This window comes from Amycolatopsis sp. NPDC031561, from assembly GCF_055580625.1.
Window position 1 is genome coordinate 48861 of the sequence record NZ_JBVILA010000010.1, and the last position, 57434, is coordinate 106294.

A 57434-nucleotide genomic window follows, 5' to 3' on the forward strand; every position below is an offset into this window, starting at 1 on the left:
GTTTTTTTTTTTTTTTTTTTTTTTTTTTTTTTTTTTTTTTTTTTTTTTTTTTTTCCCCCCCCCCCCCCCCCCCCCCCCCCCACGACCAGCCGGTGAGGGCACTCTCTCGCTCATGGCCCACCCGACCGACCCGTGACCCCACACGTCGAGCGCGGCCGAGCATGTCGCGAAAGCCACTTTCGCGACATCTGACGTCCCGAAAGTGGCTTTCGCGACACAGCCGCCCGCCAGTCGCGAGAAGACCCAGACGCACCCAGAATTCCGTAGGTAGCTAAGAAACCTATGGCTCACCGGTCAGAGTTCGGTCCGGTCGGGTGATCGCTTGAGGTGCTGTTACGAAAGCCACGTCCAGTCCGCCACGGGGTCCTGTGAGTTCACCTTCCGTGCCTGGCTCACCTACGGCACCGTAAGTTACGGTGTCGTAGGTAGGCGTTTTCCGTACCCCGGAAGGACAAAACGCATGACGACGGTTCCCGAAAGCACCCGGCTGATGCTCGAACTCGAGGGGACGGTCGAGGAGAACCTCAACCGGCATCTCGGTGTCGCCAAGGAATGGATGCCGCACGAGTACGTGCCGTGGAGCGAGGGCAAGAACTTCGCCGAACTGGGCGGCGAGCCCTGGGATCCCGAGCAGTCGCGGGTGTCGCCGATCGCGCGGACCTCGCTGGAGGTCAACCTCCTCACCGAGGACAACCTGCCGAGCTACCACCGCGAGATCGAGCGGGCCTTCGGCCGCGACGGCGCGTGGGGCACGTGGGTGCACCGCTGGACCGCGGAAGAAGGCCGTCACGGCATCTGCATCCGCGACTACCTGCTGGTGACGCGCGCGGTGGACCCGGTCGAGCTGGAGCGGGCCCGGATGCAGACCATGCAGGCCGGATACGACAGCGGTGACAAGGCATTGCTGAACGTCTTCGCGTACGTGTCGTTCCAGGAACTCGCGACGCGGCTTTCGCACCGCAACACCGGCAAGTACACGCAGGACCCGTTGTGCGAGAAGCTGCTCGCGCGGGTGGCGATGGACGAGAACCTGCACATGATCTTCTACCGGAACCTCGTGCAGGCGTCGCTGGAGCTTTCACCCGACGCGATGATGCGGGCGATCACCGACGAGGTCGTCCAGTTCCAGATGCCGGGCGCGGTGATCCCGAGCTTCGTGCGGAAGGCCGCGCTGATCGCGAAGGCGGGTATCTACGACTTGCGCATCCATCACGACGAGGTGATCTGGCCGCTGCTGCGGCAGTGGAAGGTCTTCGAGCTGGAAGGGCTCGGTGAGGTGGGGGAGAAGGCGCGGGACGAACTCGACCAGTTCCTCAAAGGCCTCGACACCCAGGCGTCACGTTTCGAAGAGCGCCGGGCGGCCGCCGAAGCCCGCTCCGCCGCCCGACGATGATCGGGCGGCGAAGCGGAGAGAACTAGCGAGACCGGCGAGAGCCGGCGCGGGTTCCCGAGGAGAACGCGGCGGCACCGCCACGGCGGGCCGGAGCGCCGCCGGACTGAGTGCGCGACTGGGACTTCGAGGCACCGGCGGAGGCGCCGCCCCGGCGCGGCTGGGAGTCGGTGGCACCGCGACGGGCCTGACCGCCGCCCTTGGGCGCGCCTTCGCGACGCCCGGTGGTCTCGGCCGCACGACGGCCCTGACCCGCGGAAGCGCCGCCGCGGCGATCGCCCTCGGCGCGCGGCTGACGCGAACGGCCCTCGGAGGAACCGCCACGGCCCCGTCCGCCACCGGAAGCACCCCGGCCACCGGCCGAGGGGCCACGGCCGCGACCGGTCCTGGTGCCCCGGTTGGCGGGGCGCTCCTCTTCTTCGCCCTTGCCGCGGATGGCCTCGCCGCCGGCGGTGACCTTCTTCGGGCGCGTGTCCACGATCGGCCGCCGCGGCGACGCGGTGAACGAACGCTCGCCGGGCGCCAGCTCCGACAGCAGCGGGTGGCCGGGGCCGAGCTGCGTCGTGGTCGGCTTGATGCCCGCCTTGCGGGTGAGGTCGCGAACGTCGCCGACCTGCGCGTCGGTCATCAGCGTGACGACGGTGCCGGACGCCCCGGCGCGGGCCGTGCGGCCCGAGCGGTGCAGGTACGCCTTGTGCTCGACCGGCGGGTCGGCGTGGATGACCAGCGTGACGTCGTCGACGTGGATACCGCGGGCGGCGATGTCGGTCGCGACCAGCGTCTTCGCCGCACCGGAGGCGAAGGCCTCCAGGTTGCGCGTCCGCGCGGTCTGGCCGAGGTTGCCGTGCAGTTCGACCGCCGGCACGCCGGAGGCCATGAGCTTGCGCGTCAGCTGCTTGGCGCGGTGCTTCGTCCGGGTGAACACCAGCGTGCGGCCCGGCGCGGCGGTGAGGTCGATCAGCACCGGCAGCCGGTGGGTCTCTTCCAGGTGCAGCACGTGGTGCTTCATGGTCGAGACCGGTGACTGGGCCGAGTCGACGCTGTGCGTGACCGGGTCGTGCATGAAGCGCTTGACCAGCACGTCGACGCCCGCGTCGAGGGTCGCGGAGAACAGCAGCCGCTGCCCGCGATCCGGCGTCTCGGCCATGATGCGCCGGACGTCGGGCAGGAAGCCGAGGTCGGCCATGTGGTCGGCCTCGTCCAGCACGGTGATCTCGACGTGGTCGAGCTTCGCCTCGCCCGAGCGCATGTGGTCGGCGAGCCTGCCGGGGCAGGCGACGACGATGTCGACGCCGTCACGCAGCCGGGTGATCTGCGGGTTGGGGCTCACGCCGCCGAAAATGGTGGTGACCTTGAGGCCGAGCGGCTTCGCCAGCGGCAGGAACGACGCCTCGATCTGGGTGGCCAGTTCGCGGGTCGGCGCCAGCACCAGCGCGCGCGGGCGGCCGGGGCGGCGGCGCGTCGGGCCGGCGGCGAGCCGGGCGAGGACGGGCAGCACGAAGCCGTAGGTCTTGCCGGAGCCGGTGCGGCCGCGGCCCAGGACGTCCCGGCCGGCCAGCGAATGCGGCAGCGTGGCGGCCTGGATCGGGAACGGGCTGGTGACGCCCTGCTCGGCGAGCGAGTCCACGAGGGTCTTGGGCAGGCCGAGTTCGATGAAAGTAGGTGTGCTCATAAGCGTATGGGCGCGTGTGCGCCCTGGTGTCTCCGTAAGAATAGGAACGGTTGTCCTGCCCGGCGCAGACCTCGGGGGTCGCGGCGCGTGGTCATTCGACAACGAAACGCGGCCCGAGGCAGAACTGAGCGGACCGCAACGCCAGTGTACTTGGTCGTGATCTCCCGGGCTACGTGATATCGCCCGCACCGCGTTCGCGCGGCCCGACGAAGCGGGCGGCCGATGTTCGTCCGTTTCCACGAGCCCGGCCCCCTCACCCGGTGAAACGCTGGTCGGACCAGCCCCGGCGTGAAAGGTGACGTGAGTGTCGAAGAGCGTTCAAGAACTTCAAGGCCTGCTCGACGAGTGGGCGCGCGAGGCGAGCGTCCCCGGTGCCGTGGCGGGTGTGACGTACCGGGGTGAGGAGTCGGTGTTCGCCACCGGGGTGTGCAGTGTGGACACCGGGCAGCCGGTCACCACCGGCACGCTGTTCATGATCGGCTCCACCAGCAAGACCTTCGCCGCGGCCGCCGTGCTCGCCCTGGTCGAAGACGGCGTGCTGGACCTGGACAAGCCCGTCGTCGAGTACCTTCCCGGGCTCGGGCTCGCCGATCCGGTCGCGCGGAAGACGGTGACCCTGCGGCATCTGCTCACGCACTCGGCCGGGTTCCTCGGTGACGTGGACTTCACCACCGGCTGGGGCGACAACGCGCTGGCGCTGGCCGTCGACAAGTTCGGCGACCTGCCGCAGGTGTTCCCGCCCGGCGAGGCGTTCTCCTACTGCAATGCCGGATTCCAGCTGGCCGGACGGGTCGCGGAGGCGGAATCCGGCGAGACCTTCGAGGAACTGGTCCGCACCCGGCTGCTCGAACCACTCGGCATGACCGAGTCGTACTACTTTCCGTGGGAGGTGCTCACCCGCGGTCACGCCGTCGGCCACGCGCTGGGCGAGGACGGGCCCGCCGTCGAGCACACCGTGGGCCTGACCCGCGCGGACAGCGCCAGCGGCGGGCTGTGGTCCACCGCCGCCGACCAGCTGAAATGGGCGCGGTTCTTCCTGGCGGGCGAGTCCGCGGGCAAGGCGCCGCTCTCCGCCGAGACCCGGGACCTCCTGCGAGCGCCGCAGCGCGCGGCGGCGCTGCCGTTCGAGGAGGTCGGGCTCAGCTGGCTGCGCACGCGCCACGGCGACGCGCGGCTGGTCCGGCACGGCGGCAACGTCGGCAACCTGCAGGTCTCGGAGTTCGTCACCCTGCCGGAGGAGGACTTCGCGGTCACCGTGCTGACCAACAGCGCGGGTGGCGGGGTGCTCGGCCCCCGGGTCGTCGACTGGTGCCTGGAGAACCTCGTGGGACTGCCCCCGATCGCGAGCGCCCCGCCGGTGCCCCAACCGGGTTTCGCCGAGTACCTCGGCCGCTTCGAGACCGGCGACCTGGGGTTCGAGATCACCGACCGGGACGGCGTCCTGTGGGGGCAGATGGTCGTGAACATGGAGGACATCCCGTCTCCGCCGGCGTTCGAGGTGGTCTTCGTCGGTGAAGACGTGCTGGCCAAGGCCGCCGACACCCGTCGGCCCGCCGCGCGGTTCCTGCGGGACGAGCAAGGACGGGTGACTTCGATCGAGTTCGGTGGCCGGACGGCGAGGCGGCGCGCTACGGTTACCGGGTAGTAACTTCGGCGACCATGGAGTGACGATGAGCGAAAAGGCGACCGCGTTGTTGCTGAACCCGGGTGGGTACGACCCACGGCAGTTCGACCCGGAGACGCGTCGCCTGCTGCGTGCCACCATCGAGTGGTTCGAACAGCGTGGCAAGCGCAAGCTCACTGAGGACTACCACGAGCGGACCTTCTACGCGGACTTCATCGAGTTCGCGGGCAAGGAGGGCCTCTTCTCCACGTTCCTCACTCCCGGCGCCAACGCCGACGGCGACCCCGACAAGCGCTGGGACACCGCGCGGGTCGCGGCGCTGTCGGAAATCCTCGGTTTCTACGGCTTGAACTACTGGTATCCGTGGCAGGTCACCATCCTCGGCCTGGGCCCGGTGTGGCAGAGCGCGAACGAGGCCGCCCGCAAACGCGCGGCGGACTCGCTCGCGGCCGGTGGCGTCGCCGCGTTCGGACTGTCCGAAAAGGAGCACGGCGCCGACATCTACTCGTCGGACCTCGTGCTCACCCCGGACGGCAGCGGCGGCTACCGCGCGAACGGGTCGAAGTACTACATCGGCAACGGGAACTGCGCGCGGACCGTGTCGGTGTTCGGCCGCATCGACGGTGTCGAGGGCCCGGACCAGTACGTGTTCTTCTACGCGGATTCGGAACACCCGAACTACCGCGTGGTGAAGAACGTCGTGCCGTCCCAGATGTACGTCGCCGAGTTCGAACTCGACGACTACCCGGTGTCCGAAGAGGACATCCTGCACGTCGGTGCCGAGGCGTTCTCCGCCGCGCTGAACACGGTCAACATCGGCAAGTTCAACCTGTGCTTCGGCGGCATCGGGATGTCGACGCACTCGCTGTACGAGGCGATCACGCACGCGCACAACCGTGAGCTCTACGGCAAGAAGGTCACCGATTTCCCGCACGTGCGCCGGGAATTCGTCGAGGCGTACGCGCGGCTCGTCGCGATGAAGCTGTTCTCCGACCGCGCCGTGGACTACTTCCGCAGCGCGAACGCGGACGACCGCCGGTACCTGCTGTTCAACCCGATCACCAAGATGAAGGTGACCACCGAGGCGCAGAAGGTCATCGGCCTGGTCGCGGATGTGGTGGCGGCCAAGGGTTTCGAGACCGACACCTACCTCGCGATGGCCAAGAACGACATCGACGGCCTGCCGAAGCTGGAAGGCACGGTGGCGGTGAACCTCGCGCTGATCGCGAAGTTCGTGCCCGCGTACCTGTTCGCGCCGCAGGCCTACGAGCCGGTGCCGACGCGGTCCGACGCCGCCGACGACGAATTCCTGTTCCGCCAGGGCCCCGCGCGCGGGCTGTCCAAGGTGCGGTTCCACGACTGGCGTGAGGCCTACGCCAAGGCGTCCGCGATCCCGAACGTCGCGCGGTTCACCGAGCAGGCCGAGTCGCTGGTGAAGCTGTTCACCGACGCCACGCCGGACGAGGCGCAGCAGCAGGACCTCGACTTCGGCCTGGCGCTGACCGAGCTGTTCACGCTGGTCGTCTACGGGCAGCTGGTGCTGGAGCAGGCGGAGATCACCGGCATCGAGACCGAGGTCGTCGACCAGATCTTCGGCGTCCTGGTGCAGGACTTCAGCGTCGCCGCGATCGACCTGCACGGGAAGTCGTCCTCGACCGAGGCGCAGCAGGCGCTCGCGATCGCTTCGGTGCGCAAGCCCGTCGTGGACGCGGCCCGCTTCGACCACGTGTGGTCGCTCGTCCGGGACCTCTCCGGCGCCTACGCGATGAACCCTTGAACCTCTAACCCCGGATGCGCGTGAAGGCCCCCTTCCCTCGGCTGAGCCGAGGGAAGGGGGCCTTCACGCGCAAAGTGAGCTACTTGCCGAAGCCGGCCTTCCGGAGCGCGTCCGCCATGGAGCCGCCGCCCCCGGAGTTCCCACCCCGGTTGCCGCCGCCGCCGCGGTTGCCGCCGCCCTGACGCTGGCCGCCTTGACGCTGACCGCCGCCGCCCTGACCGCGGTCACGACCGCCACCACCGCCGCCGCCCTGCTCGCGAGCGGGCTTGCCGGGCTCGTCGTCCAGGCGCAGCGTCAGCGAGATCCGCTTGCGCGGCACGTCGACCTCCAGCACCTTCACCTTGACGATGTCGCCGGGCTTCACGACCTCACGCGGGTCCTTGACGAAGTTCTTCGACAGCGCCGAGACGTGCGCGAGCCCGTCCTGGTGCACGCCGACGTCGATGAACGCGCCGAACGCGGCCACGTTCGTCACGACGCCTTCCAGCCGCATGCCCGGCTTGAGGTCGCCGATCTTCTCGACGCCGTCGGCGAAGGTCGCGGTCTTGAACGCCGGACGCGGGTCGCGGCCCGGCTTGTCGAGTTCGGCGAGGATGTCGGTCACCGTCGGGAGGCCGAAGGTGTCGTCGACGAATTCCGACGGCTTCAACGCCTGCAGCGTCCGCGAGTTGCCGATCAGCGCGCGGAGGTCGGTCCCGGTCGAGGACAGGATCCGCCGCACCACCGGATAGGCCTCCGGGTGCACCGAGGACGAGTCGAGCGGGTCGTCGCCGTCGGGGATGCGAAGGAAGCCCGCGCACTGCTCGAAGGCCTTGGGGCCGAGCCGTGCGACCTCCTTGAGCCCGGTCCGCGTCTTGAACGGGCCGTTCTCGTCACGGTGCGCCACGATGTTCTCCGCGAGGCTCGTCGTGATGCCCGAGACGCGGGTCAGCAGCGGCGCCGACGCGGTGTTGACGTCCACGCCGACCGCGTTCACACAGTCTTCGACCACCGCGTCGAGTGACCGCGACAGCGAGATCTCGGACAGGTCGTGCTGGTACTGCCCGACGCCGATCGACTTCGGGTCGATCTTCACCAGCTCCGCCAGCGGGTCCTGCAGCCGCCGCGCGATCGAGACCGCGCCACGCAGTGAGACGTCCATGCCCGGGAGTTCCTGCGACGCGAACGCCGACGCCGAGTAGACCGACGCGCCCGCTTCGGAGACGACGGCCTTGGTCAGCTTCAGTTCCGGGTGCTTCTTGATCAGCTCGCCGGCGAGCTTGTCGGTCTCGCGTGACGCGGTGCCGTTGCCGATCGAGATCAGGTCGACCTTGTGCCGCGCGCACAGGGCGGCGAGTTCGGCGATCGACTGGTCCCATTTGTTGGCGGGCTGGTGCGGGTAGATCACGTGGGTGCCGACGACCTTGCCGGTGTCGTCGACGACGGCGACCTTCACGCCGGTGCGGAAGCCCGGGTCGAGGCCCATCGTGGCGCGGGTGCCCGCCGGGGCGGCGAGCAGCAGGTCGCGCAGGTTCGCGGCGAACACGCGGACGGCGTCGTCTTCGGCCGACTGGCGCAGCCGCATCCGCAGGTCGATGCCCAGGTGCAGCAGGATCTTCGTGCGCCACGCCCAGCGGACGGTGTCGCCGAGCCACTTGTCGCCGGGACGGCCTTCGTTGGAGATGCCGAACTTGTGCGCGATGCGGGTCTCGTAGTCGGTCGGCCCGGCCTTCGGCTGCGTTTCCGGCCCTCCGGGCGCCTCCGCCTCCTCCGACTCCATCGTGAGGTCGAGGATGTCTTCCTTCTCGCCGCGGAACATCGCGAGGATCCGGTGCGAGGGGAGCTTCGTGTACGGCTCGGAGAACTCGAAGTAGTCGGAGAACTTCGCGCCTTCTTCGGCCTTGCCGTCGCGGACCTTGGCGGCCAGGCGGCCCTGCGACCACATCTTCTCGCGCAGCTCGCCGATCAGGTCGGCGTCCTCGGCGAAGCGTTCGACGAGGATCGCGCGGGCGCCGTCCAGCGCGGCCTGCGCGTCCGCGACGCCCTTGTCGGCGTCGACGAAGACCGCGGCGGCGGCCTGCGGGTCGGTGTTCGGGTCGCTCAGCAGCCCGTCGGCGAGCGGCTCCAGACCGGCCTCGCGGGCGATCATCGCCTTCGTCCGCCGCTTGGGCTTGTACGGCAGGTAGATGTCTTCGAGGCGGGACTTGGTGTCCGCCGCCATGATCGACGCTTCGAGCGCCTCGTCGAGCTTGCCCTGGCTCCGGATCGAGTCCAGCACGGCGACCCGGCGCTCGTTGAGTTCCCGCAGGTAGCGGAGGCGCTCTTCGAGGGTGCGCAGCTGGGCGTCGTCCAGCATCCCGGTGACCTCTTTGCGGTACCGGGCGATGAACGGCACGGTGGATCCGCCGTCCAGCAGGTCGACGGCCGCCTTGACCTGCCCCTCGCGCACACCGAGTTCTTCGGCGATCTTCTGCTCGACTGTCTGCAGGCCCTGCACGCTCACTCCCACGCTCCTGAAATCCGCCCTCGGGTGCTCTCGGACCCTGCATTCTGCCGCTTCCGCCGAGCCGACTTTCGTATGGCCTCCCCTAACCGAACCCTTGACAGTTGTATTGGTCTGTACCATTTTGATGTGGCCGACATCACCCGTTCGTGGAGGCCACCTGTGAAAGTCAAGCCGAAACACGCGTTCCTCGCCCTGCTGTCGTCACTGGCCGTGTGCCTGGGGGTGACTTTCGCGGTCTCGGGCAGCGCCTCGGCCGCCAACATCCTGACCAACCCGGGCTTCGAACTCGGGACCACGAGCGGCTGGACCTGTACCGGCGCGTCCTCGGTGGTCACCACGCCGGTCCACTCGGGCAGCCGCGCGCTCAGCGCCACCCCGGCCGGACAGGACAACGCCCGCTGCTCGCAGAGCGTGCCGGTCAAGGCCAACACGGCGTACACCCTCTCGGCGTGGGTGCAGGGCAGCTACACCTACCTCGGCGTCACCGGCACCGGGACGGGGGACAAGAACACCTGGTCCCCGGGCACCGGCAGCTGGAGCCAGCTCTCGCTGAGCTTCACCACCGGCGCGTCCACCACCAGCGTCGACATCTACCTGCACGGCTGGTACGGCCAGCCCGCGTACTTCGCGGACGACGTCAACCTCGACGGTCCCGGCGGCTCGCCGACCACGACGCCCACCACGACCACGTCGTCGCCCACCACCAGCACCTCGCCGACCACGACGTCGAGCTCGCCGACGACCACGACGACCAAGCCGAACCCCGGCGACCTGCCGAAGCACGTGATCACCGGGTACTGGCAGAACTTCTACAACGGCGCGAAGGCCCTCAAGCTGGCTGACGTCCCGACGAAGTACAACGTCATCGCGGTGTCCTTCGCCGACGCGACGGCCACTCCGGGCGCGGTCACCTTCACCCTCGACTCGGGGCTGTCGAGCCAGCTCGGCGGCTACACCGACGCGCAGTTCAAGGCCGACATCAAGACGGCGCAGGCACGCGGGCAGAAGGTCATCCTGTCCGTCGGCGGTGAGAAGGGCACGATCCGCGTCGACTCCTCGGCCGCGGCGACGAACTTCTCCAACAGCATGAAGTCGCTCATCGCGACCTACGGTTTCGACGGCGTCGACATCGACCTCGAGAACGGCGTCAACGCGACCTACATGGCGCAGGCGCTGCGGTCGATCCACGCGGCGGGCGGCACGGTCATCACGATGGCGCCGCAGACGATCGACATGCAGAACCCGGCGGCGGAGTACTTCAAGCTGGCGCTGAACGTCAAGGACATCCTGACGATCGTCAACATGCAGTACTACAACAGCGGCTCGATGCTCGGCTGCGACCAGAAGGTCTACTCGCAGGGCACGGTCGACTTCCTCACCGCGCTGGCCTGCATCCAGCTGCAGAGCGGCCTGCGGGCCGACCAGGTCGGGCTCGGCCTGCCCGCTTCCGGTTCCGCGGCGGGTGGCGGCTACCAGGCGCCCGGCAACACGGTCAACGCGCTGAACTGCCTGGCGAAGGGAACGAGCTGCGGTTCGTTCAAGCCGACGACGACGTACCCGACGATCCGGGGCGCGATGACCTGGTCGATCAACTGGGACGCCTCGCAGGGCTACTCCTGGTCCAACACGGTGAGCGCGGGCCTGGCCGGCCTCCCGTGATGATCCGCTAGACCGGGGCGGGTGCCGGCGTCGCGCGGGCGACGGCACCCGTCCCTTCCATTTCCCCTCCCGCGTTTCGTCCTCTAGTTGCGGTAGTTGGCAGGGCGAACTACCGCAACTAGAGGACGAAACGCGGGGGGATCAGAGGGGGCGCAGGGCGGCAGGGGCCTCCGCGGGTACCACGGGCTTGAGTGGTGCGACGGGGGAGAGGCGCCGGTACGGGGAGCCGAGCGGCGGGCGCGGGTCGGCCTCGCCCTTGTTGGGCCACAACGACATCGCGCGTTCCGCCTGCGCGGTGATGGTCAGCGACGGGTTCACCCCGAGGTTCGCCGAGATCGCCGAACCGTCGGCGATGTGCAGCCCCGGATGGCCGTGCACCCGCTGGTACGGGTCGACGACGCCGGTCTCGGAGCTGTCGCCGATCGCGCAGCCGCCGATGAAATGCCCGGTGATCGGGATGTTCGCCAGATCCGTCCACGCGCCCTGCGCCAGCCCGCCGATCTTGTCCGCCACCCGCCGGGTGACCTCGTGCCCGGCCGGGATCCACTCGGGGTTCGGGTCGCCGATGCCCTGCTTCGTGGTCATCTTGCGGCCGAAGAGCCCGCGTTTCGTGTACGTGGTCACGGAATTGTTCAACGTCTGCATCACCAGCAGCCCGACCATCCGCTCCGACCACCGCCGCGGGTTGTGCAGCCGCACCAGGTTCCGCCGGTTCCGCGCCAGTTCGCGCAAGCCCAGCACCCAGCGGCGTTTGCCGGTTTCGGCGTCGACGAGCACCGTCGTCAGCAGGCCCATGAAGTTGCTGCCCTTGCCGTACCGCACCGGCTCGACGTGGGTCACCGCGTCCGGGTGGATCGACGACGTGATCGCGACGCCGCGGGTGAAGTCGGTGTCGTCGCGCAGGGACCGCGCGGCGAGGACGGCTTCGGAGTTCGTCCTGGCGAGCAAGCCCAGCCGCGGCGACAGGTTCGGCAACGTGCCGGAGTCCTTCAGCGAATGCAGAAGCCGTTGCGTGCCCAGGGAAGCGGCGGCGAACACGACCTGCCCGGCGGTGAAGGTCCGCTTGCGTTTGCGCAGCCAACGCCCGGCCCGGACGGTGTCGACAGCGTAGCCGCCGTCGATCTCCCGCACCGACACCGCGGTGGTCAGCGGATGGACCTCCGCGCCCGCCTTCTCCGCCAAGTACAGGTAGTTCTTGACGGTCGTGTTCTTCGCGCCGACCCGGCAGCCGGTCATGCATTCACCGCAGTGCGTGCACGGCGTCCGCAGCGGGCCTTCACCGCCGAAGAACGGGTCGGTGTCGCGCTTGCCGAAGTAGACCCCGACGGGCGTTGGCCGGTAGGTGTGCGCGATGCCCATGTCCTCGGCGACCTCGCGCAGGACGCGGTCGGCCGGGGTGACCAGCGGGTTCTCCACCACGCCCAGCATTCGTTTCGCCTGGTCGTAATGCGGGGCGAGTTCGGCCTTCCAGTCGGTGATTTGCGCCCACTGCGGGTCTTCGTAGAAGGTGTCCGGGGGTTCGTAGAGCGTGTTCGCGTAGACGAGCGAGCCGCCGCCGACACCCGCGCCGCTCAGGACGAAAGTGTTCTTCAGCAGGGTCAGCCGTTGGATGCCGTAACAGCCCAGTTTCGGGGCCCACAGGTAGTTCCGCAGCCGCCAGGAGGTCTTCGCGAACTCGTCGTCGGCGAACCGGCGGCCCGTCTCCAGCACGCCGACGCGATAGCCCTTCTCGGTGAGCCGCAACGCGGTCACGCTGCCGCCGAACCCGGAGCCGATCACCAGCACGTCGTAGTTCATCGCGGTCCCGCCGTCCGGTAGTCGCCGAGGTCGAGCGTCTTCGTGCGGCGGTCGTACTCGGTCACCAGACCCGGCCAGTTCGTGCTCACCCGGCCGTTCTCCTGGCGGTACCAGCTGGCGCAGGCCGACCAGACACTCCGGCCGAGCCGTCGCTGGACCTCCTCGTCGTAGCGCTGCTCGACCTCCGGAACGACGTCCATATAGGACACTTCGGACCGGGCGAGATGTTCGACGGCCTGGCGGATGTAGCGGGCCTGCCGTTCGATCATGTAGATGATGGAGCCCGCGCCGAGGTTCGTGTTGGGCCCGTAAACGCAGAACAGGTTCGGGAAACCCGGCACGGTCATGCCGAGGTATGCCCGCGCGCCGCCCTTCCACGCGTCGGACAGCGACCTGCCGCCGAGACCTTCCACCTTGAGCTCGCCGAGGAAGTCCGTCGCCGCGAAGCCGGTTCCGTAGACGATGACGTCGGCCTCGTGCTCGACGCCGTCCTCGGTGAGCACCCCGGACGGCGTGATCGCGCTGATGCGCCGCGTTTCCACGGCGACGTTGTGCTGGGCGAGCGCGGGCAGGTACTCGTTGGTGAACAGGATCCGCTTGCAGCCCAGCGGGTAGTCCGGGGTGAGCTTGTCGCGCAGTGCCCGGTCCTTGAGGTGACGCCGGCGCAATTGGGCCGTTCGCAGTTCGAAGACCTTGGCCAGGAACGGATGTGCGGTCATCGCGTAGGTCGCGTACTCGGCGAGCAGGAAGATCCGGAGCCTGCCGAGCAGCTGCGTGGCCGGGAGATGCCGGAACAGCCGTTGCTGCCAGCGCCGGTAGCGGGTGTCCCGTTTGGCCATGATGTACGGCGCGGTGCGCTGGAACACCGTCAGCTCGCCCGCCTGGCGCTGGACCTCGGGCACGAACTGGATCGCGCTCGCGCCGGTGCCGATCACCGCGACCTTCTTGCCGCGCAGGTCGACGTCGTGGTCCCAGCGCGCGGAGTGGAAACTGGGGCCCTCGAAGGTGTCCTGGCCAGGGATGTCCGGCTGGACCGGCCGCGAAAGCTGTCCGACGGCGGGGACGAAGACGGTTGCCTCGTAGGTCTCGCCGCCCGCGGTCTCGACCCGCCAGAGCCCGCGGTCCTCGTCGAAGGCCGCGCCGGTGACGCGGGTGCCGAAGCGGATGTGCGGTTCGAGCCCGTAGCGGCGCACCACGCGTTTGAGGTACTCGTGGATGTCGGGTTGCAGCGAGAACCGCTTCGGCCAGTCGGGATTGGGCTCGTAGGAGAACGAGTACAGCGGCGACGGGATGTCACAGCCCGCGCCCGGATACGTGTTCTCCCGCCAGACGCCGCCCGGCTCGTCCGCGCTCTCCAGGATGGTGAAGTCGTCGAAGCCGGCGCGTTTGAGCTCGATCGCCGTCCCGACCCCGCCGAATCCCGTCCCCACGATCAGCACGCTCGTCTTCGATGACCCAGTGCTCATGCCGATCGACGCTACGCAGCCCTCACCCCGCCCGGAAGTGCCCGACCGGCCACTCAATCGAGATTTCCGGCCACGCCCCTCCCCGCAATTCGTCCTCTAGTTGCGGTAGTTCGCGCTACCAACTACCGCAACTAGAGGACTAGTTGCACCGTGTGGGTCTCGGCGTTGGGGTGGGCCCAGGCCAGGAGGCGGTGAGCGGAACTCTCGAGGACGTCCAGATCGCGCTTCGGGACGCGTTCGAACGGCGTGATCACCACGGACGCCGCCTTCTTCGCCGCCTTGATCTCCCAGCTGCCCTTCACGAATCCGTCGACCAGGATGGTGCCCTTGACCAGGCCGTTCTGGGTGATGACGACCTTCCGGTACTCGTCGCTGATCACCCGGGTCCGGTCGGCGTAGGACAGCACGGTCTGGTCGAACGGCCCCAGCAACCGCGCCGGCGCAGGGGTGCCGGGGTCGGGACGCGGTGCGTCGGGCAGGTCGAACAGCTCGCGTCCGTTCTCGTCGCGGAACGTCCGCAGCTCCGGGCGCAGCCGTTCGGCGACCTCTCCGAGCTTCGTGATCCCGGCCCACGCCTGCGCGTCCTGGACACTGGCGGGGCCGAACGCCGCCAGGTAGCGCCTGAACATCTTCTCCGGCGACGGCGTCGCGTCCGGTTCGGCACCGAGCCAATCCCCGGTGGTCTGATACGTCGGCTGCCCGGACTTGCCCCACACGCCCCGCGGCGGGATCTGCACGAGCGGCAGCAGTCCCCGCGCGACGTGCACCAGCGACGACGGCGCCACGCCCTCCCAGTGCTTCGTCAGTTCCGCGCCGAGACCGGCCGCCGAAAGCGGCCGCTCGCCGAGCAGTTTGCGGGCGGTGCGGGCGATCTCCTGGTGGTCGAGATCCTTGATGTCCGGGCCGAACTGGGTGTTGCCTGCCATCGAGCGGTCGTAGAGCGGCTGCACGATCGGCCGCCACGCCAGCGCGTCCGACGGCGTCACCAGGTGCACCGTGCCGCGCATGAGCGCGATCCGCACGACGCTCTTGTCCAGCAGCAGGTTCGCCAGGTCTTCCTGACGGAAGCCGTGCAGGCGTGCCCAGAGCGCGAAGTACGGCGGGTTCGGTGCCTGCGCCTGCAACCCGGCGAGATGCTCGACCGCTTCGAGCGCGGTCATCTTCGAACGCCGGAGCAGCAGCTGCCGGTCCAGCATGGCGCGGTTCAGCGCGCGCCTGCTCAACGTGTCGGACATGGGGCTCACCTTAAACAGGATCAAGGACAGTTACGGTCCTCAATGCGCCGATCGTTGCCAGGGGATCCATAATCCCGGCCATGGAACTACCGCCGCCGGTGATCCGGGACTGGGACTACCCGCGCGGCACGGCGAGCATCGTGCTCATGGCCCGTTTCGCGGCCGAGAACGGCATCAAGGGACTGGAGTCCTACGAGCACGCCCCCGTGGACGGCCAGGTCGACGCCCGGCAGGAACTCGCGGTGGTCCGTGAGCTGGTCCGCGGGCTCGGTGGCGGGGACGACATCGCGCTGCGGCTGAGCAGGCGGTACCGCGTCAGCGCGTTCGGCATCTTCGGTTTCGCCTGCATCAGCAGCCCGACGCTGGGTGACGCGATGCGCTTCGCCCTGCGGTACCTGGACCTGAGCTTCACTTTCTGCATCCCGCACGTGACCGTCGAGGCCGGACGGCTCGCGCTGGCGATGGACGACAGCCGCGTGCCGGGCGACGTCGCCCGCTTCCTGGTCCTGCGCGACCTCGGTGCCATCCACACCGTCATGCGTGACATCCTGCCGGAAATTTCCCTGCGCTCCTTGGCCTTCCGGCACGACAAACCCTCCACTGTGGACGAATACGTGCGCACCTTCGGGCTGGCGCCGTCGTTCTCCGCGCCGTCCCACGTCGCCACCCTGGACCCGGTCTTCCTCGACAGACCACTGCCGCAGGCCAACGACCAGACGGTCGCGGTCTGCGCCGCGCAATGCGATCTGCTGGTGTCACGGAAACGGGAGCGGTCCGGGATCGCCCAGCAGGTGCGGGAACGGCTGGTGCGGCTCGGCGGGGTCGACGCCGGGATGGAGGAGGTCGCGCGGCGCCTCGCGCTCAGCCCCCGCACGCTGCGTCGGCGGCTGTTCGAGGCCGGGACCGGCTACCGGGCGCTGCTGGACGAGGTCCGCCAAGCGCTGGCGGAGGAGATGCTCGACACCGGGGCGCTCAGCGTGGAGGACGTCGCGCTGCGGCTGGGCTACGCCGAGGCGTCGAGTTTCATCTACGCGTTCAAACGCTGGAAGGGGATGACGCCGGCGGCCTATGCCCGGCGGAACGCGTTGCGAGCACGGCCGGGTAGGTGACGCGCAGCAGATGCAGGATCGAATCGGTGAGGAAGACCCGAAGTTCCTCCCGGCCGAGCGTGCCGCGGATCAGCCACTCGCGTGACGCGGCGCGCAACATCCCGCCGTACGACCGGATCATCGCGCGGAGTTCCTCGCGGCCTTCGGTGATGTCGCTCATCAACGCGGCCGCGAGCACGCGGTCGGCGGCGATCTCGTCGCCCTCCAGCATGATCCGCTCGATGTCCGGATCACGGCCGACGGCCTCCTGGCCTATCGCGGTCAGCCACGCCTGCTCGTTGCGCTCGACGACCTCGATCCAGTGCCGGACGCTGATCGCGAGCCGCTCCTCGGCGGAGGTGTCGGGCAGGTTCTCGATCACCGGCGCCGGCACGATCATCATCTGCCGGACGACTTCCAGGTACAGCTCGCGTTTGCCGCCGAAATAGTGGTTGATCAGCGGCCGGGCCACCCCGGCCGCTTTCGCGATGTCCGAGGTCGAAACCGAGGCGTACGTGCCCGCGCCGAACAGCCGCCGGGCCGCGGCGAGGATCTCGGCACGCCGGGCGGCCGGTTCGAGGCGGCGCCGCCGGGTTTCCGGATCGGTGCTCATGGGCCGAGCGTAACCGTTTCAGGTGAGCGCCTGCCGTTATTCATTCGGAACAACCCGCAGGTAACCCCTGGGGCCTTCGAGGCGACGTTGGGGGCGGGGGGACCGGTGTCATGGGTAGGGACGAATGACCAGTGCTGAACGCGATCCGGTCCGCCGTGTCGGCCGGTGGGTCAGTGTGCGGTTGCAGAAGCGTGACGTCCTGATCGAGGGTGACAGCGGGGACGAATGCGTCTCGTACGCGGGGATCGTGATCACCAGTTTCGAGAACGGTGACGAGGTCGGCGAACGCTGGATCCCGCTCGGTGTCGATCCGTCGGAGGCCGACGACGAACAGCTCATCCAGCAGTTGCGGGACGCGCTGATCTGGCAGGCGCGGCGTCCGCCCCAAGCCGCGGGGGAGTAGCCCCCGTCACTGCGTCCGCAGGCCGTCGAAAGCGATCTTGCACACCGCGTCCGCCAGTTCCGTGCCCGCCGAACCCCGGCGCGGCCGGTACCACTCGATCAGCGAGTTCACCATGCCGTACAGCAGGCGCGCGGTGACCGCGGGATCGATGTCGGGCCGCACGTCGCCCTCGGTCTCGGCCCGTTTCACCAGTTCCGTCACCAGCCGGTCGAATTCGCGCCGCCGCGCCAGCGCCGCCCGCTCGATCTTGGTGTTGCCCCGCACCCGCAGCAGCAGCGTCACGAACGGCAGCTGCTCGACCAGGACGAGGACACTGCCCCGCACCAGATGCTCCAGCTTCTCGATCGCCCTGCCCTCGAAGGATTCCGTCTCCGCGGCGACGGCGAACAGGCCGTTCAGCGCGCGGTCGACGGCGAGCCGCAGCAGCTCTTCCTTGCTCGGGACGTGGTGGTAGATCGCGGATTTCGTGATGCCGAGCTTGCGGGAGAGGTCCTCCATGCTGGTGCCGTCGTAGCCGCGTTCGTTGAACAGTTTGACCGCGACCTGCAGCAGCGACTCGAGGTCGTAACCGGGGCGCCCCCGGCGGGCGGGGGTGGTCACCCGCGGTTCCGCTCGTCGAGGACGCGGCGCATCTTGCCCAGCGATCGCTCCAGCGTGTCCGGGTCGACGACCTCGACGCCGACGCTCACGCCGACCCCGTCCTTGACCCCGGCGACGAGCCGGGCGGCGGCCTGGTCGCGTTGCTCGGCCGTCGCGTCCGGGCGTGCTTCGACGCGGACGGTCAGGGTGTCCATCCGGCCCTTCGTGGACCGGATGAGCTGGAAATGCGGTGCGAGCGCGGGGGTGACCAGCACGACTTCCTCGATCTGCGTGGGGAAGACGTTGACGCCACGCAGGATGATCATGTCATCGCTGCGCCCGGTCACCTTCTCCATCCGCCGGTACGACGGCCGCGCGGTGCCGGGCAGCAGCCGGGTGAGGTCGCGCGTGCGGTACCGGATGATCGGCAGCGCCTGTTTGGTGAGCGAGGTGAACAGCAGTTCGCCGGTGTCGTCGATGGGTTTCTCGGTGAACGGGTCGATCACCTCGGGGTAGAAGTGGTCCTCCCAGATGTGCAGTCCGTCCTTGGTCTCGACGCATTCCTGCGCGACGCCGGGGCCCATCACCTCGGACAGGCCGTAGATGTCGACGGCGTCGATGCCGACGCGTTCCTCGATCTCCGTGCGCATCTGCTCGGTCCACGGTTCCGCGCCGAAGATGCCGACCTTGAGCGAACTCGACTGCGGGTCGATGCCCTGCCGCTCGAACTCGTCGAGCAGCGTGAGCATGTACGACGGGGTGACCATGATGATCTCGGGCTTGAAGTCGGTGATGATCTGCACCTGGCGCGCGGTCATCCCGCCGGACGCCGGGATCACCGTGCAGCCCAGTTTCTCGGCGCCGTAGTGCGCGCCGAGTCCGCCGGTGAACAACCCGTAGCCGTAGGCCACGTGGACCTTGTCGCCCGGACACCCGCCCGCCGCGCGGATCGACCGCGCCATCACCGTCGCCCAGGTGTCGATGTCCTCGGCGGTGTAGCCGACGACGGTCGGTTTCCCGGTGGTGCCACTGGACGCGTGGATCCGGCTGACCTGCGCTTCCGGCACGGCGAACATGCCGAACGGGTAGTTGTCGCGCAGGTCCTGCTTGGTGGTGAAGGGGAACTTGGCCAGATCTTCCAGCGTCTTGCAGTCGTCCGGGTGAACGCCCGCCTCGTCGAACTTCCGGGTGTAGAACGGCACGTTGTCGTAGGCGTGCCGCAGCGTCCACCGGAGGCGGCTCAGCTGCAGCGCCTGGAGTTCGTCGATGGTCAGGTTCTCGGCGTCGTCGCTGAAAGTCATCGTCATGCCTTCTGGATGGTGCGGCTGCGGCCGCGGAATTCGGCGACGACTTCCGGCCCGTCGGGGGTCTCCCGGTGCACGGTGACGTCGTAGATGCCGTTGCGGCCGTAACGGGTCCGCTCGGTGGCGGTGGCGACGAGGAGGTCGCCGAGTTTCCCGGCGGCGACGAAGGAGATCTCCGCGCCGGACGCGACGGTGACCGGGCCATGGCTGTTGCAGGCGCAGGCAAAAGCCGTGTCGGCCAGCAGGAAGACATAGCCGCCGTGCGCGATGTCGTGGCCGTTCACCATCGTCTCGGTGATCTTCATCGAGGCGACCGCGTGCCCTTCGGTGGCCTCGATCAGCTCGATGCCCAGCGCGTTCGACGCCCGGTCGCCGGTGAACATCGCGTGGGCCGCGTTGGTAGTCAAGGCACCGCCTCGTGAGTTACTGACCGAATGGACGGTTGTTAAAGGATGCCGCCAGTAAAGGCGCGACGTCGCGCAGATGTCAAGGGTCCGCCGCCGTCCGGGGGTTTGCAAGTGCCGGGGCACGAGCTACAGTGAATTACTGAACGGACGGTCTGTAAATACCACCACGAAGGGTCGCCCCATGGCATTGCTGCGCAGCTACGTCTCCGGCGGATGGCACACGGCGGAAAAAGACGGCGTACCGCTGCACGACGCCTCGACCGGTGAAGAGGTCGCCCGGGTTTCGTCCGACGGCATCGACTTCGCCGCCGCGCTGGAGTACGGCCGCCGCACCGGCGGCCCCGCGCTGCGTGAGCTGACCTTCCACCAGCGCGCCGCGCTGCTGAAGGCACTGGCCTCCCACCTGCGCGAACACCGTGACGAGCTGTACGCGCTCTCGGCGAGGACGGGCGCCACCAAGGGCGACTCCATGGTCGACATCGACGGCGGCATCGGCGTCCTGTTCGCCTACTCCAGCAAAGGCAAGCGCGAACTGCCCAACGACACCGTCTACGTCGACGGCAACGTCGAGCCGCTGAGCAAGGGCGGCACGTTCGTCGCCCAGCACATCGCCGTCCCGCTGCGCGGCGTCGCCGTCCAGATCAACGCCTTCAACTTCCCCGTCTGGGGCCCGCTGGAGAAGTTCGCGCCCGCGTTCCTCGCCGGCGTGCCGAGCCTGATCAAGCCGGCCAGCCAGACGTCGTACCTGACCGCGCGCCTGGTCGAGATCATCATCGAGTCCGGCATCCTGCCCGAGGGCACGCTGCAGTTCGTCGCGGGCAGCGTCGGTGACCTGCTCGACCACGTCACCGCGCAGGACCTCGTCTCGTTCACCGGCTCCGCGTCCACCGCGCAGAAGCTCCGCGCGCACCCCGCGATCGTGCGCAACTCCGTCCGGTTCAACGCCGAGGCCGACTCGCTGAACCTGTCGATCCTCGGCCCGGACGCCAAGCCCGGCACCACCGAGTTCGACCTCTTCGTCAAGCAGCTCACCACCGAGATGACCGTCAAGGCGGGCCAGAAGTGCACCGCGATCCGTCGCGCCTTCGTGCCCGCCGACCTGCTGGACGCCGTCGCCGAGGCCGCGAGCGCGCGGCTGGCGAAGACCGTCGTCGGCAACCCCACCGCCGAGGGGGTCCGGATGGGCGCCCTGGCGAGCCTGGAGCAGCGTGAGGAGGTCCGGCGGTCGCTCAAGGCGCTGCTGGACGTCGGCACGATCGTCTTCGGTGACCCCGAGCAGGTCGAGGTCGTCGGCGCGGACGCCGAGCGTGGCGCGTTCATCTCGCCGGTGCTGCTGAAGGCCGACCCGGAGCGTTCCGAGCCGCACGAGGTCGAGGCGTTCGGCCCGGTGTCGACGCTGATGCCGTACACCTCGACCGAGCAGGTCATCGAGCTCGCCGCGCGCGGCGGCGGCAGCCTGGTCGGCTCGATCGTCACCGCCGACGCGGAGTTCGCGCGCGAGGTCGTCCTCGGGGTCGCGCCGTACCACGGCCGTCTGCTGGTGCTCGACGCCGAAGACGCCAAGGAGTCGACGGGCCACGGCTCGCCGATGCCGCAGCTGGTCCACGGCGGCCCCGGCCGCGCCGGTGGCGGCGAGGAGATGGGCGGCGTCCGCGGCGTGCTGCACCACATGCAGCGCACGGCGGTCCAGGGCAGCCCGAAGGTGCTCAGCACGGTCACCGGCCGCTGGGTCACCGGCGCCCCGCGCACCGAAGGCGACGTCCACCCGTTCCGGAAGTCCTTGGCGGAGCTGAAGATCGGCGACTCCGTCGTCGCCGGGCCGCGCGAGGTCCTGCAGTCCGACGTCGACCACTTCGCCGAGTTCACCGGCGACACCTTCTACGCCCACACCGATCCCGAAGCCGCCGCGGCGAACCCGCTGTTCGGCGGGATCGTGGCGCACGGGTACCTCGTGGTCTCGTTCGCCGCCGGCCTGTTCGTCTCGCCGGAACCCGGCCCGGTGCTGGCCAACTACGGCCTGGAGAACCTGCGGTTCCTCACCCCGGTCAAGGTCGGCGACACCCTCACCGTGACCCTGACCGCCAAGCAGATCACCCCGCGCATCGACCAGGAGTACGGCGAGGTCCGCTGGGACGCCGACGTCACCAACGCCGACGGTGACTCGGTCGCCAAGTACGACGTGCTGACCCTGGTGGCGAAGGAGCAGTCATGACGGCCACGTTGCCCGAGGAAGACCTCGAACGGCACTTCGAGCACACCATCGAGCGCGACCAGCGCGTCGAGCCGCGCGACTGGGTGCCCGAGGGCTACCGCAAGACGATGATCCGCCAGATCGCGCAGCACGCGCATTCGGAGATCATCGGCATGCAGCCCGAGGGAAACTGGATCACCCGCGCGCCTTCCTTGCGGCGCAAGGCGATCCTGCTCGCCAAGGTGCAGGACGAGGCCGGGCACGGGCTGTACCTGTACTCGGCGGCGGCCACCCTCGGCGCCGACCGCGCGGATCTGACCGACAAGCTGATCAACGGCAAGCAGAAGTACTCGTCGATCTTCAACTACCCGACGCTGACCTTCGCCGACGTCGGCGTGGTCGGCTGGCTGGTCGACGGCGCGGCGATCTGCAACCAGGTCCCGTTGTGCCGCAGCTCGTACGGGCCGTACGCCCGCGCCATGATCCGCATCTGCAAGGAGGAGTCCTTCCACCAGCGGCAGGGCTTCGAGCTGCTGATGACGATGATGCGCGGCACCGAAAAGCAGCGCGCGATGGTGCAGGAGGCGGTGAACCGCTGGTGGTGGCCGTCGCTGATGATGTTCGGCCCGCCGGACGCGGATTCGCCGAACACCGCGCAGTCGATGGCGTGGAAGGTCAAGCGCCACACCAACGACGAACTGCGTCAACGCTTTGTCGACATGTCCATCCCGCAGGCCGAGGCACTGGGCGTCACCTTCCCGGACCCGGACCTGAAGTGGAACGCCGAACGCGGGCACTACGACTTCGGCGCCGTCGACTGGGACGAGTTCAAGAACGTGTTGAAGGGCAACGGCCCCTGCAACGCCCAGCGCATCGCGCACCGGCGGCGGGCACAGGAAGACGGCGCTTGGGTGCGGGAAGCCGCGGCCGCCCACGCCGCCAAGAAAGAGGTTTCCGCATGAAGCACGACTGGCCGTTGTACGAGGTGTTCGTCCGGGGCAAGCGCGGCCTGAACCACGTGCACGTGGGTTCACTGCACGCGGCGGACGACGAGATGGCGCTGCACCACGCGCGGGATCTGTACACCCGCCGCAACGAGGGTGTGTCGATCTGGGTCGTGCGTGCGTCGGACATCACGGCGTCCTCGCCGGACGAGAAGGACCCGTTCTTCGCGCCCAGCGGCGACAAGGTGTACCGGCACCCGACGTTCTACGACATCCCCGACAACGTTCCGCACATCTGACATGAGCTTCGACAACGCCTACGAGGCGATCACCGAGGAAAACGACGCGCGCTGGGCCTTCGGCACCGGCTTCGAGGACCCGCTGTCCGGTGTGGACACCACGGTTCCGTCCGGTGTGGACGGTGCGCGGCTGGCGGCCTACTGCCTGATGCTCGGCGACGACGCGCTGATCTTCTCGCACCGGCTGCAGGAGTGGTGCACGAACGCGCCCGAACTCGAGGACGAGGTCGCGATCGCCAACATCGCGCTCGACCTGCTCGGGCAGGCGCGGCTGCTGCTCGCCCGCGCGGGCAAGGCCGACGGGAGCGAGCGCACCGAGGACTCCTACGCCTTCTTTCGGAGCGAGCAGGAGTACCGGAACGTCCGGCTCGCCGAACTCGAAGGCGGGCACTTCGGGCACCTGATCGCGCGGATGCTGGTGTTCTCCGTCTGGCGGCTCGCTCTGTTGCAGCGACTTCAGTCCTCTGTGGACCCGGTGCTCGCGGCCATCGCGGACAAGGGCGTCAAGGAAGTCGCCTACCACCGCGATTACGCGGCTCAGTGGGCCGTCCGGCTCGGCGACGGAACCGAGTTGTCCCGCTCCCGCATGCAGGAAGGGCTCGACGCTGTCTGGCCCTACGTCGGGGAGCTCTTCACAGCACACGAGGTCGAGTTCGTCGAGTCGCCCTCGCTGCGGCCCGAGTTCGACGCGATCCTCGACCAGGTGCTCGCCGCCGCGACCCTGACGCGACCCGAAATCGGTGCTCTCGCCGGGGTCTCCGGCCGGATGGGCCGCGACGGGGTGCACACCGAGCGGATGGGCTTCCTGCTGGCGGAGTTGCAGAGCGTCGCCAAGGAACACCCGGACGCGACATGGTGACCGCGTACGCCGTGGCGGCCACGGTCACCGATCCTGAACTGCCGATGCTCACCCTCGCCGATCTCGGCGTGCTGCGTGAAGTGTCCGAATCCGACGGACGGGTGGTCGTGGCGATCACCCCGACCTACACCGGCTGCCCGGCGATGGACACCATGCGCGACGACCTCGTGCACGCGCTGACCGGCGCGGGCTACGGCGACGTCGAGGTCCGCACGGTCCTGCAGCCCGCCTGGTCCACCGACTGGATCACCGAAGACGGCAAACGGAAACTGGCCGAAGCCGGGATCGCGCCGCCGGGCGCCGCGCCGCGGCGGACCGGCCCGATCCCGCTCACGCTGAGCCCGCCGGTGTCATCGGTCCGCTGCCCGCACTGCGGTTCCGCGGACACCGAGGAGCAGTCCCGGTTCAGCGCGACGGCGTGCAAAGCCTTGCGCCGCTGCCGGTTCTGCCTCGAACCGTTCGAACACGTCAAGGAGATCTAGTGACTGCCACTCTCCGCCGCACGGGCTTCCACACCCTCAAGGTGTCCGACGTCCAGCGCCTGTGCGACGACGCCGTCGCGGTGACCTTCGACGTGCCCGAAGACCTCGCGGAGACCTTCCGTTTCAAGGCGGGCCAATCGCTGACCCTGCGCCGGGAGGTCGACGGCCGCGACGAGCGCCGCTCGTACTCGATCTGCGCGCCCGCCGGTGCGGCGCCGCGGGTCGGCGTGCGCGAGGTGCCGGGCGGGCTGTTCTCGTCGTGGCTGGTGCGTGACGTCAAGCCCGGCGACGAGGTCGAGGTCGCCGCGCCCACCGGTAACTTCAGCCCGGATCTGGAAGCGGCCGGTCACCACGTGCTGATCGCGGCGGGCTCCGGCATCACGCCGGTCCTGTCGATCGCGTCCTCGCTGCTGAGTGATTCCGACGCGACGGTGACCGTGCTCTACGGCAACCGGCGTACGGACACCGTCATGTTCGCCGACGACCTCGCGGACCTGAAGGACCGTTACCCCGCGCGGCTCGAACTCGTCCACGTGCTCTCCCGCGAGCCGCGTGAGGCCGAACTGTTCACCGGCCGTCTCGACGTCGAAAAGCTGCGGCGCCTGTGCGCCGTGCTGATCCCGGTCGAAGACGTGGCGCACTGGTGGCTGTGCGGACCGTTCGAGATGGTGACCGGCGCGCAGGAACTCCTTCGCTCGCTGGAGGTTCCCGACGAGAACATCCACCAGGAACTGTTCTATGTGGACACTCCGCCGGAGCCGGTGCACCACGTCGACCCGGCCGTCGTCGGATCTTCCAGCGAGGTCACGCTGGTGCTCGACGGCCGGTCGACGACGATGACGCTGCCGCGTAACTCCTCTCTGCTCGACGGCGCGCAGAAGTACCGCCCGGACCTGCCTTTCGCCTGCAAGGGCGGGGTGTGCGGGACCTGCCGGGCGAAGATCTGCGACGGCAAGGTGGACATGCGGCGCAACTTCGCGCTGGAGAAGGCCGAAGTGGACGCCGGTTTCGTGCTCACCTGCCAGTCGGTGCCGGTGTCCGAAGCCGTCACCGTGGACTTCGACGCCTAGCCACCCGCGTTTCGTCCTCTAGATGCGGTAGTTGCACACGCAAGTACCGCATCTAGAGGACTAATTGCGGAGAAGTAGCCACCTCGTGATGCCGATGTCCTTCAGGAACGGCCGGTCGTGGCTCGCCACGATCAGCGTGCCCCGATAGGCCAGCAACGCTTCGGTGAGCCGCCGCACGCTCGCCAGGTCGAGGTTGTTCGTCGGCTCGTCGAGCAGCAGCAGTTTCGGCGCGGGTTCGGTCAGCAGCAGCGCCGCCAGCGCCGCCCGGAAACGTTCCCCGCCGGACAACGACGCGACTTCGCGGTCGGCCGCCTTGCCACGGAAGAGGAATCGCGCCAGCCTCGCGCGGATCTCGTTGTCCGAGAGCGACGGCGCGACCAGGCGCACGTTGTCCACAATGGACATCGCGTCGTCGAGGATGTCGATCCGCTGGGGGAGCAGCCTGCTGGGGACGAACAGCCGCACTTCGCCCGAGCGCGGCGGGAGCTCGCCGGTGATCGTGCGGAGCAAGGTCGTCTTCCCCGACCCGTTCGGGCCGACGAGCGCGATCCGCTCGGGGCCCATGACGTGCAGGTTCACCGGCGGGCCGAACCGGGGTTCGGCGTCGATCCGGAGTACGTCCGTTCCCCGTGCGACCGTGGTCTCCGGCAGCTCGACGCGGATCTCGGCGTCCTCCCGCACCAGTTCCTCGGCGGCCTTCAGCACTTCGACGGCGCCCTCCAGCCTCCCGGCGTGCAGGTTCCGGTGCTTGCCCGCGGCGATCTGCGCGTCCTCCTGGCGTTTGCGCATCCGGACCTTGGGTTCGCGTTTCTGGTCCCACATCTTCTGGCCGTAGCGGGCCCGCCGGGCGAGTTTCATGCCGGCCTCGATCAGCTCGCGCTTCTGCCGTTTGACGTCCGATTCCGCCGCGCGCACGTGCCTGCGCGCGGCTTCCTGGGCGACCTCGACGGCATGCTCGTAGTCCGCGAGGTTGCCGCCGTACGTGGTCACCTCGCGGTCGCGGACCTCGACGATCCTGTCGACCAGCTGGAGCAGCTCGCGGTCGTGGGAGACCACCACGAGGATCCCGCTCCAGCCCTCCACCTCGCGATGCACGAGTTCGCGTGCCCGCAGATCGAGGTTGTTCGTCGGTTCGTCGAGCAGCAGCGCGGCGGGACGCCGCAGGAGCAAGGCGGCCAGCCCGAGCAGCGTGAGTTCGCCACCGGACAGCTCACCCGCCCGCTGGTCGAGGCGGACGGCACCCAGGCCGAGCCGATCGAGGATCGCGCGGATGCGCTCCTCGACGTCCCAGTTGTCGCCGATGGTGGTGAAGTGCTCCTCGGCGGTGGCGCCGCTCTCGACGGCCCTGATCGCCGCGCGGATCGCGGTGACGCCCAGCACGTCATCGACGCGGCGGCCGGTGTCGAGGACGAGGTTCTGCGGCAGGTAACCGAGCTCGCCCGGTGCGGTGACGGAGCCCGTGGTGGCCTTCAGCCCGCCCGCGAGCAGGCGCAGCAGCGTGGACTTGCCGGAGCCGTTGATGCCGACCAGGCCCGTGCGGCCGGCCCCGATGGTGAGCGAAAGGCGCTCGAACACCGGGACACCGTCGGGCCAGGTGAAGGTGACGTCGGAAAACGTCAAGGAAGAAGACATGAGACTCCCTGCGAAGGAGGTGGGATGAGGGCGCAGGTTCGTCTCAGAAGATCACCGGGCCACCGTAGCCGGGCGGCGGTTCCGGTGCGACCGATTTAGCGGGGGCATACTGGCGGCGTGACCGAACGCCCCCACGTCCTGCTGTCCGCCGCGGTCTCGCTGGACGGCTACCTCGACGACGCGACCGACACCCGGCTGGTGCTGTCCAGCCAGGACGACTGGGCCAGAGTGGACGGCCTGCGCGCGGCGTCGGACGCGATCCTCGTCGGCGCGAACACGGTCCGCGCGGACAATCCCCGCTTGCTGGTCCGTTCGCCGGAGCGGGTCGCCGGGCGCGTCGCGGCCGGGCGTCCGGAACAGCCGGTCAAGGTCACGCTCACCCGGAGCGGCTCGCTCGATCCGGCCGCACAGTTCTTCACCGTCGGGGACGCGGAGAAGCTGGTCTACGCGCCGCCCGGTGTCGTCACGGGTGTGAAGGCGACCGTCGTCGAACTGGCGGGCCTGCGGGAAATGCTGGCCGACCTCCACGCGCGCGGCATCCGGCGGCTGATGGTCGAAGGCGGCGGCGCGATCCACACCCAGTTCCTCACCGAGGGACTCGTCGACGAACTGCACGTGGCGATCGCGCCGTTCTTCGTCGGCGATCCGCGCGCGCCGCGGTTCACCGGCCCGGGCGCGTTTCCTCGCGGGCTCACGCTGGTCGACAGCACCCGGCTGGGCGAAATCGCCGTCCTGGAGTACCACGCGACGCCGGAACCGTCCGAAGTGGACATTCTGCGGCTGCGCGAGGCCATTGCGCTGGCCGAGAACTGCCCGCCGCGCACCTTCCGCGTCGGTGCGGTCATCACCGGCGCCGACGGCGAAGTGATCTCCACCGGTTACTCGGGTGACGGCGATCCGAACAACCACGCCGAAGAAGCCGCGCTCGCCAAACTCGAACCAGGGGACCCGAGACTGGCGGACGCGACCATGTACACGTCGCTGGAGCCGTGCAGCTCCCGGACGTCACATCCGCGGAGCTGCACCCAGCTCATCCTCGACGCCGACATTCCCCGCGTCGTGTTCGCCTGGCGCGAGCCGTCGGTGTTCGTCGACTGCGTCGGCGCCGAAACGCTGGAAGCGGCCGGACGCCGGGTGATCGAGGTACCCGCCCTCGCCGCCGACGTCCGCCGCGCGAACACCCATATCCCGGGTGTCCGCCCCTGACCTACTTACAGGCGTCGCAGCAGCCGCAGCCCTGACCGGTGCACGCCGAGCAGCAACCGTGGCGAAGCACGACCTTCAACAGACGCTTGATCATCGCTGTCCTCCCGATCGTTGTCATCCCACCGCCCTGTCACGCTAAGTTCTGCGCATACGACAGTGGTACCGCCGGGCGGGCCATGACCGCGCTCCAGCGGGTGATGTCAGGATTCGAGGTCCCCCTCCAGCGAGAGGTAGACCTCGCGCAGCTGAGCCAAAAGGTCGGCGTCCGGCTCCGCCCAGAGCCCCCGGTCGGCGGCCTCGTTCAGCCGCTCGATGATGCCGCGCAACGCCCACGGGTTGGCCTGGCGCAGGAACTCCTGGTTGACCTCGTCGAGCACGTAGGACTCGGTGAGCTTTTCGTACATCCAGTCGCCGACCACGCCGGCGGTGGCGTCGAAACCGAAGAGGTAGTCGACAGTCGCCGCCAGCTCGAAAGCGCCCTTGTAACCGTGCTTGCGCATCGCCGCCAGCCAGCGCGGGTTGACCACGCGGGCACGGAACACGCGGGCGGTCTCCTCGCCGAGGGTGCGGGTGCGGACCGCGTCCGGCGTGGTGCTGTCGCCGACGTAGGACGCGGGCGCCGTCCCGGTGAGCGCGCGGACCGTCGCGATCATCCCGCCGTGGTACTGGAAGTAGTCGTCGGAGTCGGCGATGTCGTGCTCGCGGGTGTCGGTGTTCTTGGCCGCGACCACGATCCGCTTGTACGAGTTCTCCATGTCCTCGCGCGCGGGCCTGCCGTCGAGGTCGCGGCCGTAGGCGAAGCCGCCCCAGACCGCGTAGACCTCGGCGAGATCCTTGTCGTCGCGCCAGTTCCCGGAATCCATCAGCGGCAGCAGGCCCGCGCCGTACGCGCCGGGCTTGGAACCGAAGATCCTGGTGGTGGCCCGGCGTTCGTCCCCGTGCGCGGCCAGATCCGCGCGGGTGTGGGCGCGGACGAAGTTCTGCTCGTCCGGTTCGTCCAGGTTCGCGACCAGGCGCACGGCGTCGTCCATCAGGGCGATCACGTGTGGGAAGGCATCGCGGAAGAAGCCGCTGATCCGGACGGTGACGTCGATGCGCGGGCGGCCGAGTTCGGCGAGCGAGATGGCCTCGATCCCGGTGACGCGGCGCGACGCCTCGTCCCAGACCGGCTGGACTCCCAGCAGGGCCAGGACTTCCGCGGCGTCGTCACCCGACGTGCGCATGGCCGACGTGCCCCACACCGAGAGGCCGACCGAACGCGGCCAGTCGCCCGTGTCCTCCTTGTAGCGGCGGAGAAGCGAGTCGGCGAGCGCCTGCCCGGTCTCCCAGGCGAGACGGCTCGGGATGGCCTTCGGGTCGACGGTGTAGAAGTTGCGGCCGGTCGGCAGCACGTTGATCAGGCCGCGCAGGGGAGAACCGCTGGGGCCCGCCGGGATGTAGCCGCCGTCGAGCGCGTGGAGCACGGCGTCGATCTCGGCGCCGGTGCCCGCCAGCCGCGGCACGATCTCGGTGGCGGCGAAGGTCAGCACGCGGGCGACGTCCTGGTGTTCCGGGACGTCGGCGACGACCTCGGCGACGGCGGCGGGGGACCAGTCACGGGCCTCCATCGCCTCGACGAGTGAGCGGGCCTTCTGCTCGATGGCGTCTACTTCGGACAGTGGTGCGTCGCTGTTCTCCTTGAGGCCCAACGCGGAACGCAGTCCGGGAACCGCGCCCTGCTTGCCGCCCCACATCTGCTGGGCGCGCAGCATCGCCAGCACGAGGTTGATCCGGGCCTCGCCTTCCGGCGCGGCACCGAGGATGTGGAGGCCGTCGCGGATCTGGGCGTCCTTGACCTCGCACAGCCAGCCGTCGATGTGCAGCAGGAAGTCGTCGAACTCCGCGTCGTGCGGGCGTTCCTCGACACCGAGGTCGTGGTCGAGCTTCGCCGCCTGGATGAGCGTCCAGATCTGCGCGCGGACCGCGGGCAGCTTCGCCGGGTCCATCGCGGCGATGTTGGCGTGCTCGTCGAGAAGCTGTTCCAGGCGGGCCATGTCGCCGTAGCTCTCGGCGCGGGCCATCGGCGGGATCAGGTGGTCGACGATCGTGGCGTGCGCGCGCCGTTTCGCCTGCGCGCCCTCGCCGGGATCGTTGATCAGGAACGGGTAGATCAGCGGCAGGTTGCCGAGGACGGCGTCCGGCGCGCAGGAGTCCGAGAGACCCGCGGTCTTGCCGGGAAGCCATTCCAGCGAACCGTGTTTGCCGAGGTGGACGACGGCGTGCGCGCCGAACTCCTCCTCCAGCCAGCGGTACGCGGCGAGATAATGGTGGCTCGGCGGGAGATCCGGGTTGTGGTAGATCGCCACCGGGTTCTCGCCGAACCCGCGAGGCGGCTGGATCATCAGGATGACGTTGCCGGACTGCAGGGACGCGAGCACGATGTCGCCGTTGTCGACGTAGAGCTCACCGGGCGCGGGACCCCAGTGCTCCTCCATCCCCTCGCGCAGTTCCGCGGGCAGCCCGGCGAACCACTCGCGGTACTTCGCGGCCGGGACGCGGATCGGGTTGCCGGACAGCTGTTCTTCCGTCAGCCACTCCGGATCCTGGCCGCCCGCGGCGATGAGCGCGTGGATCAGCGCGTCACCGTCGGGCTGGTCGGTGCCGGTGGGCTCGACGCCGGGGAACGGGTCCTCGCCGAGGTCGTACCCCCGGTCGCGCATGCGGCGCAGCAACTCGATCGCGGAGGCGGGCGTGTCGAGGCCGACGGCATTGCCGACGCGGGAGTGCTTCGTCGGGTACGCGGACAGCATCAGCGCGATCTTGCGCTCCTGAGGCGGCGTGTGGCGCAAGCGAGCGTGGGCGAGCGCGATCTTGGCGACCCGGGACGCGCGCTCGGCGTCCGGCACGTACTTGGGGAGGCCGTCGTCGTCGATCTCCTTGAACGAGAACGGGACGGTGATGAGGCGGCCGTCGAACTCGGGAACGGCCATCTGGTTGCCCGCGTCGAGCGGGGAGAGGCCGTCGTCGTTCGCGGACCAGGTCTCGCGGTCGCTGGTGAGGCAGAGGGCCTGGAGAATCGGGATGTCGAGCGCGGCCATCTCGGAGACGTCCCACGCCTCGTCGTCCCCGCCCGCCCCGGCCTCGGACGGCTTGGTGCCGCCGGCGGCCAGCACGGTGACCAGGAGCGCGTCGGCCCTGGCCAGCTCGGCCATCATCTCCGGCTCGCGGGTGCGCAGGGACGCGCAGTGGATCGGGAGCGCGCGGCCCCCGGCGTCCTCGATGGCGTCGGAGAGGGCGTGGACGAACTCGGTGTTCCCGGACAGGTGATGCGCGCGGTAGTAGAGGATCGCGATGACCGGGCCGTTTGTTTGCTTCGGTGTGCGTTGGAGGACGCCCCACAGCGGCTGCACCTTGGGCGGCTCGAAACCGTCGCCGGTGAGCAGGAGCGTGTCGCTGAGGAAGCGGTGCAGCTGAGTGAGGTTCTCCGGCCCGCCCTGCGCGAGGTACGCGTGAGCCTCGGCTGCCGTACCGGCCGGGACCGTCGAGAGCTTCATGAGCTGCGCGTCCGGCGTCTGCTCGCCGCCGAGGACGACCACGTGCGCGCCACTCGCGCGGACCGTGTCGAGCCCCTCCTGCCAGCTGCGTTCCGACCCGAGGATCCGGACGACGACGATCTGGGCGCCGTCGAGCAGAGCGGGCAACTCGGCCAGGTCGAGCCGGGCGGGGTTGGCCAGCCGGTAGTCGACCTCGCCGGCGCGGGCGCTGAGCAGGTCGGTGTCCGATGTGGACAGAAGCAGGATCACGGCAGTCCTCACTCGGGGTGTCCGCGCCCCGGGTCGTGCGGTCGCGACGGCCGGAGTTCCTGGCTTCCCCTCTTGTGGCTGGGAGGGGTGACAGTGGCGGGACCGCCCCGGACTCTCACCGGGTTCCTCCCTCTGCCGACGCGTGGGTTCCCGCTCACTCTCCGGTGCGGTCCGGCGGGAGTCAAGGTGATGTGTCCGGCAGGGGTGTTTTCGCTGGTGGCGGGTCTGGTGTGGTGGTTTCGGACTGTTTCTGGTGATGCGAGCGGGGTGGGTGCTGGCGGTCTTGGCGGGGTGTGGGCATGCCGAGGGGCCCGTCGCCGGTGTGGCTGGCGGGCTCCTCGGGGTCAGGCCAGGGTGTTGCGCCGGGGTCTTCGTAGCGGGTCCAAGTACTGGGGCGGGATGAACTCCGGCAACCCATCGGCCGCCATGCGGACTTCCCAGTCACCGTGGTGGATCAATCGGTGATGGAACGAGCACAACAGCACAAGATTGCGGAGATCGGTGAGGCCACCGTCTGCCCAGTGATGAATATGGTGGGCGTGACAGTTCTTCGGTCTGCGGTGACAGCCGGGGAACGCGCACCCGCGATCCCGGATATTCAAGGCTCTCCGTTGTCCTGGGGTGACGAACCGTCTGAGTCGTCCCACGTCCAACGGCTCCCCGGCGGCATTCAGTACCACCGGGAGCATCAGGCAGTCGCAGGCGGCCATGCGGGCTTCGCGGGCGGTCATTGTGCCGACGAAGTCGAGGCAGGCGGTCCCGAGGCCGGTTTTGAGTTCGTCGAGGCCGATGGTGACGTGCACCAAGGTCCGGTAGCCGTTGGTGCCGGGCTGATCGGGGCAAGCGACAGCGAGATCCACGAGATCGGCGAAAGCGTCGCCTTGGCGTTCAGGTTTGGTGCGAAGGTCGGCTTGGCCGAATTCGTCCACCGGGCGGGGTTTGGCATAAGCCTCAAGGAACGCAGCAGTCCGGGCGCCGAACTCGTCATCGAGCAGCCCCTTGAGCTTCCAGAACCCGTCTTTACGACGTTCCAGGGTCACTTCGCGACGTGGCTGGGCGGGCTCGGGATCCTTCGGCTCTTTGCCATCCGGGTCGAGCCAGCCCAGCAAGTTCTCCCCGAGGTCCGACACCTGTCCCGGACCCGCCTTCCGAGCAAGATCAGCGAGAGTCTCTTCCGCGTGCTCCCGATCCTCCACTGACACCTCAGCCGGGATCCTCCGCAAGATCTTCACGATCTGCTCGATCCGCTCCTCACCGATCGCACCCTCCGCAGCCGCGGCAGCCGTGGCGGGTGCAAAGGCCGGAATCTCGGTGCCGTCCAGAGCACGCGTCGGGTTCAGATCAATCGCGCGATTCACATACGGCCGGGCTTCACCCTGATTCAGCCCAGCGATATCGGCGAACCACGCAATCGTTGTGCCATAACCGTATAAGTCTTTCGCGCCACGCGATTCGATCTCCGCCAAATACTGCCCCAGACCAGCAGAGGCAACCCGCATCACCTGCAGGAACTGCTGCACGCCATGGGCAAGCTCCAGCTTGCCAGCGCGCCACAGCTCCTGCGGCAACTTGGGAAGGACCGTCTCGGACACGCCCCAACAATACCGCAATTTGATCGAACATGTGTTCGTAATTTTAAGCAACAATGAACCAGCAAGTTTACCACTGAAGGGTGATTCGGTCGGGTCGGCGCGGTTACCGCATTAGTCGGCTAATTGCGAGACGAAGGCGCCCCATGCGCCGGCTCCGGCCAGCTCGTCGCCTACCGCTCGGGCTCTGCGGCACCCGTCGACCAACCCCGCTCACGCCAGATCAGGTAGCGGTCCGGAGCCCGCCGGGTAGTAGCCCTCTTCAAGCCGGAAAAGGTACTTCCGGAGATCCGCGTCGAGCCCCTCGGTGAGGTAAGCGGCGGAGTCCCTCACTCCCTGGGCGGCTTCCCGCTCGTCGGACCTGTCACTGGTCGACCACGAAGGCAGGAGAGCCTCCAGGTGCTCGATGACCCGGGCACGGTCGCGCCACCACTCACGCACGGACTCGACCGTCCATCGGCTGTCACCGTCGCAGGCATAACCGCGATACGGATCCTGTCGCGCGGCCGCCACCAGGTTCAGGACCTCGGCCGGGGTCGCGGGCTGGCGATACACGTACTCGCCGAAATACTCCCGCCGTAGAGCACATGACGCGGTGCGTGCAACCGGCCGGTCCAGCAGTTGTCGGCGATGCCGGTGTAGAAGGGGCCGGGAACGTTCAGCCAGAACCGTTCCTCCCAGCGTCCCCCGAAGGACGTCTCGGGCTCACCTTCCGGAAGCACCGCCAACAGCTCTTCGTAGGTCACCCGCGAAGTGTAGGTTCGCTCGCCGCAAGCAACCCCGGCGAAGCGGTCACCGCGATCAGTCGGCGAGTCGCTTCCGCAGCATCGCGACCTCTTCCCGCAAGGAAACGACCGCCTCGGCGAGATCCACCGGATCGACCGTCGCGGCCCACTCCCGGATAAGTCGGGACCGCAGGCGGACGACCTCCTTCTCCGAGTCACGCACGATCGCCGCCTGGGCGTACTCCTGCGCGTCGACGGCCGCTTCCTTGCGTCGCCGGTGCTCGGCGATCTGGTCGCTGAGCAGGTCGATCTCGGGTGGCGGATCGGCAGGGCCACGAGCGGGGGAGCCAGGGCCGGGCCCGCCCCAGACGGCGTTCTTGTCGAGCAGCGGAGCCCAGATCCGGGCGTAGGCCTCGCGAACCTGCTCTTCCGTCACACCGTGTTCGCCCAGCACGCGAGTCACTCCGCCACCGGCCGACGACAACGCGGCGAGCATCTCGAGGAAGCCGTCGTGCCGTAGCACTTCGCGAACTTCGGCGGTGACCGCGAAGCCCGACTCGGTGCCCGCAGCGACGTCGGAAGCGGGCGCTTTCTCCAGCTGCCAAACGAGGACATCGCGAGAAATCCCCAAGGCGCCGGGAAGTGAATACCCGACGCCATCGTCCAAAATGGCGAGCAGGAGTTCCTCTCCACCGACCCGGTCCCGTCCCAGCCGGACGGCGTGCGCGTGCGCCCGCTCCACCAGGTTCACGCCGAACGCTCCGAAGAGGAGTCGCCGATCCGCGGGAAGGGGGCGGTGGAGAAGATGATCTCCACCGCCACCTCGAAGAACGCCGCGATCCGCAGTGCGAGGTAGAGGCTCGGGCTGTACTCGCCGCGTTCGAGATAGCCGATGGTCTGATAGTGCACGCCCAGCGCATCGGCGAGCTCGCGGCGGGAGATGCCCCGTTCCGCCCGTAGCATCGCGATCCGGTTGTAAACGACCTCGCTCATGAACTAGCCAATTCGCTGCATCGCCTTTTCCCGTCGTGCCGCCACCGAGGACCCGGACTCACGCCGCGCCATGCGCCGCAGGACGACCGGGGCCAGTGCCAATCCGATCACGGTCCACACGGTCAGTACGCCGAGGGTCTCCCATGACCGCCAAGACTGCCCGATCTCGATCATCACCGTCGAGTCCGGCAGCAGCGCCGAGCGCATGCCGAGGCCGAGCCAGTACATCGGGAACACCTGCCCGACGTACTGCAGCCATTCCGGCAGCGCGGTGATCGGGTAGAAGATCCCCGAGATCGCGCCGATCCCCAGCGTGGGCAGCATGATCAGGCCGATGCTGCGCGCGTTCGTGGTCAGCGAGCCGAAGATCGCGCCGATCGGCATGGTGGCGAGCAGGCCGAGCACCAGCACCCACAGCAGGCCCAGCCACGACGCCCATCCGCCGGGCGCGATGCCGTCGAACAGGAACAGGCTGGGGATCAGCACCAGCAGGATCCCGATGACCGTGCTGAAGGACACCGTGACGACCTTGCCGACGAGGTAGCCGATCATGCCGTTCGGCGTCGCCTTGGCGCGCAGGAGCGTGCCGTCCTCGCGTTCGACGGCGAGGATGCCCGCCATCCCGAGCATGCCGCTGAACACGATCGACGCGCCCAGCACGCTCGGCACGGTGGCGGCGCCGAGCGAGAACTCCATGCCCGGCAGTTTCGCGTCGCGCATGAAGAACATGACGACGACGAAGATCGCCGGGAAGAGGAAGGTGTTGAACAGGTCTTCGCTGTTGGTCATCATCTGGCGGGCTTCGAGCCAGCCTCGTCGGACGCCCAGTCGCACGCTGTGCTGAATCGGGTTCATCACGCACCCACCTCCGTGAGCGGGGATTCCGCCTGGCGGACCAGGGTCATGTAGGTGTCCTCCAGCGACGCCCGCCGGACCTCGAGGTCGCCGATGGCGTCCCCGTGCTGCTTGAACAGTTCGTGCACGTATTTCGTCGATTCCGTCGTCGAGTGCACGAACCGCTGGCCGTCCAGCGTCCAGCGCACCTCGGCTTCGCCGGCGATCTGCCTGCTCAGCGCGTCGGCGGAACCGTCGGCGACGATCCGGCCGTGGTTCAGGATCAGGATCCGGTCGGCCAGCTTCTCGGCCTCGTCGAGGTCGTGCGTGGTCAGCAGGATCGTCGTGTCGTCGTCATCGGTCAGCCGGTGCACGAGTTCGTGGAACTCGCGCCGCGCCTCCGGGTCCAGCCCGGCGGTCGGCTCGTCGAGGAACAGCAGTTCCGGACGGCCGACGATGCCGATCGCGACATCCAGCCTGCGCCGCTGCCCGCCCGAGAGCATCCGGACCTTCTTGTCCGCGTGCTCGGTCAGTCCGACCGCGGCGACCAGTTCGTCCGGATCCCACGGCCGCTTGATGCGGTCGGTGGAATACGGCGCGTAGTAGCCGCCGAGGTGCTCCAGCAGTTCCCGCACCCGCCACTTCGCGTGGTCACGCCAGGCCTGGAGGACGACCCCCAGCCGCGCCCTCCAGTTCTCGTCCGCGTGCGCCGGGTCGACGCCCAGCACGCTGACCTCGCCCTCCGACCGCATCCGGAAGCCTTCGAGAATCTCGATCGTCGTGGTCTTGCCCGCCCCGTTGGGCCCCAGCAGGCAGATCACCTCGCCACGGTGCGCGGTGAAGTCGACGCCGTGGAGGACGTCGTTCGTTCCGTAGCGCATCCGGAGATCTTTGACGGAGATCATCACGTCTTGTGGATCTCTCATTGGTCACCCCCATCTCAGTGCTGCGACTGAATGTAGCACATCTACTACATATGATCTGAGAGGTACTCTCGCTCCAGGTGGCCATCTACAGTGAGCGCATGTCCACGAGCACGCGTGTCCGAGCCGACGCGTGCCCCGGCGTTTTCGCCACGCACGACGCCGCGGACGGTCCGCTCGCCCGGGTGCGACTGCCTGGTGGAGCCATCACGAAAGGCCAGCTCAGGGCCCTCGCGGACGCCGCCGACGAGCTCGGCGACGGTGCTCTCCACCTGACCTCCCGCGGCAACGTCCAGCTCCGCGGCGTCACCCGTCCCGGTCTCGCGGCCAGGCTCTCCGCGGCCGGGCTCCTGCCTTCGCCGTCGCACGAGCGCGTCCGCAACATCCTCGCCTCGCCCCTGAGCGAAACCGCCCAAGAACTTGCCCAGGTGCTCGACGAGGCCCTGTGCGCCGTTCCCGAGCTGGCCGAACTCCCCGGACGTTTCCTCTTCGCCCTCGACGGCGGCCGCGGCGACGTCGCGGGGGAGGGCGCCGACGTCTGCTGGCGCGACGGCGCGCTGCTGCTCGACGGCACCGACACCGGCCTGCGCGTCACCGCGGAGCACGCCGTCGAGACGCTGATTTCGGTCGCGCGCGCTTTCCTTCGCATCAGGGGAACGGCCTGGCGGATCGGCGAACTTCCCGACACAGCACGACTTCTTCGGGACATCCCGGGCGAAAAGGAAGAACCGCGGGTCTTCGAGACGAACCCGGGCCTGCCCATCGGGCCCATCGGTGACGCCATCGGAGTCGCGCCGGTCTTCGGCCGCCTGACCACCGGACAGGCGCGCGCGATCGCGAAGGCAGGCAACGCGGTGGTGACGCCGTGGCGCTCGATCCTGGTCCTCGGCACGCTCGACGACGACGCCGGTCTGATCACCGATCCCGCCGCGCCGTCGCTCGGGATCAGCGCCTGTATCGGCCGTCCGGGCTGCGCGAAGTCGCTCGCCGACGTCCGGGCCGACGCGGCGCGGACGGGCCGGACGCCGAGGGTTCATTTCGCCGGATGTGAACGGCGGTGCGGAAAACCCGCGCGCGAGCACGTCGACGTGCTCGCTACGGAGGACGGCTATCTGGTCGACGGGGTGTTCGTCCCGGTCGGCGAGCTGACGGAGACGTTGGCGACGTTGGCGCGGAAGGGCAGTGCCGAAGTGAAGGGACAGCAGTGATCGACTACCTCCGGGACGGTGCCGAGATCTACCGGCATTCGTTCGCCACCATCCGCGAGGAGGCGGATCTCGCGATCCTGCCCGACGACGTCGCGGTGCTGGCCGTGCGGATGATCCACGCGTGCGGGATGGTCGACCTGGTCGACGACCTCCGCTACAGCCTGGACGTGGTGGAGTCCGGCCGTGCGGCGCTCGAAGCGGGCGCGCCGATCCTCTGCGACGCGAACATGATCGCGTCCGGGGTGACCCGCAAGCGTTTGCCTTCAGCCAACGAGGTGCTGTGCACGCTGTCCGATCCGAAGGTGCCGGGGCTGGCCGAGCGGATGGGCACCACCCGTTCCGCGGCCGCGCTGGAGCTCTGGCGCGACAAGCTGCCCGGATCCGTGGTGGCGATCGGCAACGCGCCCACCGCGTTGTTCCGCCTGCTGGAACTGCTCGACGAGGGGGTCGGTGCCCCGGCGGCGATCATCGGGGTCCCGGTGGGCTTCGTCGGCGCCGCCGAGTCCAAAGTGGAACTCGCCGAGCGGGCACCCGCGCCGTACCTGGTGGTGCACGGGCGACGCGGCGGCAGCGCCATGGCCGTCGCCGCGATCAACGCGATGGCGAGTGAGGTCGAATGAGCGGGCCCGGGAAACTCTGGGGTGTCGGGCTCGGGCCCGGTGACCCCGAACTGATGACGGTGAAGGCCGCGCGGCTGATCGGCGAGGCCGACGTCATCGCCTATCACAGTGCCCGGCACGGCCGGAGCATCGCGCGTTCGGTCGCCGAGCCTTACCTGCGCGACGGCCAGCTCGAAGAGAAGCTGGTCTACCCGGTCACCACCGAGACCACCGACCATCCCGGCGGCTACGAAGGCGCCATCGCCGACTTCTACGAGCTCAGCGCGAAAAGGCTCGCCGAACACCTCGACGCCGGACGGGACGTCGTCGTGCTCTGCGAAGGCGACCCGTTCTTCTACGGCTCCTACATGTACATGCACGAACGGCTCGCCGACCGCTACGAGGCGACCGTCGTGCCCGGCGTGACGTCGGTCAGTGCGGCGTCGTCGGTGCTCGGCCGTCCACTGGTGCAGCGTGACGAGGTCCTCACCATCCTGCCCGGGACCCTGCCCGCGCCGGAACTCGCGCGCCGCCTCGCCGACACGCAGGCCGCCGCGGTGCTCAAACTGGGCCGCACGTTCGGCAACGTCCGCGAGGCACTGGCCGAGGCCGGGAAGCTGGACGACGCCTTCTACATCGAACGCGCGACCTGGCAGGCGCAGCGTGTCGAGCCGTTCGCCGACGTCGACCCGGAGTCGGTGCCGTACTTCTCACTGGCGCTGTTGCCCAGCCCGGCCTACGCGTCCCGGCTCGCCGACGAACCGGAGAGCCCGCGAAAGACCGAAACGCACACCGGTGGCGAGGTCGTGGTCGTCGGTCTCGGCCCGGCGGGCCCTGGCTGGCTGACCCCCGAAGCGACCGAGGAACTGGCCGCGGCGGAACACGTCGTCGGCTACGGCCCGTATGTCGCGCGGGTACCGCAGCGCGCGGGCCAGCAGCGGCACGCGTCGGGTAACCGCGTCGAGGCCGAACGTGCCGTCGAGGCGCTGGAACTGGCCGCGAACGGCGCCAAGGTCGCGGTGGTGTCCTCGGGTGATCCCGGTGTGTTCGCGATGGCGTCGGCGGTGCTGGAGCAGCTCGCCGCCGGGCACGGCACGGGAACGCGGGTGCGGATCGTGCCGGGGGTGACCGCCGCGCAGGCGGCCGCGTCCCGGGTCGGCGCGCCGCTGGGCCACGACTACTGTGTGCTTTCGCTGTCCGATCGGCTCAAGCCGTGGGAGATCATCGAACGGCGGCTCGACGCGGCGGGCGCGGCGGATCTCGTGCTCGCGCTGTACAACCCGGCCTCCCGCACCCGGACCACGCAACTCGCGCAGGCCCGCGACGTCCTGCTCCGGCACCGCGCGCCGGAGACGCCGGTCGTCGTCGCCCGTGACGTCGGCGGTCCCGAGGAGGACGTCCGCGTGGTCACCCTCGGCACGCTCGATCCGGCGGAGGTGGACATGCGCTGCCTGCTGATCGTGGGTTCGTCGAAGACCCGTGCCGAGAACGGGATCGTCTGGACGCCCCGCAGTTACGAGTGACGGCCCAGCCCCGCGTTGCGCGCCTGCCTGACTGTCCGGTTGCGAGACGTCGGCGAACTGGCCTCGAGTGGCTCTGGGCGATGGACGACTCCCGGGCCAGGACCGGTGCCGGGAAGAGGTACTTTCCGGGGCTCGAATACGCGCCACCGTGTGGTTCGTGACTCTCTCCGTAATAAACATATAGCGCATGGGGGGACTTGCCACAAGACCCCGGTCATGCTTCAAACTCACTCGCCGTAGCCGAAACCTGGCGAAATGGGAGTCTGTGTCAACTCAGGGTCATGAAGAAGAGCTGCGGTCCGAACGCGAGTACGTCGCCGGGCTCTACACGCGCTTGGACGCCGAACGCGCGCGGGTGAAGGGGGAGTTCCAGGCCGCGCTGGGGGGAACCGGCGCGACGGCCATGGAACGCGACGTCGAGGTGCGTTCGCTGGCCAGGGAGTCGCGGCGGCTCGACGTCGTGGACAACGGCCTGTGCTTCGGCAGGCTGGACAGCGACGCGGGGGAGACCTTCCACATCGGCCGTATCGGTCTCTTCGACGAGGAAAAGGACTACGAACCGGTGCTGCTCGACTGGCGGGCACCGGCGGCACGGCCGTTCTACACCGCGACCGCCGCGACGCCGGAGAAGATGCGCCGCCGTCGCCAGTTCCACACGCACGGGCGTGCGGTGATCGGGTTCACCGACGAGGTGTTCGGCCGCCCCGGCGGGGACGCGGAAGGCGACGCGGCGCTGCTCGCGGCCGTCAACGCGCCGCGCGGTGAGGGGATGCGCGACATCGTCGCGACGATCCAGGCCGAGCAGGACGAGATCATCCGGCACGAGCACCCCGGCGTGCTGGTGATCGAGGGCGGGCCGGGTACCGGGAAGACCGTGGTGGCGCTGCACCGCGTCGCGTACCTGCTCTACACCCAGCGCGAGCGGATGGAGCGCCACGGCGTGCTCGTGGTCGGGCCGAATCCGGCGTTCCTGCACCACATCGGCCGGGTCCTGCCGTCGCTGGGCGAGACCGACGTGGTGTTCATGACCACCGGTGATTTCGTCCCCGGCAAGCACGTCACCGCCGAGGACGGCCCGGAAGTGGCACGGCTCAAGGGTTCGCTGAAGATGCTGGACGTCCTGGCCGCCGCCGTCGCCGATCGCCGGCGGTTGCCGGAGGAGCCGCTGCCGATCGACCTGTCCGACGTCACCGTCCGGATCGACGCAGAGACCGCGGAGTGGGCCAGGGACGAGGCGCGCAAGAGCGGCCTGCCGCACAACGAAGCGCGGGTGACGTTCACCGACATCGTCACCTACGTCCTGACCGAGCGGGCGATCGCGCGGATCGGCCGCGGCTGGCTGAGCCGGGACGATCGTGACGAATGGGAGAGGCTGCGGAAGGACCTGCTGAAGGAACTGGCGGAGAGCGAGACGTTCACCGCCGCGCTCGACGCGCTCTGGCCGATCCTGACGCCCGAGGGCCTGCTCGGGTCGCTCTACGCGTCACCGGAACGGCTGACGGCGGCCGGTGCCGACCAGGCGCTGCTGCGCGCCGACGGGGAAGCCTGGACGGTGTCGGACATGCCGCTGCTCGACGAACTCGTCGATCTGCTCGGCCGTGACAAAGCGGCGGAGCAGGCGGCTGAGAAGGCCGTCGAGCGGGAGAAGAGGGCCGAGGCCGAGTACGCCGAAGGTGTGCTCGACACGATGAAGCTGGACCGCGAGGAGATGGACGAGGACGTCCTGCTGTCCGCGGAAAACCTGCTCTTCGCCGACGAACTCGCCGACCGGTTCGTCGAGCACGACACGCGCAGCCTCGTCGAGCGGGCCTCGGCGGACCGGGACTGGACGTACCGGCACGTCGTGGTCGACGAGGCACAGGAACTGTCCGAAATGGACTGGCGGGTGCTGATGCGGCGCTGTCCCAACCGGTCGTTCACCGTCGTCGGCGATCTGGCGCAACGCCGGTCCGAAGCCGGGGCGCGGTCCTGGGGCGCGATGCTGGAGCCGTACGTGCCGGGCCGCTGGGTCTACCGCTCGCTGACGGTGAACTACCGGACGCCGGCGGAGATCATGGCCGTCGCGGCCTCGGTGCTCGCCGAGTTCGCGCCCGACGTCCGGGCGCCGGAGTCGGTCCGTTCCAACGGTGTCGCGCCGTGGGCGCGGAAGGTCACCGGGGATTCCCTGGCGGGGGCCATCGAGGAGTTCGTCAAGGACGAAGAGGGCCGCGAGGGCACCAGCGTGGTGATCGGGCCGCCGGGGGTGCCGGGCACGGTGCCCGCGTCGGAGACGAAGGGGCTCGAGTTCGACGCGGTGCTGGTGGTGGATCCGGTGCGGATCCTCGCCGACGGGCCACGTGGGGCGGCCGAGCTCTACGTCGCGCTCACCCGCGCCACGCAGCGGCTCGGGGTGCTCTACGGCGATGCTTTGCCGCCGGCGTTGGCGGGGCTCTAGAGAGAGCCGAAGGGGCCCTTCACCGCATCACATGCGGTGAAGGGCCCCTTCGCTGCGCCCTATGCGGGAAAGGCCCCTTCAGCTCAGCGCGTCGGGTCCTTGCCGTTCGGCTGCCTCGGGCCGGGACCCGGCGACCACCAGCCGGGGACGACCTTCTCGCCGTGGATGATCGTCGGCGCGATCCCCTCGGTGAACGGTTCGACCTGCAACAGCTGGCCCCACGACTGGCTCGGCTGACCGATCAGGTAGCTCGGCACCTCGGGTTCGGCGGCGACCTCTTCGAGCCAGCCGATCGGACCGCCGTTGGTGCTGGACGCCCAGTTCGCCTCGTCGGCCACGGCGCCCGCGGTGATCCGGTACTCGGGCATCTTCGAGATGCCGTCGTGCGAGGTCACCGGCTGCACGCACGGGTAGACGAACGACGCGGGCCAGTCGACGTACACCGGCTTGCCCGCGATCTTCTCGGTCAGCGTGGTGAACGTCGGCACGCGCGGTGCCGAGGCGGCGATCCAGCCGTCTTCGGTGAGGTCGTTGTCGACGATGTTGATCCGCACGGACGTCGTCTCGGCGGGGAGGTCGCGCAGGTTGATCCGGGTGTCGTTCCAGCCGTTGGTCCCGGCGCCCGGCGGGAGCACGAACTGGCTCCGGACGATCTTCACGCCTTCGCCGGTGTTCACGCCGTAGTCGAGGCTGACCGACGTCGGCCGCCGCGAGGCACCCGCGGTGGCGACCACGATCTGGCCGTCAGCGGGCTTCTCGGCGAGGGCGTACCAATCGCTGCGAAGCCGTCCGGCCCGCGTCTCGGGGTCGAGGAAGCTGCTCCACATCGGCACTTCGTCGGGCTTGAAACCGTGCGGCGGTTCGGCCAGCGGATCCTTGTCGTCGATCGCGCGGGTGTGGAACCCGGTCTGCACGCGGCCGTTGTCCTGTTCCGGATCGGGCAGCGGCGGCGGGGTCTGCCCGGCGGGCGGCTCCTCCTTCTTCACCGGCACCGTCCGCTGTTCGGGCTGGGCCCGCAGGATGCTGGTCGCGGCGTCCCGTTCCACCATCACGTGGTCGGAAAGGTTGCAGCTCTTGCCGGACAGATGCCCGAAGTTCGCGGCGCCGAGGCTGTAGGAACCGGCCTGGTTGTGGATCGCCCACGCCATGCTGACGAACTCGCCCCCGGCCATCAGGCCACAGACGACCACCAGCGAGAGCGATCCGAGCCGCAGCGACCGGCTCCGGCCTTCCTGCGGCCCCGCCGGCAGTCCCGGCCGGTGCGCGCGGACGTTCTCCACGAACGCGTAGATGCCGGAGATCGCGGCCGCGATGAGCAGGATCGTCGACAGCGGGATCCCGCCGATCGACGGCGCCACCCCGGTCCACTGCACCCCGAGTTTCGAGACGAACCAGAACGAGTTGGGCCCGGTCGCGGCCAGCGCGCCGACCACGAGCAGCCCGGCGAGGAACGCCGCCCGGTTCCGTCTCGACCGCAGCACCGTCGAACTGGTCGCCAGCGCGGTCAGCGCCGCCATGGCCGCGCCGACCGCGGCGAACGCGCCGAAGTGGTGCGTCCACTTGGTCGGCGTCAGCGCCAGCAGCAGGAAGAACAGCGCGACCGTGCCGATCAGGCGGCGGCTGGGGCCGAGCGCGGCGCCCGGGATCCGGCCGCGGCGCAGCAGCACCACCAGGCAGGTGCCGGTGCACAGCAACACGAGCAGGACGGGGAAGCGGCGCGGCATCGAGCCGTCCGGCAGGCTTTCGAAGAGCAACTGGTAGCGCGCGAGCTCCTGGAACCACGACAGGTTCGGGCCGACCTGGGTGCGGATCCGGGTCGCCTCCTGCACGGTGGCGAAGGTCTGGTCGGCGAAGACCACGATCAGCACCAGCAGCCCGGCGGCCAGCACCGGCGCGAGCACCGGCAGCCAGCCGTTCTCGGCGCGCTGGCGGACCAGTTTGAACAGCGGGCGGGCGGCGACCAGGAACGGCGCGACCGCGATCAGCCCGGTCGGCGTCGCGGCCAGCGTGAACCCGGCCGCGGTGAGGCCGAGGGCCAGCGGCAGCAGACGGCGCGTCACGAGCGCGCGCTCCACGGCGCAGATCGCCAGCAGCGAGCCCAGCGCGGCGACCGGTTCCGGCCGGACACCGTTGTTGAACGGCATCCACCAGACCAGGAAGACCGCGGCGGCGGCCCAGCCGGCCGCGCGGCTCGTCCGGACCTGGGTGCCGAGGCGCGGCATGACCTCGCGGCTGATCAGCAGCCAGCTCAGCACGCCGAGCACGAACGACGGGAGCCGGATCCACGGCGGCACCGTGCTGACGTGCGCCATCAACTGGAACACGTGGTAGAACCAGCCGAACGGCGCTTCGGCGACGCCGAACCAGCGGTGGTAGTTGGTCATGTAGCCGGTGTCTTCGGCGACTCTGGACATCGTGAGGATGTAGCCGTCGTCCGAGGTGACCGGGCCGATGAAGACCCACGCGCCGAGCGCGACGATCACCGTCGCGTCGCGGGCGGTCAGCCGCCACCAGCCGACCGGCGCCCAGCGGGGCGCGCGGCGGGCGAACCCGGAGTCCATCCGCCACACCGCGATCAGGCAGCCGATGAACGACAGCGCCGCGATCAGGCCGATGATCCACTTCAGCACCGTCGGCGAGGTCTGGTAGCGGGTGTCCGGGACGACCGAGACGTGCAGCCCGGCGATCGGGTCCTTGCCCGCGTTGATCGACGAGTAGATCCCGACCAGCCTCGGCCGGACGTCGCCCTCGGCGTGGAAGACCACGGTCTCGGCGACGGTCAGCGTCATCTGGTTCGCGTCGGCGACGAGTTTGATGTCGCAGTTGGGAGGAGTCGTCGACTGAGGAGGCAGCGGTTGCTGCACGATCTGCTGGCCCTGACTGGACGCGAGCAGCACGCCGTTGTCGATGCGCAGCTGCAGGCCGACGCCCTTGCCCGCACGCGGGTCGGTGCGGCCGTCGGGCACGGTCGAGAACAGCAGTGCTTGGCCCTGTGAACGCGCGTCCAGCGACCGGACGGTCGTGCACGGCAGATCGACGCGCAGGTCTTGAGCCCAGTACCCGGTCAAGGGCGCGTTGACGGAGCGGGTGTCGCCGCCCGTTGGCCAGACGACCTCCGCTGTGTCCTGCACCACCGGCAGGAAGGGGAAAGCCAACGCGCACAAGGCGGAAAGCAACCCCAGCGTGACAGCGATCAAACGCATCGGCGCAACGCTAACGGGTCTGGTCCGAACGGCTTACGCAGGGCTGCCCTTGGTCTCGGCGTCGAGCCAGGTTAAGGCGTCCTGAACCGTCGTCACGCTGGCGGTTTCGGGTCGCCGCGGCCGCCGGACGACGACCACGGGGAGGCCGAGTTCGCGGGCCGCGGTGAGCTTCGCGGCGGTCATCGCGCCGCCGCTGTCCTTCGTGACGAGCACCTCGACGCCGTGCCGTTCCATCAGCCCGCGTTCCTTGTCCACCGTGTACGGGCCGCGGTCCAGCAGGACTTCGCACCGCCTGGGGAGCCGCACCTCGGGTGGATCGACGCAGCGGATCAGGAACCACAGGTCGTCGAGCCCGGCGAAGGCGGCGAGACCTTGACGGCCGCTGGTGAGGAACACGCGTTCGCCGAGAGCCGGGAGCAGCCGCGCGGCGTGGTCGAGGTCGTCGGCCCAGTGCCACGTGTCGCCGGGCTGTTCGGTCCAGCCAGGCCGGGCGACCCTGAGCAACGGTGTGCTCGTTTCGCGCGCGGCTTCGGCCGCGTTGGCGCCGATGCGTTCGGCGAAGGGGTGGGTGGCGTCGATCAGCGCGGCGACGTCGTTCTCGGCCAGCCAGCGCGCGAGACCTTCCGGGCCGCCGAAGCCGCCGACGCGGACTTCACCGTCCGGCAGTTTCGGACGCGCGACGCGGCCCGCGAGCGACGACACGACGTGTTCGCCGCGCGCCGCCAGCTCCTTCGCCAGCTCGCGTGCTTCGCCGGTGCCGCCCAGGATGAGCACTCTCATCGGGCTACGGCGGCACGCCAGCGTTCGAGGGTGCGCAGGTTGGCGAGCGTCTCCGCCCAGGTGAGTTCGGGCGCTTGACGGTCTTCGAGGTGCGTCGCGACGTGGTCGGCTTCGCGGGCGAAGAGGCCCTGCGTCGCCTCGACTTCGATCACCTCGGGTTCCCCGCCTTCCGGCGTGAGGATGATCTGGGAGGTCTTCGGCCTGCGCATTTCGTGGATCCACGCCGGCTTCGGCACGTACAGCTGTCCTTGTGAGCCGTACACGCGGATGTGGTCGTCCTGCGTCAGCTGGAAGCCGCAAGCCAGCTGCGCGAGGATCCCGTCCGGCAGCCGCAGCAGCCCGAACGCGACCTCGTCGATGCCGTTTTCGTCGAGCCTCGCCATCCCGAGCACTTCTTCGGGCTCGACGACGTCCTGCCCGGTCGCGGCCTGCGAGACCAGCCGCGAAAGCGAGGTGCAGTAACACCCGACGTCGAAGATCCCGCCGCCGCCCAGCGCGGGATCGGTGAGCCGGGGGACGGCGAAGTTGTAGCTGAAGGCGACGTCCACGGCGCGGACCTCGCCGATGGCGCCGCCGGAGATCAGCTCGGCCAGCCGCCGGATCTGCGGATGCAGCCGGTACATGAACGCCTCCATGAGGAAGACGTCGTTGACGCGGGCCGCTTCGATGACCTTCTCGGCCTCGCTGACGGACACGGTCAGCGGTTTCTCGCACAGGATGTGCTTGCCCGCCTCGGCCGCGCGGATCGCCCATTCGCCGTGCAGCGGATGCGGCGTCGAGATGTAGACCGCGTCGACGTCCGGATCGGCGAGCAGATCCTCGTAGGAGCCGTAGCATTTCGGGATCTCGAAGCGGCTCGCGAACTCGGCGGCCCGGTCGCCGGACCGCGCGGCGACGGCTTCGAGCACGCCGTGCTTGCTCTCTTCGACGCCCGCCGCGAACTCGGCGGCGATGGTCCCGGCGGCCAGCAGGCCCCAGCGCAGGTTCTTCACAGTGACTCCGGTTGATTCGCGCGATCACGCGTGGCCGAGTACAGGAAACTGTCGGGAAACCCTTCGGCGGCAAGGACTTTCCCGACGAAGATCATCGCCGCGCGGCTGATCCCGGCTTCACGGGACTGAGCGGCGATGGTCCCGAGAGTCCCGCGCAGCACCTGCTCACCGGGCTGACTCGCCAGCGCCACCACCGCCGCGGGGCAGTCCTTTTCATAGAAGGGCAGCAATTCGTCGACTACTTGCTCGATGCGGTTGATCGCCAGATGCAGCGCGAGCGTGGTGCCGGTGCGCGCGAAGTTGGCGAGCGTTTCCCCCGATGGCATGGCCGTGGAGCGGGCCTGCGCCCGCGTGATGACCAGGCTTTGGCCGACCTCGGGCACGGTGAGCTCGCGGTTGAGCAGCGCGGCCGCGGCGGCGAACGCGGGAACACCGGGGGTGACGTCGTAGGGGACGCCGGCCGCGTCGAGACGGCGCATCTGTTCGGCGACCGCGCTGTAGATCGACGGATCCCCGGAACAGAGCCGCGCGATCTCGTGGCCGTTCCGGTGGGCCTCGACCATGCGCTCGACGATCGCGGGCAGGTCGAGGTTCGCGGTGTCGACGAGGTCCGCGTCGTCCGGGCAGTATTCCAGCAGCGCCGTCGGCGTCATGCTGCCGGGGTACAGGCAGGTTCCGCAGCGGGCGAGCAGGTCACGGCCCCGCACGGTGATGAGGTCGGCGGCGCCGGGACCGGCGCCGATGAAGTGCACGGTCAAGGTCTGCTCCGATAGCTCCACTGCGTCACGGCTCGCGCCGGGGTCCAGCCGGTGAATCCGCCCAGCGGCGCGGCCTGTTCGACCCCGACGCGGATCAGCTCGCCGCCGTGTTCGGTGTACGCGCGGGCCAGCGCCTGTTCGGATTCGAGGGTCACGCCGTGCGCGACGATCCGTGCGCCGGTCGCCAGGCAGGCGTCCAGAACACCCGGAACGGTCAACCCGCCGCCAAGGAAGATCGCGTGCGGCTTGGTCAGTCCTTCGAGTGCTTCCGGGGCCGCGCCGATCACCACGTCGAGTTCCGGGACGCCGAGCGTGTCCGCGTTCCGGGCGATCCGGGTGGCTCGCTCCGGGAGGCGTTCGATCGCGATCGCCCGGTTCAGCGGATGCGCCCGGGACCACTCGATCCCGACGCTGCCCGCGCCCGCGCCGACGTCCCACAGCAGTTCGCCGGGCGACGGCGCGAGCCTGGCCAGCGCGGACGCGCGGAGGTCGCGTTTGGTGAGCTGGCCGTCGTGCTCGAAGGCGTCGTCCGGCAGGCCGGTCAGCGGCAGCGCGGGACCGTCGGCCTCGATGGCGAACACGGTCAGCGAGCCGGGGCCGATCCGCTCGTCCGGACCGCCGAGGTCGGACAGTGCGGTGACGCGGCTCCGTCCGTATCCGCGGGCCTTCAGCAGGTCAAGCAGGTCTTCGGCGTTCGCGCCGAGGACGAGGATCTTCCGGCCCGGCGCCAGCGCCCGGCTCATCCGGCCGATCGCGCGGCCGACGACGGTGACCACCTCGGTCTCCTCCGCCGCCCAGCCGAGCCTCGCGCGGGCGAGCGTCACCGAGGAGAGCGACGGCAGGACCTCGACGTCGTAGCCGCGCCGGAGGAGCGTCGAGCCGATGCCGGACAGGAGAGGGTCGCCGCTGGCCAGCACGCAGACATGGCCCTTGCCCGCCAGGAAGTCGTCCAGGGCGGGGAGCAGGGGACTGGGCCACGGCTCGGATTTCACCTCCGAGGGCAGGTACGCGAGTTGCCTCGGCGAGCCCACGGCGATGTCCGCGCGCAGCACCGCTTCCCTGGCCTGCCCGGACAGGCCGGACCAGCCGTCGGCCCCGATCCCGACGACCGTCAGGGGTGATTTTTCGCGCACGTTCGTCACCGTAGATGAAGGTTTTCCTATGCGATGATCGGCCGGACGTCGTCGACGACAGGAGAGCTGTGAAGCCGTACCCGTTCACCGCCGTTGTGGGGATGCCGGATCTGCGCCTGGCGCTGGTGCTTTCCTCCATCTCGCCCGCCGTCGGCGGGGTGCTGGTGCGCGGGGAGAAGGGCACGGCGAAGTCGACGATGGTGCGCGCGCTGGCCGGTCTGCTGCCCGGCGTCGACGTCGTGGACGCGTGCCGGTTCTCCTGCGATCCCGTCGAACCCGACCCGGCCTGTCCGGACGGCCCGCACGCCGAGGGCTCGGCCGCGCACCGCCGTCCCGCGCGGCTGGTGGAACTGCCGGTCGGCGCGGCCGAAGACCGCGTGATCGGCTCGCTGAACCTGGAACGCGCGCTCGCCGACGGCGTGACCGACTTCCAGCCCGGTCTGCTCGCGTCGGCGCATCGTGGCCTGCTGTACGTCGACGAGGTCAACCTCCTGCACGATCACCTGGTCGACACGCTGCTCGACGCCGCCGCCATGGGGCGCGCGACCGTCGAGCGCGAAGGCGTCTCGGTGTCGCACGCCGCCCGCTTCGTCCTGATCGGCACGATGAACCCCGAGGAAGGCGAGCTGCGGCCGCAGCTGCTCGACCGGTTCGGGCTCACCGTCGAGGTCGCGTCCAGCCGGGATCCCGAACTGCGCGTCGAGGTAGTCCGGCGGCGGCTCGCCTACGAGGCGGATCCCGACGGTTTCGCCGGCCAGTACGCGGCGGCCGACGCCGGACTGGCGGCCGACATCGAGGCGGCGCAACGACTTCTGCCGTCGGTGAAGCTGCCGGACGACGCGCTGCGGCAGATCGCCGAGGTCTGCGCGTCCTTCGAGGTCGACGGGATGCGCGCGGACATCGTGACCGCGCGGACCGCCGTCGCGCACGCCGCCTGGGCCGGGCGGACCGAGGTGACCACCGAGGACGTGCGGGTCGCGGCCCGGCTCGCGCTGCCGCACCGCCGTCGCCGGAATCCCTTCGACGCGCCCGGAATCTCCGAGGAACAGCTGGAACAAGCGCTGCAGGACGCTCAGCCGGAGGACCCCGGCCCGGAGGACGACGGACCCGGCTCGGGTACCCCGCCGGAGGGCGGCGAGACCTCGGGCCCGCCCCCGTCTGAGGGCGGCCAGGAGCCTTCGGGCGGCGGCAAGAGCGGTGGTGACCAGAAGCCGGTCGGCGCCGGGGAAGCCTTTCGTGCCAGGCGTTTCGAGGTGAAGGGCACCGGAGAGGGCGCCGCCGGGCGGCGGTCGCGGGCGATCACCGACAACGGCCGGACCATCGGCGTCCAGCCCGCCGGGACCAAGGACGGCCATCCGCATCTGCTCGCGACCGTGCGCGCCGCCGCGCCGCACCAGCGTTCCCGCGGACGCAGTGGGGCCGGGCTCGTCGTGCGGCCACAGGATCTCCGGTTCGCGCGGCGGGAAGGGCGCGAGGGCAACCTGGTGCTGTTCTGCGTCGACGCGTCCGGCTCGATGGGCGCTCGCCAGCGGATGCGCGAGGTCAAGACCGCCGTGTTGTCGCTGCTGCTCGACGCCTACCAGCGCCGCGACAAGGTGGGCCTGGTGACCTTCCGCGCCTCCGGCGCCGAACTCTCGCTTCCGCCGACGATCAGTGTCGACGCGGCTGCGTCCCGTTTGGACGGTCTCGCGACCGGCGGGCGGACGCCGCTGGCCGAAGGGCTCCTGGAGGCGGCGAGAGTGCTGCGGATCGAAGCGGTCCGTGATCCGCTGCGGCGTCCGCTACTCGTCGTCGTCACCGACGGCCGCGCCACCAGCGGCGCCGACGCCGTCAAACGGGCACAGCAGGCGGCCGGGTTGCTGGCGGGGAACGTGACTTCGGTCGTGATGGACTGCGAGAGCGGGAAGATGCGCCTCGGGCTCGCCGCGGAACTGGCGGAACACCTGGGCGCGGAACACGTCCCGGTCGCCGAAGTCGCCGCCGACACGCTGGCGGGCGCCGTCCGCACCCGGATCTCCGGGAGGGCCGCGTAATGCCCCAGGGCAAACCGGAAACCGTGCCCGCCGACGGGCTCACCACCCGCCAGCGCCGCAATCGTCCTCTGCTCGCCGTGCACACGGGTGAGATGAAGGGGAAGTCCACGGCCGCCTTCGGGATGGCGTTGCGCGCCTGGAACCAGGGCTGGTCGATCGGCGTGTTCCAGTTCGTCAAGTCGGCGAAATGGCGCGTCGGCGAAGAAGCCGCGTTCCGCGCGCTCGGCAAGCTGCACGAAGACACCGGCCAGGGCGGGCCGGTGGAGTGGCACAAGATGGGCGAGGGCTGGAGTTGGGCACGCAAGTCCGGCACCGAGGAGGATCACGCCGTCAACGCCCGTGAGGGCTGGGCCGAGATCAAACGCCGTCTCGCCGCGGAGACCCACGACTTCTACGTCCTCGACGAGTTCAGTTACCTGCTCAAATGGGGCTGGCTCGAGGTGGACGACGTCGTCTCGACGCTGACCTCCCGCCCCGGTCACCAGCACGTGGTGATCACCGGCCGGTACGCGCCGCCGGAGCTGGTCGAGGCCGCGGACCTGGTCACCGAGATGACCAAGGTGAAGCATCCGATGGACGCCGGGCAAAAGGGCCAGCGAGGCATCGAATGGTGAATCGCGTGGTCATCGCCGCGCCCGGCTCCGGGCACGGCAAGACCACGATCGCCGCGGGCCTGATGGCGGCGTTGCGGGCGCGGGGACTGAAGGTGTCCGGGCACAAGGTCGGCCCCGACTTCATCGACCCGAGCTATCACGCCCTCGCGACCGGGCGGCCGCCACGCAACCTCGACCCGTTCCTGCAGGGCGAGGAGCAGCTGATCCCGTTGCTGCTGCACGGTTCCGCCGGGGCCGACATCGCGATCATCGAAGGCGTGATGGGCCTGTTCGACGGCGCGCTCGGCACCGAGGGCTACGCCTCGACGGCGCACGTCGCGCGACTGCTGGACGCTCCGGTGGTACTCGTCGTGGACGCCTCGGCCGCTTCGCGCAGTGTCGCGGCGACCGTGCTCGGGTTCGCGCAGTACGACACACGCGTCCGGCTCGCCGGCGTCATCCTCAACAAGCTGGGCTCGCAACGGCACGCGGACGAGATCGTCACCGCGCTCGAAGCGACCGGTGTCCCGCTGCTGGGAACGTTGTACCGCAACGAAGAGATCCACGCGCCGAGCCGTCATCTCGGCCTGGTCCCGGCGGCCGAACGCGCGAGTGAGTCGGAACGGCTGCTGCCGGAACTGGCCGGATGGATCAGCGAAGGCGTCGACCTCGGCGCCGTCGTCCAGGTCGCCCGCTCCGCCTCCCGCCTCTCGGGCGAGCCCTGGCGGCCCTCGCTCTCGCACGACGGCCCGCGCACGGTCGTCGCGGCCGCCGCCGGTCCGGCGTTCACCTTCCGCTACACCGAGGCCGTCGAACTGCTCGCCGCCGCCGGCGTCGACGTCGTCGAGGTGGATCCGTTGCAGGACAAGGAACTTCCCGAGGGCTGCGCCGGACTGTACTTCGGCGGCGGCTTTCCCGAGGTGCACGCCGAAGAGCTGTCGGCGAACGTCCCGCTGCGGACGGCGGTGGCGCGGGCCGTCGGCGACGGGATGCCCGTCGTGGCCGAATGCGCCGGACTGCTGTACCTGTGCCAGGACATCGACGGACTGCCGATGACCGGCGTCCTCGACGCCTCGGCCACCATGACCAAACGCGGGAAACTCGGCTACCGCAAGGCTTTCTCGCCTGCGGACACCCTGCTGGCCGTCGCGGGCCAACGCGTCACCGGCCACGAATTCCACCGCACGATCGTCGAACCCGGCAGCGGCCCGACACCCGCCTGGGGCTGGGACCGCACACCCGACGGCTTCGCGTCGGCGACGCTGCACGCGTCCTACCTGCACGTCCACTGGGCGGGCTACCCCGAACTCGCCGAGCGGTTCGCCGCCGCGGTGCACGCCCATGGCTGACTACGACCTCTGGCACCACGGCGACCGCGAGGTCGGCGAAGGGCTCGTCGACCTCGCGGTCAACGTCCGGCTCCCGGCCCCGCCCGCCTGGCTGCGCGCCGAACTGGCGGCGGCCCTGGACGACCTGGCCGCGTATCCGGACGTCACCGCCGCCGTGGAGGCGGTCGCCGCCCGGCACGCGCTGCCGAAGTCGCAGGTACTGGTGACGTCCGGTGCGGCCGAGGCTTTCACCTTGCTGGCCACGGCTTTGCGGCCGTCGCGGGCGGTGGTCGTGCATCCGCAGTTCACCGAACCCGAAGCCGCTCTGCGCGCGGCCGGTCATCCGGTGCACCGGGTCCTGTTGTCACCCGACGACGGTTTCCGGCTTCGCCCGGTCCCGGAGGACGCGGACCTGGTGTTCGTCGGGAACCCCACGAACCCGACTTCGGTACTGCACCCGGCCGCGGACCTGCTCGCCCTCGGCCGCCCGGGCCGCCTGGTCGTCGTCGACGAAGCCTTCCTCGACGCCGTCCCCGGCGAGACCGAAACCGTTGCTGGACAACCGGGTTTCGTCGTCCTCCGCAGCCTGACGAAGACCTGGGGGATCGCCGGACTGCGCGCGGGCTACGTCTTGGCTGAAGAGTCCGTTGTGGACAGTCTGCGCGCGGTGCAGCCTCCGTGGTCGGTGTCGTCGCTCGCCGCCGTCGCCGTGGTGGCGTGCTGCCGCCCGGCGGCGCTGGAGGAGGCCGAAAAGCTCGCGGTGGCGGCGGAATCGGACCGGGAGTACCTGGTTTCCGGCCTGACCGACCTGGGCGTCGACGTGCTGGGGGAGCCGCGAGGGCCGTTCGTGCTCGTGCGGCTGCCCGGCGCCGACGGTGTCCGGGAACGGCTGCGAGAGAACGGTTTCGCCGTCCGGCGTGGGGACACCTTCCCAGGGCTGGACTCGCGGTACCTCCGGATAGCCGTCCGGGACCGGGACACGGTGGACGGCTTCCTGGCAGCACTCGCCGAGGTCAGGCGGCTCCCTTCTTGAGGAGTTCGATCATCGACGAGTAGCTGCTCTGGCCGAACCCGGCGGCGATGGCCTTCTCGGTCAATTCCTTGTTCCTGAGCGGGATCTCGGCGTCCACGCCCTGCTCCTCGCTGGTGTCGACGATATGCTTGAGCGCCGTGAGATTCATTTCCAGGGAACCGAAATCGCCGGGATACTCGCCCTTGTCGATGGCGGGTGCCTCGGTCTTCAAGATCCCGTTGACCACCGAGGGCAGGAACCAGTCCACGGCGAGTTTCGTGAACTCGGTCGCCGAGACCCCCGCGCTGCCGACCAGGGCGGCCGCGTGCAGGAAACCGTTCATCGACGAGTACATCAGGCTCAGCAAAGCGGTGTTGTACAGCACCGCGAGGCCCGCGTCCGCTCCCAGGTAGGTCACGTCACCCAACGCGGACAGCGTCCCCTTGTGCGCGTCGAAGACCTCGGCGGAACCGCTGTAGAGGAACACCGAACCCGGCTGGCCGACCAGGGCCGGCGGGACCATGATGGCGCCGTCGAGGTAGCCGATCCCGCGATCTCCGGCCCAGCGCACGGTTTCGTGCGCTTCCTTCGGCGTGCCGGAGTTGAGATTCACCACCACCCGGCCACGCAGCGCTTCTTCGGCCGGTGCCAACGCGGAGTACAGGGCCTCGTAGTCGGCGAGGCAGACCACGGTCACCTCGCTCGCGGACACCGCGTCCGCGACGTCGTCCGCCTCCCGCGCGCCTTGGGCCACCAAGGGCGCGGCCTTGCCGGGGGAACGGTTCCACACGGTCACCTCGTGGCCGTGGTCGAGCAGTGCCGTCGCGAGTGCCGCACCCATCGGGCCGAGCCCGGCGACGGTGACGGCGGCTTTCTTTTCGGTCATGGGGAAAGGCTAAAGTCTCTCATCGGTGTGAGAGTCAACTCCCGATCGTGTAAAGGTTGTTCCATGCGGATCGGTGAGCTGGTGCGGCGGACGGGCGTGCGGGAGCGCCTGCTCCGGTACTACGAGGAACAAGGCCTCCTGCATCCGGTGCGAAGGCCGAGCGGGTACCGCGAGTACTCCGAACAGGACGTCGGGCGGGTGCGCAACATCCGGACGCTGCTGTCCGCGGGTCTGGGCACCGCCACCATCGCCGGGGTGCTGCCGTGCATGGTCGATCTGGGCAACGGCCTCGCGCCCGCTTGTGCCGACCTGTTGCCCGAGTTGTACCGGGAGCGGGAGCGGATCAGCACGGCGATCGACGAGATGACCGCGACGCGGGAAGTGCTGGACGGCATCATCGCCGCGACGGTCCCGCACGCCGACGAGGTCGCCGTGGCCTTGGCACGGCAGGCCGCGCCCTAGCGGTGTGAGCTCGCGTGCGCGATCTTTGGCCTTCCCCGGGGCAGGTGGTTGGATGAGCCGGTGAACTTCGTGATCGGCGTCTTCGATCTCTTCGCCTACACCATCCCCGGCGCGCTGTACGTCGCGTTCTTCGGCTACCTCGGGACGAAACTCCACATCCTGACGGCCGCGTCCATCGGCGGCGTGCCCACCTTGGTGGCGGTGGTGGTGATCGTGGTGCTGAGCTTCCTGCTGGGCTATCTGGCCTATCCGCTCGGCGACGCGCTGGAACGGATCGTGCCGCGCAGGCGGGAGCGGAACGCCGCCGAGGAGTTCGTCCGCCGGATGCCGGCGGCCGAGGGCCGTCCGTTCCTCAAGGAGAACACGCATCTCCTGCTGTGCGCGCTGCAACTGCACGACAAGGAGGTCGCGGGCGACGTCACGCGGCTGCGCGCGTCCGGCCTGATGGTGCGCAACTGTGCGCCGCCGTTGCTGTTCGGCGCGATCGCGGCGATCGTCGAGATCTTCGCGGGCAAGCATCCGTTCATCGCCGCCGGTCTCGCGGTGCTGCTTCTGCTCGCGGCGCTCACGCTGGTTTCACAGGGCCGCAAACTCGGGCTCTGGGCGGGGATGAAGACCCTCGAACTGTGTTTCTGGCTCCCGGAAATCGACGAGAAGCTGGCGGCGGACAAGCCCGCTTGACTCGGTCGCCTCAGAACGACAAAGCCAGCAGAACTCCCGCGACGGCGACTTCGACACAGCCGCCGAGCACGTCTCCGGTGACCCCGCCCAGCCGTTGGACGCACCGCGCCAACAGCGCCGAAGCGGCCAGATAGCCCAGCGTCACCGCGATCAGCCCTTGCCACCACGGCAGCACGAGCGCCGCCGCACCCGCGAGCACGGCGAACACCACCGCGGCCATCCATACCGGCACCGAACCGGCGACGGTCGCGCCCAGTCCCTCCGGCCGGGCCGAGGGGACGCCACGCGCACAGCAGAGCGAAAGCACCCCGCGTCCGGCGACGATCGCGATCGCGGCCGCCGCGATTCCGTGCCCGGCCGCGATCGCTCCGGCCAGCGCGCCGGTCTGCACGAGCAGGACCAGGACCAAGGTCGCGATCCCGGTCGGCCCGGAATCCCCGCGCCGCATCACTTCCAGCGCTCGCGCGCGGTCGTAGGAGGCGCCGAGCCCGTCGGCCGTGTCGGCGAGCCCGTCCAAATGGAGCCCGCGACTGCCCAGCGCCACCGCGCCCAATGCCAGCACCGCCGACGCGAAAGCGGGCAGGCCGACCAGTTCACCCACGAAGACGATCACCGAAGCGACGGCCGCGAGCGGGAGGACGGCCAGCGGAGCGAGCACCATCGCGCCGCCCGCCACCCGCCGGTCGATCAGCCCCGGCGCCGGCACCCGGACGGTGGTCAGGGTGCCGACAGCCATCTTCAGCGCGTCCGCGATCAAGCGAGATCCGCCAGCAGGCCCATG

The 57434-nt window shown here is 69.5% G+C and carries 49 protein-coding genes and 1 riboswitch (1 of these 50 only partly in view); of the genes, 23 read left to right on the forward strand and 26 right to left on the reverse strand.

The genetic code is table 11. From position 1 onward, the window contains the following. Positions 1-460: 460 nt before the first annotated feature. Positions 461-1393: an acyl-ACP desaturase gene (locus ACZ5IK_RS21335; protein WP_465489232.1), complete on the forward strand. Its 933-nt coding sequence runs from the start codon at positions 461-463 to the stop codon at positions 1391-1393. A gap of 22 nt (positions 1394-1415) precedes the next feature. Here the strand turns inward: ACZ5IK_RS21335 and ACZ5IK_RS21340 are convergent, their stop codons facing one another. Next, positions 1416-3062, reverse strand: coding sequence for a DEAD/DEAH box helicase (locus ACZ5IK_RS21340; RefSeq protein ID WP_465489233.1), 1647 nt, complete (start codon positions 3060-3062; stop codon positions 1416-1418). A gap of 304 nt (positions 3063-3366) precedes the next feature. On the opposite strand from ACZ5IK_RS21340, the gene ACZ5IK_RS21345 reads away from it, so the two are divergent. Further along, positions 3367-4707, forward strand: a complete 1341-nt coding sequence (locus ACZ5IK_RS21345; protein WP_465489234.1) for a serine hydrolase domain-containing protein — start codon at positions 3367-3369, stop codon at positions 4705-4707. Positions 4708-4732: 25 nt separating this feature from the next. Further along, positions 4733-6463 (forward strand): acyl-CoA dehydrogenase, encoded by a 1731-nt coding sequence (locus ACZ5IK_RS21350; protein ID WP_465489235.1) that lies wholly within the window; start codon positions 4733-4735, stop codon positions 6461-6463. 79 nt (positions 6464-6542) lie between these two features. On the opposite strand, the gene ACZ5IK_RS21355 is transcribed toward ACZ5IK_RS21350, so the two are convergent. Further along, positions 6543-8945: a Tex family protein gene (locus tag ACZ5IK_RS21355; RefSeq protein ID WP_465489236.1), complete on the reverse strand. Its 2403-nt coding sequence runs from the start codon at positions 8943-8945 to the stop codon at positions 6543-6545. A gap of 162 nt (positions 8946-9107) precedes the next feature. Here ACZ5IK_RS21355 and ACZ5IK_RS21360 point away from each other — a divergent pair, with 162 nt between their 5' ends. Further along, positions 9108-10607 (forward strand): chitinase, encoded by a 1500-nt coding sequence (locus tag ACZ5IK_RS21360; RefSeq protein WP_465489237.1) that lies wholly within the window; start codon positions 9108-9110, stop codon positions 10605-10607. 141 nt (positions 10608-10748) lie between these two features. Here the strand turns inward: ACZ5IK_RS21360 and ACZ5IK_RS21365 are convergent, their stop codons facing one another. From ACZ5IK_RS21365 to ACZ5IK_RS21375, 3 genes are all read right to left on the reverse strand, one after another. Beyond that, on the reverse strand, positions 10749-12404 hold the full coding sequence (locus ACZ5IK_RS21365) for a GMC oxidoreductase (protein ID WP_465489238.1): 1656 nt from the start codon (positions 12402-12404) through the stop codon (positions 10749-10751). After that, complete coding sequence (locus ACZ5IK_RS21370; RefSeq protein WP_465489239.1) at positions 12401-13870, reverse strand: flavin-containing monooxygenase; 1470 nt, start codon at positions 13868-13870, stop codon at positions 12401-12403. Before ACZ5IK_RS21370 ends, ACZ5IK_RS21365 begins: the two co-directional genes overlap by 4 nt. Before the next feature lie 131 nt (positions 13871-14001). Further along, positions 14002-15105 carry a winged helix DNA-binding domain-containing protein gene (locus tag ACZ5IK_RS21375; protein WP_465489240.1) on the reverse strand — a complete coding sequence of 368 codons (1104 nt, stop codon included), beginning with the start codon at positions 15103-15105 and terminating at the stop codon, positions 14002-14004. 80 nt (positions 15106-15185) lie between these two features. On the opposite strand from ACZ5IK_RS21375, the gene ACZ5IK_RS21380 reads away from it, so the two are divergent. Continuing rightward, entirely contained in the window at positions 15186-16214 is a 1029-nt protein-coding gene (locus ACZ5IK_RS21380) for an AraC family transcriptional regulator (protein ID WP_465489241.1), read from the forward strand. Here ACZ5IK_RS21380 and ACZ5IK_RS21385 read toward each other — a convergent pair. Next, complete coding sequence (locus ACZ5IK_RS21385) at positions 16141-16806, reverse strand: TetR/AcrR family transcriptional regulator (protein ID WP_101605710.1); 666 nt, start codon at positions 16804-16806, stop codon at positions 16141-16143. The two genes, ACZ5IK_RS21380 and ACZ5IK_RS21385, sit on opposite strands and share 74 nt — an antisense overlap. Before the next feature lie 124 nt (positions 16807-16930). On the opposite strand from ACZ5IK_RS21385, the gene ACZ5IK_RS21390 reads away from it, so the two are divergent. Beyond that, on the forward strand, positions 16931-17209 hold the full coding sequence (locus ACZ5IK_RS21390; protein WP_101605711.1) for a hypothetical protein: 279 nt from the start codon (positions 16931-16933) through the stop codon (positions 17207-17209). A 6-nt stretch (positions 17210-17215) separates the two neighbouring features. On the opposite strand, the gene ACZ5IK_RS21395 is transcribed toward ACZ5IK_RS21390, so the two are convergent. From ACZ5IK_RS21395 to paaI, 3 genes are read right to left on the reverse strand one after another with little or no spacing between them, the layout of a single operon-like run. Beyond that, entirely contained in the window at positions 17216-17809 is a 594-nt protein-coding gene (locus tag ACZ5IK_RS21395; protein WP_101605712.1) for a TetR/AcrR family transcriptional regulator, read from the reverse strand. Continuing rightward, complete coding sequence (gene paaK, locus ACZ5IK_RS21400) at positions 17806-19095, reverse strand: phenylacetate--CoA ligase PaaK (RefSeq protein WP_465489242.1); 1290 nt, start codon at positions 19093-19095, stop codon at positions 17806-17808. The genes ACZ5IK_RS21395 and paaK overlap by 4 nt, the downstream gene beginning before the upstream one ends. Continuing rightward, entirely contained in the window at positions 19092-19475 is a 384-nt protein-coding gene (gene paaI / locus ACZ5IK_RS21405) for a hydroxyphenylacetyl-CoA thioesterase PaaI (protein ID WP_465489383.1), read from the reverse strand. Before paaI ends, paaK begins: the two co-directional genes overlap by 4 nt. Positions 19476-19680: 205 nt before the next feature. Between paaI and paaZ the strand changes: the two genes are divergently transcribed. Genes paaZ through paaE form a run of 6 tightly spaced genes read left to right on the forward strand, consistent with a single transcriptional unit; the run spans position 19681 to position 25344 of the window. Further along, entirely contained in the window at positions 19681-21711 is a 2031-nt protein-coding gene (gene paaZ, locus ACZ5IK_RS21410) for a phenylacetic acid degradation bifunctional protein PaaZ (protein ID WP_465489243.1), read from the forward strand. After that, positions 21708-22652, forward strand: coding sequence for a 1,2-phenylacetyl-CoA epoxidase subunit PaaA (gene paaA, locus ACZ5IK_RS21415; protein WP_465489244.1), 945 nt, complete (start codon positions 21708-21710; stop codon positions 22650-22652). The genes paaZ and paaA overlap by 4 nt, the downstream gene beginning before the upstream one ends. Then, entirely contained in the window at positions 22649-22933 is a 285-nt protein-coding gene (paaB, locus tag ACZ5IK_RS21420; RefSeq protein WP_101605717.1) for a 1,2-phenylacetyl-CoA epoxidase subunit PaaB, read from the forward strand. Before paaA ends, paaB begins: the two co-directional genes overlap by 4 nt. A gap of 1 nt (position 22934) precedes the next feature. After that, positions 22935-23792 (forward strand): 1,2-phenylacetyl-CoA epoxidase subunit PaaC, encoded by an 858-nt coding sequence (paaC, locus tag ACZ5IK_RS21425; protein WP_465489245.1) that lies wholly within the window; start codon positions 22935-22937, stop codon positions 23790-23792. Next, positions 23786-24274, forward strand: a complete 489-nt coding sequence (gene paaD, locus ACZ5IK_RS21430) for a 1,2-phenylacetyl-CoA epoxidase subunit PaaD (protein WP_465489246.1) — start codon at positions 23786-23788, stop codon at positions 24272-24274. Before paaC ends, paaD begins: the two co-directional genes overlap by 7 nt. Then, positions 24274-25344: a 1,2-phenylacetyl-CoA epoxidase subunit PaaE gene (gene paaE / locus ACZ5IK_RS21435; protein ID WP_465489247.1), complete on the forward strand. Its 1071-nt coding sequence runs from the start codon at positions 24274-24276 to the stop codon at positions 25342-25344. The genes paaD and paaE overlap by 1 nt, the downstream gene beginning before the upstream one ends. Before the next feature lie 60 nt (positions 25345-25404). Here the strand turns inward: paaE and ACZ5IK_RS21440 are convergent, their stop codons facing one another. Continuing rightward, the gene (locus tag ACZ5IK_RS21440) at positions 25405-26976 is read right to left on the reverse strand and encodes an ABC-F family ATP-binding cassette domain-containing protein (protein WP_465489248.1); all 1572 of its coding nucleotides are present in this window, start codon (positions 26974-26976) and stop codon (positions 25405-25407) included. A gap of 117 nt (positions 26977-27093) precedes the next feature. Here ACZ5IK_RS21440 and ACZ5IK_RS21445 point away from each other — a divergent pair, with 117 nt between their 5' ends. Next, on the forward strand, positions 27094-28182 hold the full coding sequence (locus ACZ5IK_RS21445; protein ID WP_465489249.1) for a dihydrofolate reductase family protein: 1089 nt from the start codon (positions 27094-27096) through the stop codon (positions 28180-28182). Positions 28183-28382: 200 nt separating this feature from the next. Here ACZ5IK_RS21445 and cobN read toward each other — a convergent pair whose 3' ends face one another. The 8 genes from cobN to ACZ5IK_RS21485 all read right to left on the reverse strand — a co-directional run bounded on the left by cobN (position 28383) and on the right by ACZ5IK_RS21485 (position 37031). After that, on the reverse strand, positions 28383-31964 hold the full coding sequence (gene cobN / locus ACZ5IK_RS21450) for a cobaltochelatase subunit CobN (RefSeq protein ID WP_465489250.1): 3582 nt from the start codon (positions 31962-31964) through the stop codon (positions 28383-28385). Positions 31965-32017: 53 nt separating this feature from the next. Beyond that, a riboswitch (cobalamin riboswitch) is annotated at positions 32018-32093 on the reverse strand. 215 nt (positions 32094-32308) lie between these two features. Beyond that, positions 32309-33556: an HNH endonuclease signature motif containing protein gene (locus tag ACZ5IK_RS21455; RefSeq protein WP_465489251.1), complete on the reverse strand. Its 1248-nt coding sequence runs from the start codon at positions 33554-33556 to the stop codon at positions 32309-32311. Positions 33557-33766: 210 nt separating this feature from the next. Continuing rightward, entirely contained in the window at positions 33767-34108 is a 342-nt protein-coding gene (locus ACZ5IK_RS21460; protein ID WP_465489252.1) for a hypothetical protein, read from the reverse strand. Next, positions 34072-34299, reverse strand: a complete 228-nt coding sequence (locus ACZ5IK_RS21465) for a hypothetical protein (RefSeq protein ID WP_465489253.1) — start codon at positions 34297-34299, stop codon at positions 34072-34074. The genes ACZ5IK_RS21460 and ACZ5IK_RS21465 overlap by 37 nt, the downstream gene beginning before the upstream one ends. A 55-nt stretch (positions 34300-34354) precedes the next feature. After that, positions 34355-35029 carry a hypothetical protein gene (locus tag ACZ5IK_RS21470; RefSeq protein ID WP_465489254.1) on the reverse strand — a complete coding sequence of 225 codons (675 nt, stop codon included), beginning with the start codon at positions 35027-35029 and terminating at the stop codon, positions 34355-34357. Continuing rightward, on the reverse strand, positions 35026-35271 hold the full coding sequence (locus tag ACZ5IK_RS21475) for a helix-turn-helix transcriptional regulator (protein WP_101605726.1): 246 nt from the start codon (positions 35269-35271) through the stop codon (positions 35026-35028). The genes ACZ5IK_RS21470 and ACZ5IK_RS21475 overlap by 4 nt, the downstream gene beginning before the upstream one ends. 3 nt (positions 35272-35274) lie before the next feature. Then, positions 35275-36126 carry an ABC transporter permease gene (locus tag ACZ5IK_RS21480; protein WP_465489384.1) on the reverse strand — a complete coding sequence of 284 codons (852 nt, stop codon included), beginning with the start codon at positions 36124-36126 and terminating at the stop codon, positions 35275-35277. Beyond that, positions 36126-37031 carry an ABC transporter ATP-binding protein gene (locus ACZ5IK_RS21485; RefSeq protein WP_465489255.1) on the reverse strand — a complete coding sequence of 302 codons (906 nt, stop codon included), beginning with the start codon at positions 37029-37031 and terminating at the stop codon, positions 36126-36128. Before ACZ5IK_RS21485 ends, ACZ5IK_RS21480 begins: the two co-directional genes overlap by 1 nt. A 98-nt stretch (positions 37032-37129) precedes the next feature. On the opposite strand from ACZ5IK_RS21485, the gene ACZ5IK_RS21490 reads away from it, so the two are divergent. From ACZ5IK_RS21490 to helR, 4 genes are all read left to right on the forward strand, one after another. Next, the gene (locus tag ACZ5IK_RS21490) at positions 37130-38236 is read left to right on the forward strand and encodes a precorrin-3B synthase (protein WP_465489256.1); all 1107 of its coding nucleotides are present in this window, start codon (positions 37130-37132) and stop codon (positions 38234-38236) included. Next, a complete protein-coding gene (locus ACZ5IK_RS21495; RefSeq protein WP_101605730.1) occupies positions 38233-38856 on the forward strand; it encodes a precorrin-8X methylmutase in 624 nt (207 codons plus the stop codon). The genes ACZ5IK_RS21490 and ACZ5IK_RS21495 overlap by 4 nt, the downstream gene beginning before the upstream one ends. After that, a complete protein-coding gene (locus tag ACZ5IK_RS21500; RefSeq protein ID WP_465489257.1) occupies positions 38853-40358 on the forward strand; it encodes a precorrin-2 C(20)-methyltransferase in 1506 nt (501 codons plus the stop codon). Before ACZ5IK_RS21495 ends, ACZ5IK_RS21500 begins: the two co-directional genes overlap by 4 nt. Before the next feature lie 265 nt (positions 40359-40623). Then, positions 40624-42792 carry an RNA polymerase recycling motor ATPase HelR gene (helR, locus tag ACZ5IK_RS21505; RefSeq protein WP_465489258.1) on the forward strand — a complete coding sequence of 723 codons (2169 nt, stop codon included), beginning with the start codon at positions 40624-40626 and terminating at the stop codon, positions 42790-42792. 83 nt (positions 42793-42875) lie between these two features. On the opposite strand, the gene ACZ5IK_RS21510 is transcribed toward helR, so the two are convergent. Genes ACZ5IK_RS21510 through cbiE form a run of 5 tightly spaced genes read right to left on the reverse strand, consistent with a single transcriptional unit; the run spans position 42876 to position 49667 of the window. Continuing rightward, positions 42876-45995, reverse strand: coding sequence for an arabinosyltransferase domain-containing protein (locus tag ACZ5IK_RS21510; protein WP_465489259.1), 3120 nt, complete (start codon positions 45993-45995; stop codon positions 42876-42878). A 33-nt stretch (positions 45996-46028) separates the two neighbouring features. Then, entirely contained in the window at positions 46029-46775 is a 747-nt protein-coding gene (locus ACZ5IK_RS21515) for a cobalt-precorrin-6A reductase (protein ID WP_465489260.1), read from the reverse strand. Further along, positions 46772-47767, reverse strand: coding sequence for a Gfo/Idh/MocA family protein (locus tag ACZ5IK_RS21520; RefSeq protein WP_465489261.1), 996 nt, complete (start codon positions 47765-47767; stop codon positions 46772-46774). Before ACZ5IK_RS21520 ends, ACZ5IK_RS21515 begins: the two co-directional genes overlap by 4 nt. Continuing rightward, entirely contained in the window at positions 47764-48525 is a 762-nt protein-coding gene (gene cobM / locus ACZ5IK_RS21525) for a precorrin-4 C(11)-methyltransferase (RefSeq protein WP_465489262.1), read from the reverse strand. Before cobM ends, ACZ5IK_RS21520 begins: the two co-directional genes overlap by 4 nt. Further along, positions 48522-49667 carry a precorrin-6y C5,15-methyltransferase (decarboxylating) subunit CbiE gene (gene cbiE / locus ACZ5IK_RS21530; protein ID WP_465489263.1) on the reverse strand — a complete coding sequence of 382 codons (1146 nt, stop codon included), beginning with the start codon at positions 49665-49667 and terminating at the stop codon, positions 48522-48524. The genes cobM and cbiE overlap by 4 nt, the downstream gene beginning before the upstream one ends. A gap of 59 nt (positions 49668-49726) precedes the next feature. Here cbiE and ACZ5IK_RS21535 point away from each other — a divergent pair, with 59 nt between their 5' ends. The 4 genes from ACZ5IK_RS21535 to cobC are packed head-to-tail and all read left to right on the forward strand — an operon-like array spanning position 49727 to position 54645. Continuing rightward, complete coding sequence (locus ACZ5IK_RS21535; protein WP_410664780.1) at positions 49727-51691, forward strand: putative cobaltochelatase; 1965 nt, start codon at positions 49727-49729, stop codon at positions 51689-51691. After that, positions 51691-52305 carry a cob(I)yrinic acid a,c-diamide adenosyltransferase gene (gene cobO, locus ACZ5IK_RS21540; protein WP_465489264.1) on the forward strand — a complete coding sequence of 205 codons (615 nt, stop codon included), beginning with the start codon at positions 51691-51693 and terminating at the stop codon, positions 52303-52305. The genes ACZ5IK_RS21535 and cobO overlap by 1 nt, the downstream gene beginning before the upstream one ends. Further along, a complete protein-coding gene (locus ACZ5IK_RS21545) occupies positions 52299-53633 on the forward strand; it encodes a cobyrinate a,c-diamide synthase (protein WP_465489265.1) in 1335 nt (444 codons plus the stop codon). The genes cobO and ACZ5IK_RS21545 overlap by 7 nt, the downstream gene beginning before the upstream one ends. Continuing rightward, entirely contained in the window at positions 53626-54645 is a 1020-nt protein-coding gene (gene cobC / locus ACZ5IK_RS21550; RefSeq protein WP_465489266.1) for an Rv2231c family pyridoxal phosphate-dependent protein CobC, read from the forward strand. Before ACZ5IK_RS21545 ends, cobC begins: the two co-directional genes overlap by 8 nt. Here the strand turns inward: cobC and ACZ5IK_RS21555 are convergent. Then, a complete protein-coding gene (locus ACZ5IK_RS21555) occupies positions 54626-55510 on the reverse strand; it encodes an NAD(P)-dependent oxidoreductase (RefSeq protein ID WP_465489267.1) in 885 nt (294 codons plus the stop codon). The two genes, cobC and ACZ5IK_RS21555, sit on opposite strands and share 20 nt — an antisense overlap. 63 nt (positions 55511-55573) lie before the next feature. Between ACZ5IK_RS21555 and ACZ5IK_RS21560 the strand changes: the two genes are divergently transcribed. Then, positions 55574-55972 (forward strand): MerR family transcriptional regulator, encoded by a 399-nt coding sequence (locus ACZ5IK_RS21560; RefSeq protein ID WP_465489268.1) that lies wholly within the window; start codon positions 55574-55576, stop codon positions 55970-55972. A gap of 60 nt (positions 55973-56032) precedes the next feature. Next, positions 56033-56653 carry a hypothetical protein gene (locus ACZ5IK_RS21565; RefSeq protein ID WP_465489269.1) on the forward strand — a complete coding sequence of 207 codons (621 nt, stop codon included), beginning with the start codon at positions 56033-56035 and terminating at the stop codon, positions 56651-56653. A gap of 10 nt (positions 56654-56663) precedes the next feature. Here the strand turns inward: ACZ5IK_RS21565 and ACZ5IK_RS21570 are convergent, their stop codons facing one another. Together ACZ5IK_RS21570 and cobT are read right to left on the reverse strand one after the other, a co-directional pair. Beyond that, positions 56664-57410: an adenosylcobinamide-GDP ribazoletransferase gene (locus tag ACZ5IK_RS21570; RefSeq protein WP_465489270.1), complete on the reverse strand. Its 747-nt coding sequence runs from the start codon at positions 57408-57410 to the stop codon at positions 56664-56666. Continuing rightward, positions 57407-57434: the 3' end of a nicotinate-nucleotide--dimethylbenzimidazole phosphoribosyltransferase gene (gene cobT / locus ACZ5IK_RS21575; protein ID WP_465489271.1), read on the reverse strand. The gene runs 986 nt beyond the window's last position; 28 of the gene's 1014 nt are visible here — the last part of the coding sequence; its start codon lies beyond the right edge, outside the window — the gene reads right to left on this strand; it ends in the stop codon at positions 57407-57409. Before cobT ends, ACZ5IK_RS21570 begins: the two co-directional genes overlap by 4 nt.

Coding starts and splice junctions, on each gene's coding strand:
- ACZ5IK_RS21335 (WP_465489232.1), top strand. CDS start 461: ATGACGACGGTTCCCGAAAGCACCCGGCTGATGCTCGAACTCGAGGGG.
- ACZ5IK_RS21340 (WP_465489233.1), bottom strand. CDS start 3,062: ATGAGCACACCTACTTTCATCGAACTCGGCCTGCCCAAGACCCTCGTG.
- ACZ5IK_RS21350 (WP_465489235.1), top strand. CDS start 4,733: ATGAGCGAAAAGGCGACCGCGTTGTTGCTGAACCCGGGTGGGTACGAC.
- ACZ5IK_RS21365 (WP_465489238.1), bottom strand. CDS start 12,404: ATGAACTACGACGTGCTGGTGATCGGCTCCGGGTTCGGCGGCAGCGTG.
- ACZ5IK_RS21370 (WP_465489239.1), bottom strand. CDS start 13,870: ATGAGCACTGGGTCATCGAAGACGAGCGTGCTGATCGTGGGGACGGGA.
- ACZ5IK_RS21375 (WP_465489240.1), bottom strand. CDS start 15,105: ATGTCCGACACGTTGAGCAGGCGCGCGCTGAACCGCGCCATGCTGGAC.
- ACZ5IK_RS21380 (WP_465489241.1), top strand. CDS start 15,186: ATGGAACTACCGCCGCCGGTGATCCGGGACTGGGACTACCCGCGCGGC.
- ACZ5IK_RS21385 (WP_101605710.1), bottom strand. CDS start 16,806: ATGAGCACCGATCCGGAAACCCGGCGGCGCCGCCTCGAACCGGCCGCC.
- ACZ5IK_RS21390 (WP_101605711.1), top strand. CDS start 16,931: ATGACCAGTGCTGAACGCGATCCGGTCCGCCGTGTCGGCCGGTGGGTC.
- paaK (WP_465489242.1), bottom strand. CDS start 19,095: ATGACGATGACTTTCAGCGACGACGCCGAGAACCTGACCATCGACGAA.
- paaI (WP_465489383.1), bottom strand. CDS start 19,475: ATGTTCACCGGCGACCGGGCGTCGAACGCGCTGGGCATCGAGCTGATC.
- paaZ (WP_465489243.1), top strand. CDS start 19,681: ATGGCATTGCTGCGCAGCTACGTCTCCGGCGGATGGCACACGGCGGAA.
- paaA (WP_465489244.1), top strand. CDS start 21,708: ATGACGGCCACGTTGCCCGAGGAAGACCTCGAACGGCACTTCGAGCAC.
- paaB (WP_101605717.1), top strand. CDS start 22,649: ATGAAGCACGACTGGCCGTTGTACGAGGTGTTCGTCCGGGGCAAGCGC.
- paaC (WP_465489245.1), top strand. CDS start 22,935: ATGAGCTTCGACAACGCCTACGAGGCGATCACCGAGGAAAACGACGCG.
- paaD (WP_465489246.1), top strand. CDS start 23,786: ATGGTGACCGCGTACGCCGTGGCGGCCACGGTCACCGATCCTGAACTG.
- ACZ5IK_RS21440 (WP_465489248.1), bottom strand. CDS start 26,976: ATGTCTTCTTCCTTGACGTTTTCCGACGTCACCTTCACCTGGCCCGAC.
- ACZ5IK_RS21475 (WP_101605726.1), bottom strand. CDS start 35,271: ATGAGCGAGGTCGTTTACAACCGGATCGCGATGCTACGGGCGGAACGG.
- ACZ5IK_RS21480 (WP_465489384.1), bottom strand. CDS start 36,126: ATGAACCCGATTCAGCACAGCGTGCGACTGGGCGTCCGACGAGGCTGG.
- ACZ5IK_RS21485 (WP_465489255.1), bottom strand. CDS start 37,031: ATGAGAGATCCACAAGACGTGATGATCTCCGTCAAAGATCTCCGGATG.
- ACZ5IK_RS21490 (WP_465489256.1), top strand. CDS start 37,130: ATGTCCACGAGCACGCGTGTCCGAGCCGACGCGTGCCCCGGCGTTTTC.
- ACZ5IK_RS21500 (WP_465489257.1), top strand. CDS start 38,853: ATGAGCGGGCCCGGGAAACTCTGGGGTGTCGGGCTCGGGCCCGGTGAC.
- ACZ5IK_RS21510 (WP_465489259.1), bottom strand. CDS start 45,995: ATGCGTTTGATCGCTGTCACGCTGGGGTTGCTTTCCGCCTTGTGCGCG.
- ACZ5IK_RS21515 (WP_465489260.1), bottom strand. CDS start 46,775: ATGAGAGTGCTCATCCTGGGCGGCACCGGCGAAGCACGCGAGCTGGCG.
- cobO (WP_465489264.1), top strand. CDS start 51,691: ATGCCCCAGGGCAAACCGGAAACCGTGCCCGCCGACGGGCTCACCACC.
- ACZ5IK_RS21545 (WP_465489265.1), top strand. CDS start 52,299: ATGGTGAATCGCGTGGTCATCGCCGCGCCCGGCTCCGGGCACGGCAAG.
- cobC (WP_465489266.1), top strand. CDS start 53,626: ATGGCTGACTACGACCTCTGGCACCACGGCGACCGCGAGGTCGGCGAA.
- ACZ5IK_RS21555 (WP_465489267.1), bottom strand. CDS start 55,510: ATGACCGAAAAGAAAGCCGCCGTCACCGTCGCCGGGCTCGGCCCGATG.
- ACZ5IK_RS21560 (WP_465489268.1), top strand. CDS start 55,574: ATGCGGATCGGTGAGCTGGTGCGGCGGACGGGCGTGCGGGAGCGCCTG.